Source organism: Faecalibacterium sp. OF03-6AC, assembly GCF_003478175.1.
Taxonomy (GTDB): domain Bacteria; phylum Bacillota; class Clostridia; order Oscillospirales; family Ruminococcaceae; genus Faecalibacterium; species Faecalibacterium taiwanense.
The window spans coordinates 115,343-171,970 of sequence record NZ_QUEN01000001.1; the positions used below are offsets into that span (position 1 = coordinate 115,343).

Sequence of the window (56,628 nt, forward strand, 5' to 3'; positions counted from 1 at the left end):
CCGAAATTCCCTCGTTGGCAGCAAGGATGCGCGGTGCCAGCAGCTTGCCAGCTGCAGCATCATCACGGCAACGGGTGTCAAAATCTGCAATGCCGCCCACGGTGCGGATGGTAGTCACGCCACCCAGCAGTTCCAGCTTCGCGTAGCTGCATACCAGCCTGTAGGCCACCGCACGGGTCAGGCCATTGCTCAGAATTTTGCGCACCAGCGCAGCATTGTCCCGCGGCTTTGCGCTGGGCTTGCCGTTGCCTGCCAGATGCACATGCAGGTTGATCAGGCCCGGGCACAGATAGCCTCCGTGCAGATCGATCACCTCACAACCGTCCAGATCCACGCCCTCATCGACAATGGCAATGATCTTATCATCCTCGGTCAGCAGGATCTTGTGCTCTACCGGCTGCATCTGCTCGGTGCCATCCAGCAGGATCCCGTTCGTATAGGCACGCTTCATTGGGAACATCCTCTCTTTTTCAAGTTTTTTCGGACAGGAGTTGTTTTGTTCCAGTATAGCACGTTCCGGCAGATGGTGCAATGCAAAAACGGGCAGGAAAGGTTCAGCACTCTCCTGCCCGCTCGATGTTATTTATTTACTGTGCGGCTGCGCTGGAAGCTGCTTCGGAAGCAGCAGCCTCAGAAGATGCGGCTTCCGAAGAAGCAGCTTCGCTGGATGCGGCATCTGCGCCGCCGGTCACACCGCCCTCAACGACCAGCTCATCCTCATAGTCAAGGCCGTAGGTATCCACCAGAGTCTCCTCATAGTCCTTGTGGAAGAAGTTTTCTTCGCCCAGAGCCTTGATTTCCTCGTTCAGCCAATCCAGAACGGTGGTGTTGCCCTGGCTCACAGCGGGAGCAATGGTGTCCTGACTGCCCAGAGAGGGAATGCCGACCGTGTAGCCGGTGTTCTGCTTTGCAAATGCAATGACCTCGGTGTTATCGTTGGCCCATGCCACGCCGTTGCCGTTCTCCAGTGCATTCTTGGCCGTTGCATAGGAATCGTACTTCTGCAGCGGAATGTCGGGGTACTCCTTGGTCAGGTAGGTCTCGGCGGTGGTGCCGGAAATGACGATCATCTGGTCGTCAGCGTTCCAGTTGTCCAGAGTGGTGACAACGTTGCTGTCCGGAGAAATGACACCCAGAGCCACGTTCATATAAGGCAGCGCAAAGTCCACTTCCTCTGCGCGCTCCGGGGTCACGGTGAAGTTTGCCAGGATCACATCCACCTTGCCGGTCTGCAGATACTCGATACGGTTGGCAGCCTCGGTAGAAACAAAGTTGATCTCTACGCCCAGATCCTCGCCCAGACGGCGGGCAAAGTAGACATCATAGCCCTGATACTCGCCGTTCTCATCCACGTAGCCGAACGGGTTCTTGTCGGAGAAGACACCGATGTTGATGGTGCCGGACTCCTTGATCTGATCCAGCGTGCGGTAGACCACGCTGCTGCCGGATGCTGCGCTGCCAGATGCTGCAGTTGCGGTGGAAGCAGAAGAAGAGCCGCCGCATGCGGTCAGAACGGCAGCAGCGGATGCTGCGCCCAGACCCAGCAGGAAGGAACGACGAGAAATTTTAGACCGTTTCATAATGGATTCTCCTTTACAAAATCTTTCCCATTGGCTGCGGAACCCCCGCAGTCTTTATCTTGATCTGTGACTCATTTCACAGCATCAAACGTGAAGGTGCGCAGGAAGCGCTGCGCGCGCTCGGTCTTGGGCCGGTCAAAGAACTCGGCCGGTGCAGCTTCTTCCACGATCTTGCCGCCATCCAGAAAGATGACGCGGTTGGCAATGGCGCGGGCAAACTGCATTTCGTGGGTGACGATGATCATGGTCTTGCCCTGCTTGGCAAGGTCCAGCATAACGTCCAGCACCTCGCGCACCATTTCCGGATCAAGGGCAGCGGTCACTTCATCAAACAGAAGGATCTCCGGGTGCATACACAGTGCGCGCACGATGGCAACGCGCTGCTTCTGTCCGCCGGAAAGCTCACGCGGGTAGCTGTTTTTCTTGGCAAGCAGTCCCACGCGGTCCAGCAGAGCTTCGGCCTCCTGCTGCACTTCCGCTTTGGGGCGCTTCTGCACCTTGGTGGGTGCCAGAAGCACATTGTCCAGCACCGTCATGTGCGGGAACAGCTCGTAGCTCTGGAACACCATGCCGATGCGCTGGCGCAGCTGGGTCAGATTTTTACCGCCGTAGGCAACGGTCTCATTGCCCAGCCGCACCCGGCCGCTCTGGGTGGGCTCCAGGCCGTTCAGGCAGCGCAGCAGCGTGCTTTTGCCGCAGCCCGAAGGGCCGACTACCACGATGACCTCACCGGGCTTGACAGCAAAGCTGATATCATCCAGCACGGGGGTCTCGCCATAGGCCTTGATCAGATGTTCAACAGTCAAAATAGGTTCTGCCATGTACGGTCACTTCCATTTCTTTTCGAGATAGGATGCCAGCAGACTGATAGGCCAGCATACGAAGAAATATAACACGAAAACCGTGAGATAAATGCCAAACGCTGCGTTGGGGCTGGCGGTGCGGTTGGCCTCGATGATCTGCTGTGCTACCTTGATCACTTCCACGACACCGATCATCAGCACAAGGCTGGTGGTCTTGATCATGCGGGTAATCAGGTTGATGGACAGCGGGATCAGGCGGCGCACCGTCTGCGGAATGATGATGTACCAATAAGTCTGCGCCCGGCTCATGCCAAGGGCCTCGGCACTCTCATACTGGTGCTTCGGAATGGCGATCAGCGCACCGCGCACAAGGTCGCTCATTTCTGCGGTGCCCCACAGCACAAACACGATGATGGATGCCATCTCGCCGGAAAGGTTCCACCCAAAGGCACGGGTGGTGCCGAAGTAAACGAGGAACAGCAGCACCATCTGCGGCATGATGCGGACGAACTCCAGATAAAGCCGCAGAACCGCCTTGATAACGGGGTTGCGGGAGGTCATGAGCACGCCCAGCAGGATGCCCAGCGGCAGGCTGATGATCACCGAGACGGCACTGATCTTGAGTGCAACGCCAAGGCCGCCCAGCAGGCGGGCCATGTTTTTGCCCTTGAACAGGACATCAAGACCCAAATCCAGCATAGCGCAGCCTCCTTTCGATCAGGCTGCCCACAATGGACACCGGCAGCAGAATGATAAGGTAGAACACCACCAGCAGGAACAGACATTCGATGGTCTTGGAATACATGCCGATGAGATCCTTGGCCGTGAACATCAGGTCCATCAGGCTGATGGCGCTGAACACGCTGGTCTCCTTGAGCAGGAAGATCACATTTGCCATGAAAGCCGGCATACTGGTGGACATGGCCTGCGGCAGAATGATGTAGCGCATGGTCTGCCAGCGATCCATGCCAAGGCTGTAGGCGCTTTCCGTCTGAATTGGCTCAATGGCTTCCAGACCGCTGCGGAACGCTTCGGCCATGTAGCTGCCGCCCAGAAACGCCAGACCGGCAATGCCGCAGATCTCGGCATTGGTGCGGATTCCCACCTTGGGCAGGCCATAATAAATGAAGAACAGCTGCACCAGCAGCGGTGTGTTGCGGGACAGCTGGATGTAGACACCCACGATCTGCCGCAGAACGGGCACCTTGTCATACTGGATCACTGCGCAGGCAAGGCCAATGATGATGGCAAAAATGATGCCTGCAACGCCCAGCCGCACGGTAAGTACAGCGGCTTTCTGGTAGAGCGGCAAATATTGCTGGATCGCATTCCAGTCCATTGCCGGATTCCTCCCTTGTATCCTGATTTGCGGGTCAAAACAAAACGCCCGGAAGCTCCCTTTTCAAGTAAGCTCCCAGGCGATCAGCGACAGATCCTTCTGCGTGTTCCCACACAGAATATGCAGATATGCTCACACGGCATACCATACTGCAGGGCGGCCGGTCCGGGAAGCGTTTGCGGTACAACAACACATTGCGCAACAACACATCATAGCCGTTTCCTCCCTGAATGATCTCAATTTTCGGATTTGCTCGACCCGATGCACGTAGTTTACACCCCATTACCCATTATGTCAATATGATTATGGGGCTTCTTTCGATTCTTTGCTCATTCAGCCTAAAAACATATCATTCCATGTGCAATTTTTATTCATTTTTCAACTTGACCGTATGCGTCGTGCGGACAGCAAAAAGCCCTCCCGTCGGGGGAGGGCCGGGCCGGATTCAGTTTTTCCTGACCGCGATCAGCACGCGGATCTTGCTGCCTGCTGCGCGGCCGTCATTATCAAACCAGCCAATGAGGGTGTAGTCCTCGCCGTTCACCTGCGAAAGGGTGGTGGGATAGTAGGTACCCTTATACCACAGATACACCTGCATATCGTCGGCAGTCTCGTACTTCTTGCCGCCGCTCATCACCGAGGCCGCGCCCACCTTGTCGATCACGGCAGGCATCAGCTGCCGCATGGACTTGACCTTGCCGGAAGTGCTGATGCCCACAGCAATGCCGCCCGCCAGCACCGGGTACTTGGTGCTGGTCTTGTAGGTCGTCTGCTTGCCGTTCACGTAGCACACGTAATCTGCACCGCTTCCCAGATAGTTGAGCACAGTGCTCAGACCGCCGCTGGTGTTAGCTGCGCCCAACTTGAGCAGATAGCTTGCCAGCTTGTCGGTGCTGCCGGTCACGCTTTCCCACACACTGCTGCCGATGCTTCCGTCCACAAGGCCCCACAAAAGGTCGCCGGTGCTGGGCAGCACGATCTCGGCCACATCGCCTGCGATGGAAGCTGCATCGGTGCTGGAAGAGGTGCTTGTGGTGGTACCGGTCGTCGTGCCGGTGGATGTGGTGCTGCTGGAAGAGGTGACATTATTGATGAGGTTTTTCACGTCGTCCAGCACGCCGTAAGTCCACAGATCACCCGTGACATCGTTCAGGATCAGGCGATCGATCTGACCGTTCTCATTGGTGGTATAGTAGCGCACATCGGCATCCGAAAGTGTTACCCCCGATAGGCGGCTGGGACTTACCGTCCCAGCCACACCCTCCGAAGTCGTATCCAGAATTTCCACGCCGTCCGCAAGGGCTGTTTCGCCCAGAGCGGTACCGTCTGCATTGATCGTACCGGAAGTGCCCTTTTTACCAATGGCATCCACCTGCTCGCCGTCGGCGTTCACGGTGATTTTCACCATCCAGCCGGCCGGGTAGTTCAGGTCCTTGGCCACGCTCACTGTGCGGGTGATGCCGTCGGTGCACTTCACTTCCACCTTCTGCTGCACGTCCGCGCCGTTTTCTTCCACAAGGCTGCGGGTGGCCGTTTGCACTACGCCGTAGAACACTTCGTCTGCGGCATCACCGGTCAGCACGGCAACGGCTTCGTTGTTCATGCCCAGCAGCAGGGTGACTACCTGACCCACGCCGCCGCCGTTCAGGCTGGACAGCTGGGCTGCTGCCGAGGAGCTTGCAATGGTGTAGCTGGTGCCAGCCACGGTAACAGATGTGGGTGCGCTGGCGCTGGGCGACACCGCCGTGATGCGGCCTGCCGCCTTGCGGGTGTAGACCCACACGGTCTTTGCGCTGGCATTATAATAGTACACATCATAAGCGGACAGCTGGGCGTTGGTGCTCACGCTGTCGTTGCAGTAAACGGCCTCCGGCTCAAAGGGCAGGCTTTCGCCTTCCGATGCCACAAAGGGGCCTTCCAGATTGCTGAGCAGGATGGAAGAAACATCCACCTGACCATTTGTCACCGTAAAGCCAAGGGTGGTACCGTACACACTGCCGCTGGCCGTGTTTGCGGTGAGGGCGTTGTACAGCAGGATGGCTCCGTCTTCCATGGTCATGGCCTGACCCTGGGTGCGGCTCAGATTTGCACGCAGTCCGATGGCGTTTGCCTTGTTCAGCTGTGCTGCGGGGAAGCCGCCGGTCAGGGTCGTCATATCATAGCCCAGCAGGGTCAGAGCGGCGGTGCAGGCTTCTTCCAGCGTCACGGTCTGATCCGGGCGGAAGGAGCCATCGGTATAGCCGCTCATCCAGCCCTGCTGCACTGCAATGCGGATATAGGGCGCATAAGCGCTGCTGCCGTTCACATCAGTATACAGAGTGCCGATGCTGCCCTGCGTATTGGCGTTATCGTGGTAGGCAGAAAAGGCCACCAGCAGCTTTGCCAGCTGCCCACGGGTGAGCGGCGTGCTCAGCCCGGCAGCTTCCTCGGTGGAGAAAGCGCCCAGCGTTACCGCCGTCTGCACCGCCGTGTTGGAGCCAGCTGCCGATGCGGGCAGCACCAGCATGGACACGCCGATGCACACCGACAGCAGCAGTGCGAGGAATCGTTTTTTCATAGTTGCCTCCTTAATCGTAACGCAGCGCTTCGATGGGGTTGAGCCGTGCCGCGCGCTTTGCAGGCAGGTAGCCGAACAGCACGCCGATGCCCACCGAGATGCCAAAGGCCACGGCCACCGAGCTGAGAGACGGTGCCACGGTCATTTCCATATCGGACATGACCAGCGGCAGGATCTTGTTTGCCAGTGCCGAGAGCAGATAGCCAAGACCGATGCCCAGTATGCCGCCCAGCGCCGAGGTGGTGGCAGCTTCGGTGACGAACAGGCCCAGAATGACCCGTTCCTTGGCACCCAGCGCCTTGCGAATGCCGATCTCGCGGGTGCGCTCGGTGACGGACACCATCATGATGTTCATGATGCCGATGCCGCCCACCAGCAGCGAGATGGCCGCAATGGCTGTGAGGATAGTGACGACCATGTTCACCATGGAGGTCATCATATCCAGCATTTCGCTCATGCTGGTGACCATGTAGCCCTTATCGGAGCTGAGCAGCTCCTGCAGGCCGTCTTCCAGTGCGGTCTTCGCTTCGGAAATGTTGTCCTCACTGGTCACAGTGACGGCGTAGGAGCTGGCGGTGCTGGTTTGGGAAACACGCAGCGCCGTGGTGTAGGGCAGCAGAACGATATCATCGCTGCTGCCCTCCTGATCCGAGGTGTCTGTCACCTTGGCTTCCAGTACGCCCACAATGGTATACTTCTCCGCTCCGATTTTGATGGTCTGGCCCACGGCATTGCCGCCATAGGCCACACGGCTGATGTAATCGCCCACTACGCAGATCTTCTTGTTGTCAGTCAGATCCACGTAGTTGATGCCGCGCCCGATGCGGACGGTGCAGCCGTTCATTCCAAGATAGCTCTCGCTCACGCCCTTGACGCTGGTATTGCTGTAGCTGGTGGTACCCACCTTCACGGTCCCGTTGATGCTGGCCGTAGGCGACACCGCCTCGAACAGATCCGGGTGGGCATCCACGAGGCTGTAAACATCCTCCACTTTCACAGAGCGGGAACCGTAACCCATGACCTGCACGCTGATGATGTTGGTGCCGAGATCTGAAAAGCTGGACTGGATGCTCTGGGTCATGCCGTTGCCAAGGCCCACGATAACGATGACCGCCGTCACGCCGATGATAATGCCCAGCATGGTGAGGAAGGTGCGGAACTTATTGCTCCAGATGTTCTGGATGGCTTCACGGAAGGTCTCATAGATCATGACGCACTCCCCTCCTGTTCTGCCTTGGGTGCATAATTGGGCTGCACCACGGCTTCGGGTGCGTGGGCATCGCCGTCGTACACCACATGGCCGTCCTCCAGCCGGATGATGCGCTGGGCCTGCACGGCAATGGAGTTGTCGTGGGTGATAAGCACCACGGTGTTGCCCTGCCGGTGCAGCTCCTGCAGCATGCCCAGCACTTCACGGCCGGTGTGGCTGTCCAGTGCGCCGGTAGGCTCGTCGGCCAGAATGACAGCCGGACGGCCTGCCAGTGCCCGCGCGATGGAAACACGCTGCTGCTGACCGCCGGAAAGCTGGTTGGGCTTGTTCCGGAGCTTATCGCCAAGGCCCACCCGCTCCAGTGCGGCGGCGGCACGGCGGCGGCGCTCTCCGCGCGGCACTCCGGCATACACCAGCGGGACCCCCACGTTTTCGATCAGGCTGAGCTTGGGCAGCAGGTTGTACTGCTGAAAGATAAAGCCCAGCAGCTCGTTGCGGATCTCGGCCAGTTCGTCGCGGCTCATTCTGCCCACGTCACGGCCATTGAGTTTATAGGTGCCCGCCGTAGGCACATCCAGACAGCCGATGATGTTCATGCAGGTAGACTTGCCGGAACCGGACTGGCCCACGATGGCCACGAACTCGCCCTTGTTGATCTGCATGGAGATGTGGTCCGCAGCCTTTACAAGGGTATCGCCCATCTGGTAATACTTGCACACATTGTCAAATTCAATGAGGGCACTCATCAGAAGCCACCTCCCGGGCCTCCGCCGCCGGGGCCTCCGTTTCCTCTGCCGGGCCCGCCGCTGCCGCCCGGGCCCACCATGAATTCCATACTGTCGCTGGCGTTCTGCTTTTCAGCCGCGTCGGCATCGTAGGCGATGGTGTCGCCCTCCTGCAGGCCGCTGGCCACCTCAATGTAATCATCATCGCTGGTGCCGGTGGTGATCTTGACGTACACATAGCCGTCCGGTGCGGTCATATCCTGCACGGCATTGGCAGCACTGGGCGAATCCTTGGTGACCAGCACATAATTGCCGCGCACCACGGAACCGTTGGGAACGGCAAGGGCGTTGGACGCACTGCTCACCTCGATCTCGGCCGTGGCGTTCATGCCGGGCAGCAGGTCGCCGGTGTCATCGATGCGGATGGTCACCGGGTAGGTAGTGGTGCCGCCGGTGGTGGTTCCTGCAGCTGAAACACTGGTGACCACGCCGGTAAAGGTACGGTCAGAAATGGCATCTGCCGTAATGGTGACGGTCTGACCCTCCTTGATGGAGAGGATCTCCAGTTCGTCCACATTCAGCGTCATTTCCAGATAGCTCAGGTCGTAGATGGTGCACAGCGTCTCGCTGGCTGTAGTATCGGTGCCCACAGTGTCACCAGCCTTGACATTCTTCTGGATCACGGTGCCGCTGATGGGCGAGGTAATGGTGTAGTTTTCCATCTGCTTTTGGGTATCGCTCATGGAAAGCTGCGCGTTGAGCAGGCTATCGGCAGCGGACTGTACCTGCCTGCTCAGCTCGGTGCCGGAAAGCTGCACGATGGCCGTGTTGGCCTCAATGGCAGTGCCTTCCTTGACGCACACAGCAGCCACCGTGCCGCTGGTGGTGGCTGTGACGGTCTGCTGGTGCTGATAATCGAACCGGGCCGAAGCCAGCGCGCTGACACCGTTGATGGTGGCGGATGCGGCCTGTGCGGTGGTCAGGCTGCCATTATTCTTCACGGCAATGGTCACGGTGCGCACCAGCAGATTGCCGCTGCTGATGGTATCGGTGCCGGCCACGGCCTGCACCGTGCCGGAAAGGGTCTCAAAGGTACCGTTGAGTATGACCTCCGCAGCCTGACCCACGGCAAACCCCGAAGCATCCGCTGCCGGGAATTCCAGCGTGAGCAGCAGGCTGGAATCGTCCCGCACGGTGGCGATCTCCTGCCCGGCGGTCACGTAGTCACCGGCCTTGACTTTGATGGAAGCCACTGTGCCGCCAATGACGCTGCGGATGTACTGGGCATCGGCTGTATCGTCGTAGCTGCGCTGTGCCTGCTCCAGCGCAAGCTGGGCCTTTTCCACACTGGTGGCAACGTCTGAACTGTCGATGGTGTACAGCACGGTACCCTTCTCGATGGTATCGCCCACCTCAAAATCTGCGGTGAGCACAGTGCCCTTCACCAGCGACTTGACCGTATAGGTATTAGCTGCGGAAATGGTTCCGGAACCGCTGAAGGTGTTGGTGATGTCCCGCCGTTCCAGTGCGGCCTCCATGTACTGGGTGCTGGCCTGCACAGCCTTTTTGCTGTTTTTGGGCAGCAGCACCGCAGCGGCCACCGCCGCCACGCAGACCACCGCAGTGATCTTTTTCCAGTTGCGCTTCAAAAACTGTTTCGGGTCTTTTTTGCCCGGCTGCACCGCCGGGTTCTCAAAGTCCAGCAGTTCCTGCTGGGCATCCGGCTGCTGTGCCGGTTCGCTGTTTTTCTTTCGCAGCATCGTATCGCCCCTCCTGTATTGCATGCGGCGGGATCTTCTCCGCCAATATCTGGAAGTATACAGGATGATTCTTAGGATTTTGGGCAAAAAAGTCTTAAGATGACTTAAGAGAAGTCAACAATGTGTGAAAAAGCAGAGAAAGCCTCCCTCAGCGGGAAGCCTTCTCTGCTTTTTCATTCTTTGACGGTCTGGAACAGCAGTGTCATGCGGAAAATGCCTTCAGGCTGTTCAATACGACAGATGCCCTGCATCTTTTCCATCATTGTTTCAATGCTGGGCAGTCCCACCTTGGTGCTCTCCGAGGAGGCGGGCACCGGCAGGACGCGGTTCTCAAAGCACAGGCCCGCCCTGTCTTCTTCCTGCACAAAGCGCACAAGGATATCACTGCAGGGGTCGGCATACTTGACCAGATTCGAGGTGATGTTATCCAGAATGCGGCGCACGTACTGCCCGCTGACCGAGAGCAGCACGTCCTCCTCGCCCAGTTCCAGTGCGCAGGCAAACCCGCGCTGCTGCAGCGTTTCCACCATTTCCGTGAGTGGCTCTTCAAACACAGTGGAAAAATGTGCCGGCGGGTCCAGCACGGCCACCGTATCCCGCGTGACAAGGGCATATTCAAACAGGTTATCCGAAAGCTGCTTGATCTGCCGGGCCTTCGCGTCGATCTTGTTCAGGTAATTGTCGGCCTGTTCCGGTGTCTCGTACTTATGATACTGCAAGATCTCTGTATACAGCAGCAGAGTGGTCAGCGGCGTGCGCAGATCGTGCGACATCTCGGTGATGAGATTCTTTACCTTGGCAGCGGCCTGTGCTTCCTCTTCCTGCTGCTGGCGCAAAGTCACCCGCATGGAGTCCAGACAGGAGGCCAGCGTGGTGATCTCATCGCTGCCGCGGATGGTAATGGGGTGGTCGAGGTCGCCGCCCTCCATGGCCTGGATCTCCTCACTGAGCTGCACCACGTACCGCACGATCTTACGGCTGTTCAGAAGGAAAAAGCCCGGAAACCACCATAAAATGCACAGGGAAAGCAAAATTTCGCACCCGGTGCCGTAATAGGTATTGAAGCCGTTGTAGTAGAGCATCGCGCTCACCTCACCGTCTGCAAAGGTGAGCGTGTAGCAGGGCAGCCAATCGTAAACGCCGGTCTTATCCACCAGGACCCCCGGGTTCTGATCCGATGTGCCGTTCTGCGGCAAAAACGAGATTATCCCGTCTTTGGGTGCAAACGAAGAGTAGATCATCGTCTGGCCCCGGTAGAGTTCCAGCAGGGTATAACGCCGCTTATGGCTCCAATCCGTCAGTTCCTTTACATCCGTGCTGGCAAGATGATGTTCCGTCACATAGCTCTGCAGCTCCTGCACCTGTTTCTGGGTGGCATGCTGCTGCACCTCCGTGCGGCTGAACCAGAAGCGCAGTCCCTTGGCAAGCACCACCTGCGATACTGTCAGCAGCAGCACGCTTTCCAGCGCCGCCAGTGCGATCATGCCCATAAACTGCTTTGCAAGGCCGTTCTGCTTTTTCATAGACCGCCTTCCTCTCCGGAAACAAAGCGGTAGCCCTTGCCCCACACAGTGCAGATGCGGGTGGGCTTCTGCGGGTCGTCCTCCACCTTCATACGCAGGTTGCGGATATGCACCATCACTGTGCCGTTGGAAACATAGTAGTACGGCTCGTTCCACACCGTCTCATAAATGACCTGAATGGAAAAGATGCGCTGCGGGTTCTGCATGAGCAGCCGCAGAATTTTGTATTCCGTCTCGGTCAGATCCACTTCCCGCTCGTCCACCCACACACGGTTGCAGTCCAGTGCAAGGCGCACACCGTGCAGCTCCAGCGTGGTGTTGTGCGGCTTGTGATGCACCTGATCCTTGCCCTGATACACGCAGTACCGGCGCAGCAGCGCCTTGACCCGCGCGCTCAGCTCCGCAAAGGAGAACGGCTTTGCCAGATAGTCGTCGCCTCCCGCCGTCAGGCCCAGCAGCTTGTCCGACTCCTGCGATTTTGCGGTAAGGAACAAAATGGGCACCGCCGAGGTCTTGCGCAGCTCTTCGCACACGCGCAGACCGCTCATGCCCGGCATCATGATATCCAGAATGACCAGATCCACCTCCGGGTCGAACAGCTCCAATGCCCGCAGGCCGTTCTCTGCCTCCAGAATGTGGTAGCCCTCGCCTGCCAGCAGGATGCGCACACCGTCCCGGATATCCGGGTCGTCCTCCACGATCAGGATCGTCTGTTCTGCCATATTCACACTTCCCCCTTGTACTGTCATTCGATTTTAGTATACCAGCAGAACGTTTTAGTTTCTACAAAAGATTTCTTAGGAAAGTTTAAGAAACAGCCGGTTTTGCTTTCTGCTGCCATATGCTCCCCTCCTGTCTTTTCTTTTATAAATAAGTATAATGATCTCCCGGGAAAAGTGCAACCAAAAGGCACCGGCTTGTGCAAAAAAGCCGGTGCCTTGGGGCAGGAATATTTTACAGGTTCAGCAGCACATTGGCCCGGAAAACGTTGCCGCCCGTTTCCACCGTCAGATTGCCGTGATACCTGTGCACGGCAGTTTCGACGGAAACAAGGCCGATGCCCTGTCCGTCATGCTTGGTGGAGCGCAGAACGCCGCCCTGCTTTTTCAGCACGCCATCGTAGCGGTTCTCCACCATCAGGCCCATCATGGCCGGGCTGAGCATCCGGGCCAGCACCTTGATCTGCCGTTCTTCCGGCGGCAGCTTCTGGCTGGCATGGAGCGCATTTTCCAGCAGGTTGCCAAGAATGGTGCACAGGTCGGCCTCCGGCAGGGGCAGGAGCTTGGGCAGTTCCAGCTTCCATTCGATCTGGATGCCCTGTCTCCGAGCCTCGTAGTCGTAGTGGCCGGCAAGCGCATCCACCGCAGCGTTGGCGCACAGGGTGGGTCTGGCATCGCTGAGTTCGCTCTCGTACTGGCTCAGGTAGCTTTTCAGTTCATCCAGCTGCCCGGCCTCGGTCAGGCCGGAGATCACATGCAGGTGCTGGCGGAAATCGTGCCGCAGGTGGCGGGTCTGTTCCAGATAGCTGCGCAGCTCCATATAGCGGCGGGACTCCACGGCCAGCAGCTGGTTTTCGCGGTCCAGCTGGGAGCTGCGGGCATACTCCTTTGCCACGCGGTACATCTCGTACAGCAGCAGAAAGATGCCCAGCAGCGAGATGCTCACTGCCAGCACCGCGATGATGCGGATGCGGTTCATCAGGATGATGCCGATCTCCTTCGGCATACAGAACACCAGAAACGCCGCGTACAGTGCCGGCAGCGGCCATGCCGACTCCCAGAAGGCTTCTCCGTGGTACTCCTGCAGCAGCCACCGGCTCCAGCGCACTGCCGTAAAGCGGAAGATGGTGCTGAGTATCACCGCGAGGGTCAGGCAGATGACCGAGGTGCTGGGCAGAAACACCGGCTGTGCATTGTCCAGCTCAGCTTCCGCGTTCAGCACAACGGCAAGCAGGGTGCACACAGACATCATCACTGCCGACACCGAGAACAGAAACATGGTCTGGCTGATCGATACTTCCCGGTCGGTGCGCCAGCGCAGCAGCCAGAAGCTGATGATGAGCAGCGGGATGAGCAGGAAGTTCGTTTCTATGTCCAGCATGCAGCACACCGCTGCGCCAGCCAGACCCATCAGTGTGATCGCCGACGCACCGATGGCATAGGTTTTACGCGGTGCACGCAAGTGCTCCTGCAGCGAGGCAAGGCAGAGATATTCTGCCGGATACATCATTGCAAATTCCAGAAAAAAACGTCCAAACAATGCAAAATTCACAAGCGCTCTCCTTTCCAGATCAGAATTCCCGCTGCATCCCACGGAACTGGTACTGCGTAAATTGGGCGAGCAGGCTGTTTTTGTCCTTCTGCCGCACCGGCAGATGGGTCCCATCCAGCATTTCAATGCAGTCGCCCTCAAACCGCAGCACCTTGGACATGTTGATGATCACGCCGCGGTTGCACACCAGAAATTCCGGCTGGGTCTGAAGCTGTTCCTGCACCTGTGCAAAATTTGCCGTGGCCCGGCACTCGCCGTCATCCGTGACCACACGCACATAATGGTTCTGTGCCGTAGCATAGTAGATCTTGGTCAGCGGCAGCCGCACGATCTGCCGGGCAATGCGCACCTCCAGCTCTGGCTGCTGGCGGCACAGCACCCGCCGCAGCTCCCCTGCCAGCTGCTCAAACTTTTCTTCCTTATAAGGCTTGAGCAGATAATCGAATGGATGTACCGGAAAGGCATCCCACACGTACTCCGGCGAGGATGTCACAAACACGATCAGCAGGTCCGGGTCGGCCGCACGCAGCCGCCGCGCCGTCTCAATGCCATTGGTGCCCTCCATGCAGATGTCCAGAAACACTACCTGATACCCTTCGCGCCAGCCGGCCCGCAAAAATTCATCTCCGCTGGCAAAACAGCTGCAGGATATGTTCTCATTTTCAAATGCCTTTTTCAGCAGCTGTTCCAACCGTTCGGCATCCGGCTTGCGGTCTTCCACGATCGCCGTCCGCAGGTTCATCGCTGCACCCCCCGTTCCTTCTGCTTCCCTATTTTTTATTCTATTATAGCACAAGTTCCGCCTTCCGTGGTCTGCCATTCGCGCACAAAACAGCCCGTTTCGCGCAGGCTGCGGCAGTGGGCAGAAATTTTTGTGTGTTTTCGTGGCTGCTATGATCGTAATACTGGCAAAGTGGTGGAACTGGAGAACGAAGTGACAGCTGTTCGCATTGACTTCGTTGCACAATATGGATATAATATAATTAGAATTTTACTATTATAGATCGTTCAGGAGCAGGAGGTGCTTTTATGAATATCCGTCCATCTGCAGCGATTCGTCAGAACTACAACGAAATCGCCGATTTGTGCAGAGAAACCGCCGAGCCGATTTTTCTCACCAAGAACGGCGAGGGTGACTTGGTCGTCATGGACATCGAAACCTACAACCGCCGTGAAAAAATGCTGAAGCTCCGTGAAGAGCTGCTTTCCGTGGAAGAGGACCGGATGCGTGGAAGCGAGGGCTATTCGATCGACGAGGTCACTTCCATGATGCGCAGTGCGGTCAAGGAGGCCACAGGGCATGGCACAGCAAAATAAATACCACGTGATCGTGTCAGCACGGGCTGCTCAGATGCTGGTGTCCCACGCCGCATTTCTGGCACATGTCAGCCCTGCGGCAGCAGAGCGGCTTACAGTCGAATTTGAAAAGGCTGCAAAGTCTTTGGAGCAGATGCCGCAGCGCTGCCCATGGCTCAAAGGTGAATACATTCCTAAAAATGCTTACCGATTCATCTTGTTTGAAAAACGCTATATGCTTATCTTCCAGATTGTAGATCATACGGTTTATGCGGATCATGTGGTAGATTGCAGACAGGATTACGGCTGGCTCATCCGATGATTATCAAAGGCGGTGACTTTCCCTTTTGTGGGAAGCTCCCGCCTTTTTCTGCGTCTGTATAAAAAGAAAAGCACCATACTTCCTACGAAGTACAGTGCTTTTTTGGTGGAGAATAGCGGGATCGAACCGCTGACCTCTTGCATGCCATGCAAGCGCTCTCCCAGCTGAGCTAATCCCCCAGATGTTCGTGCCGTGCCTGACGACGTGGTTTATTATATCAGCACATCCGGGAGTTGTCAACTGTTTTTTGAAAAATTCTGCAGCAGTTTGTCTGCCATCGGGAAATTGTTTTTGAATGGGTTATTCTCATTCCATCCCTGCGCCGTTTTCCCACAGCCTGCTAAGTTTTTTATGCAAACAAAAACCCCGCACAAAACAATTGCTTGTCTTGTGCGGGGCCTCTCTAGCTCTTTTACCTGACACAACAAACGCTATGTCAAATCAAACTATCTATCCTATTCAGGAAAGATTAGTTATTAGAGAGTGGGCAGAGTGCCTTTCTTAGTTTCCAGACCGATGGAGCCGCTGCCCAGGGTGTAGATAGCGGACAGGCCGCCCAGGATCTGCATGCCAGCATTCAGAGCGCCAACAGCAAAGCCCCAGTTGCCGCCGAAGGTGTTGTAGCCCTTGTTGTAAGCCTTATCCAGATTCTTAACAGAGAAGCCGATCACATCGCCGGGAACGTAGTTGCCATCGAACAGCTGGCCCAGAATGGAGCTGGTGTACGCATCCAGGAAAGAGTTGCCAACGATCTTGATCACGTTAGCGGAAACGTTCTGCCAGTTCTCAGTCTTCATAGCAGGAGCCAGGACATCAACCAGGCTACCACCAACAACGTAGGTCATCTCGTTTTCTGCAACAGCAGAGAAGTTTGCAGGCATCATCATAATGAATTTCTCCCTTCAAATTTAGAAAGATATTTGCAAGCCATTTGTTTGGCTTACGTCCCTTACTAGGATGGCAATAATATACCACACTTTCCAGAAATGTTCAAGTACTTTTTTGAAAAAAATGTGAAAAATGTGATAGACTGTGAAAATCCGGTCTCAAAATTCTTACAGAAGCCGCTTTTTTGCACACAGCGACATGGTTTTTTGCAGAATTGGAAGATACTGGAATTTGAAAGGGATCGTGTATGAAAACCGTGATCTATCTGGACGAACTGCTGCTGACGAACTTTCTGGCCGCAGCAGCGCTGCTTTTGGGCGCAGGGCTTTTGTGTGCGCGGCAGTGCAGCGGCCTGCGGCTGATGGCGGGCAGTGCGGCAGCGGCAGCGGCTTCGCTGGGCATTCTGCTGCCGGAGCTGCCCGAGCCTGCAGCTTTCCTTTATAAGGTGTTCACCTGCTGTGCTGCTGTAGCTGCGGCTTACGGTGTGCCGGGCCTGCGCAATTTTGTGCAGCTGTGTGTGTGGTATCTGCTGCTGAACCTGCTGCTGTGCGGAGCCGTGCTGCTGCCCGGAGTGCAAAGCGCAAATCTCTGCGTCTATCTGCCGCTGTCCCCGGGCCGGCTGCTGCTGTGCTGCGGTGCAGTGCTTGCCGTGCTGCGCGGTGTACTGTTCTGCTTTGGCCGTGCAGGCACCCGCTGCTTTGCCGCTGTGCTGGAGCTGGAAGGTGCAGCCCTCTCCGTACAGGCTTTCTGCGACACCGGCTTCTCAGTGCAGGACCCGCTGACCGGGCAGGCAGTGGTTCTGGTCTATTATCCTGCCGTGCGCAGTGCCCTGCCGCCGGAGCTGCGCACATTTTTGGATCGTTATTTTGCCTGCGGCACGGCACCGCCGCCGGAGCTGCGGGTGCGGCTGGTGCCCTGCACCACCATTGCCGGGCACTGCGTGCTGCCTGCCGTTCCGGCCAAGGCCCTGCGCACCAGCAAAGGCAGTGCAGCGGGCATTCTGGCCGCATTCTGCCGCCCGGAAGCACAACAGCCATGGACAGCTCTGCTGGGCAGCGAACTGGCCGTACAGCTGGGCATCCGCTGAGAAGCGTTTGATGCGATCGATACTTATAGATGTACAGGAGGGGTATTCATGTTTCATGTTCTGCACCGGTTCTGGCGTTGGCTCCTTGCACGGCTGGGCTATTGCGGCGGCGCACATTTTCTGGCGGGCGCGCCCAGCCTGCCCCCGCCCCTGACCCCGGAACAGGAAAAAGTCCTGCTGGCCCGTATGGCTGCAGGCGATGCCGCTGCCCGGGACGACCTGATCACCCACAACCTGCGGCTGGTGGTGTACCTTGCCAAAAAGTATGAAAGCAGCGGTGTGCCTGCCGAGGACATGATCAGCATTGGCACCATCGGGCTGATCAAGGCGGTGAACACCTTCACGCCGGAGCGCAGCATCAAGCTGGCCACCTACGCCAGCCGCTGCATCGGCAATGAAATTCTGATGTACTTACGCAAAAGCTCCAACCGCCGTCAGGAAGCCAGCATCGACGAACCGCTGAACGTGGATGGCGACGGCAACGAGCTGCTGCTTTCTGATATTCTGGGCAGTGATGAGAACCAGATCAGCCAGCGGCTGGAACAGGATGCGGAGCGTGCCGTGCTGCGCCGGGCCGTGGACAGCCTGTCCCCGCGGGAACGGCAGATCATGGAGCTGCGCTTTGGTCTGGCGGACGGCATTGAGCGCACCCAGAAGGAGGCCGCCGACGCACTGGGCATCAGCCAAAGCTACATTTCCCGGCTGGAAAAACGGATCATCCATACCTTAAAAGTACAATTGGAAAACGAATAACGGCTCCCAGTTTTTCCCGTGCATAGTGCTTTGCACGCAGGGCCATACTCCCGGTGAAGATCAAAACAGACCGGGGGCGTTTGGATGTACAACAAAGTGGAGCTGTGCGGCATGAACACTGCAAAGCTGCCTGTGCTGACCGAAGCCGAAAAGCGGGAACTGCTGGCCCGCGCCCACGCCGGTGATGCAGCAGCCCGGGAACAAATGGTGGAAGGCAACCTGCGGCTGGTGCTCAGCGTGGTGCAGCGGTTCGCCCAGCGCGGCGAAAATCTGGACGACCTGTTTCAGGTGGGGTGCATCGGCCTGATCAAGGCCATCGATAACTTTGATCCTGCCCAGCCGGTGCGCTTTTCCACCTACGGCGTGCCCATGATCATTGGGGAGATCCGGCGCTTTCTGCGGGACAACAACGCCCTGCGGGTGAGCCGCAGCCTGCGGGATACCGCCTACCGTGCCATGCAGAGCCGCGAAGCGCTGGAAAAGCAGCTGGGCCGCGAGCCGACCATGGACGAGATCGCACAGGCGGCGGGCCTTGCCCGGCGCGAAGTGGCCGCTGCGCTGGAATCGGTGATGGAGCCGATCAGTCTGGAAGAGCCGGTGTACACCGATGGCGGCGATGCGATGTATGTGATCGATCAGGTGCGGGACCCGGACGGCGAGGACAGCTGGATCAGCGGGCTGCAGTTCCGGCAGACCGTGGCCGGGCTGACCCCGCGGGAAAAGCGGATCATGGAGCTGCGCTACCTGCAGGGCAAGACCCAGATGGAGGTGGCGCAGGAGATCGGCATCAGTCAGGCACAGGTCAGCCGGTTGGAAAAAGGCGCACTGAGCCAGTTCCGCACCCGGGACTGAACCTAAAAAAGGCGGCACAGCTTCCGTTTTGTTCGGAAGTGTGCCGTCTTTTATCTGCGGCTGTATTTGCGCCGGGTGGCCGCACCGCCGCGCAGATGCCGCTCTGCCTTATTGCAGGCCAGAACCGCCCGCACCTGCCGGAACAGCTCCGGCTGCAGCGTCCGCAGCCGTACCGCAACATCCTTGTGCACGGTGGACTTGCTGCACCCGAACACCGCTGCCGCCGCACGCACTGTGGCCCGGTTGGCCGCGATATATTCGCCCAGCTGTACCGCCCTCTGTTCGGGGTCTCCCTTCATATCCAGACTCCTCCCATTGTGAACTTATAGTACAGCCTATGCACAGGCCGGGGCAGATATGTTCCGCCGGGGCTTGACTTTTGCGCCGGATGCGCTATACTTTTGCTTGGACATAAAAACAGGGGCGCCGAAAGGCTGAGATCCGCGTTTTGCGGAGTACCCTTTTACCAGACCGGACAATGCCGGCGTGGGAGTTTGCAGAACTGTCCGTTCTTTCACAAACCCCATGCGCCTGCTGAAAAGCGGGCGCATTTTGTTTTTGTGTACTATTGTTCTGAGAAGAGGAATCCCTATGACCAAAACCTATTCCAAGACCCGCATTCTGGTGGAGGGCGCACTGATGATCGCCCTGTCCACCGTTTTGAGCATGATCCAGATCCCGCTCATGCCCCACGGTGGTTCCATCACCCTGTTCAGCATGGTGCCCATTCTGGTAATGAGCTACCGCCACGGCGCAAAGTGGGGCATCATGACCGCTTTCGTCAACAGCCTGATCCAGCTTGTGCAGGGCCTTGGCAATCTGGCATACTGCCAGACCCTCACGGCACAGGTGGGCTGCGTGCTGCTGGACTACCTTCTGGCCTTCACGGTGCTTGGCTTTGCCTGCCTGATCGCAAAGCCGTTCCGCCGCCGCACCGTGGGTGTCGGTGTCAGCGCCTTTGTGGTGTGCCTGCTGCGCTTTTTGTGCAGCTTTCTGTCCGGTTACATCGTCTGGAAGGACTACGACTACGCGTTCAGCTGGATGACCGAGATCGGCTTTCCCGGCATCTCCAACATGAGCGTGGACGGTCTGTGCTGGCTGTACAGTGCCGTGTACAACGCCACCTACATGCTGCCGGAAGCCATCCTGACCACGGTCCTTGTGGTGATCCTGATCCGTGTCGCACCGCAGATCTTCGACCCGCAGAACGCAAGAGCGTAAGTTTTTTCGCAGTCATTTTTCCCGCCGGGGAGGGCATTTCCCCGGCGGGAATTTTTTTTGCAGAAAATCCCAAAAAGCTGTTGACAATCCGGCAAAGCGCTGGTATAATTATTCCTGTCGTCAGGCACGGCACAAACATCTGGGGGATTAGCTCAGCTGGGAGAGCGCTTGCATGGCATGCAAGAGGTCACCGGTTCGATCCCGGTATTCTCCACCAGAAGGAAAAACACCGCACGGAAACGTGCGGTATTTTTTGTTGTTACCGACCAAAGGAGAAACTATGAGCTACGCGATCGTATTCAGCAGTAAAACAGGCAACACAAAATTATTGGCAGACACGCTGCACGCCTGTCTGCCACAGGAAAACTGCTGCTATTTTGGCACCCCGGACCCTGCTGCCATGGAAGCGGACGACCTCTATGTGGGCTTCTGGACAGACAAGGGAAACGCTGACGAAAGCACTTTGGACTTTTTGAAGCAGCTGCACGGCAAAAGCATCTTCCTTTTTGGCACCGCCGGCTTTGGCGGCAGTGAGGAGTATTTCAACAAGATCCTGAAAAAGGTGGAGGGTTCGCTGGACAGGAGCAACACAGTCTTCGGCCGTTATATGTGTCAGGGCAAGATGCCGCTGTCGGTACGCCAGCGGTATGAGGGCATGAAAAAGCAGCCGATCCATCTGCCCAATCTGGATGCGCTGATCGAGAATTTTGACAACGCCCTTTCTCACCCGGATGCAGAAGATCTGGAACGGTTAAAGCAGGCGGTAAAATGATAAAAAGGCAGCGGTTTTCCTCAAACAGAGGAAGCCGTTGCCTTTTTTGCTTAGCGGATGATCCTACGCTCCTGCCTGCAGTTCCGCGGTTCTCATCCCACGCTTCTTTTATAAAAGAACAGGTACTGCTGCACGATGCCTGCTTCCGGCCCGAACTGCGGGAACGGGTCCTGTCCGGCAAACTCGTCCCGAATGAGCCGTTCGATCCAGACATCCACCGGCACACGGCCCACACGGCCATAGCCGAACAGACACACGCAGTTTGCCACCTTTTTGCCCACACCGTCCAGTTCCATCAAACGGGCAAAAAGTGCTTCATCGGGCAGGGAAGCCAGCTTTTTCAGGTCCAGTGTGCCCTCTGCCGCCTGCTGCGCCGCATGCAGCACGTAGCGGGTGCGGTAGCCAAGACCGCACTCCTGCAGCGCCTGCTCCCCGGCACAGCAGAGCGCTTCTGCTGTCGGGAACGTGTACACCGGCCCTTCGCTATCGCTGCCCAGCCGCTCGCCAAACCGCTCCGAAAGCAGCTCTACCGCCCTGCGGATAGCCGGGATGCTCTTTCGCTGCGAGATGATGAAGCTGACCAGCATCTCCCACTCATCCTGACGCAGCACCCGGATGCCCCGGCCATATTCCATGGCACGCTGCAGAAAGTCGTCCCGGCTGTCCAGCTTTCCGCGCAGGGCGGCATAGCTGCGGCCAAGGTCGAAGTAACCGTGCCAGAAGGTTTCCCATGCGCCCGGCTCACACCGCACCGTGTAGGTTCCGCTGCGCAGTGGTCTGAGGTAAAGCAGCTGTCTCCCGGAAACAAACCGATACCAGCCCTCCGCCTGCTTCCGGGGGCGAAAGCACTGGCCGCTTTCCAGAATTTTGTCCGGGTCGAAATCATCCCGGATCTGAACCGTTTTCTCTTCCAGCTCCATTGCCCCCATCACAGCTCCAGCTCCCGGTACACTTCGCCTTCCAGCGTTTTCCAAAGGAAAGTCTCCCCTTCCAGTGTCATATAGCTATGTGCGCTCCCCTCCTTCGGGATGCTCACAGAACCGGGGTTCAGGTAGAGATTGCCTTCGCCGAACTCTGTCCACGCCGGAATGTGGGTGTGGCCATGCAGCAGGACATCCCCCGGAGCCAGCGGCGGCAGTTTTTTCAGGTTGTGTACATGACCGTGGGTAGCGTAAACGAGCCGCCTGCCCACCGGCAGCACCGCATAGTCGGCCAGAATGGGAAAATCCAGCACCATCTGATCCACCTCAGCGTCACAGTTGCCCCGCACGCACAAAAGCGCCGGCTTCAGCCCGTTCAGGAGCGGGATGACCTCCTTCGGGGCATAGCCCTCCGGCAGGTCGTTGCGGGGGCCGTGATACAAAAGATCCCCCAGCAAAAGCAGCCGGTCTGCTCTCTCCCGCTCAAACGCTTTGATCATTTTTTTGCAATAAAACGCCGACCCGTGCAGGTCGGATGCGATCATCCATTTCATGGCAGGATTCTCCTTATTTTATAAAGTATCTATTTTTATTTTAGCCTCCCGGTGAAAAATGGTCAAGTCTATAAAAGTCATACTTTATCCGTTTGACCTCTTGACATCTGCCGGAAGCCGTGTTATCCTACAGTTAATAAAATTCGTGTGGATTTTTACAGCAGTATGCTACTTTTCGCCACACAATGACTTCAAAAAAGCCATTGTGTGGCTTTTTTGCGTCTGCGTTTGTTTTCGAGCAGTCTCGCCCTGACGATTCCGCGGCTGCAGTAATTCATTTCTTTTCTCTACAGGAGCAATGCAAACACTATGAACGAGACCTTTATGAAAGAAAAATCGGTGCTGCCGCTGCTGGTATCCATGGCACTGCCGAACGTTATCTCCATGCTGGTGAACAGCCTGTACAACATCGTGGACAGCCTGTTCGTGGCTCGTATCAGCGAGGATGCCATGACTGCCCTCAGTCTGGTGTATCCCATCCAGAACTTTGCCAACGCCATTGCCATTGGCTTTGGCATTGGCATCAATGCCATGATCGCACTGTACCTTGGCGCAGGCGACCACAAAAAGGCCGAGACTGCCGCCACCCACGGCATGGCGCTGAGCCTGATGCACGGCATTCTCATCACCATTGTCAGCATTGTCATCATGCCGGGCTTTTTGCGCCGGTTCACCAGCGACGCAGGCCTGATCGCATCCGGCATCACCTACTCCACCATCGTATTCCTGTTTGCCACCATCAACATGGCGGCACTGGCCTTTGAAAAGATGTTTCAGGCCGTGGGCCGCATGAAGGTGACTATGGCGGCGCTGATCTTCGGCTGTGTGTGCAACATCCTTCTGGACCCCATCCTGATCTTCGGCCTTGGCCCGGTGCCTGCCATGGGCATTGCAGGTGCGGCCCTTGCCACCGGCATCGGCCAGCTGCTGAGCCTGTGCGTTTACCTCTTCGTTTACGTCCGTACTGAGCTGCCTGTCCGACTGCGCCGCAGCTGCCTGCGCCCGGATGCCGCACTGGACGGCAGACTGTATGCCATCGGCGTGCCGGCCATCCTCAATCTGGCCCTGCCCTCTCTGCTGGTCACCTTCCTGAACGGCCTGCTGGCGGGCTTTTCTCAGAGCTACGTGGTGGTGCTGGGCATTTACTACAAGCTGCAGACCTTCCTGTATCTGCCCGCCAACGGCATCGTGCAGGGTATGCGCCCGCTCATTGGCTACAATTACGGTGCCAAGCAGCACGCCCGCGTGAAAAAGCTCTACGAACTCACCCTCATCATGAGTGCTGTCATCATGGCTGCGGGCACGGTCATCTGCCTGTTCGCTTCCCGCCCGCTGATGCAGCTGTTCACCTCCAACCCCGAAACCGTCGCCATCGGCCAGACTGCCCTGCGCATCATCTGTCTGGGCTTTGTGGTTTCTGCCGTATCCACCACCTCTTCCGGTGCACTGGAAGGCCTTGGCAAGGGCGCAGAATCGCTAGTCATCTCGCTGTGCCGCTACATCGTATTCATCATGCCGCTGGCCGCTGTGCTGTGCCATTTCCTTGGTGCCAACGGTGTGTGGCATGCATTCTGGATCACCGAAGTGCTGTCCGCCATCGTGGCTTACCCGGTGTACCGCAAGGCAGTTGGAAAGTGCTGAGCCTTCTTGAAAGCGCTGGACGGCGAAGGCCAAGTAAAATAAAATAGTTTCAAGCAGTTGAGGGAGAGTTTGCCAAAAGCCCTCCCTCTTTTTTGTGCATTTTATTTGACAGTGCGCAAAAACTGCGGTAAAATGAGGTGTTTATTTTCCGGCATTGCGGCTGGAAAATCGCAATTTAACAGAGGATGTGGGAAAAATATGATCGAGACGATCACGGCCGTCAATCAGGCGGTCAACCAATTCATCTGGGGCGTGCCCGCCATGGTGTGCATCATCGGCGTAGGCCTGCTCCTGAGCGTTCGCACGGGCTTTTTGCAGATCCGCAAATTTCCCTACGCCATCAAGACCACCATCGGACGCATGTTCCGCAAAAAGGATGCTTCCGATGGTGCCATGACCCCCTTTCAGGCGGTGTGCACCGCGCTGGCCGGCACCGTGGGCACCGGCAACATTGCCGGTGTGGCAGGCGCGATCGCCATTGGCGGACCGGGTGCCGTGTTCTGGATGTGGTGTTCTGCCCTGCTGGGCATGTGCACCAAGTTTGCCGAGGTCACGCTGGCGGTGCACTACCGTGAGCGCAGCGAGGCGGGCGAATGGGTAGGCGGCCCCATGTACTACATTAAAAACGGCCTGAGCAAGCATTGGCAGTTTCTTGCTGTGCTGTATTCCCTGTTTGGCGTGCTGACCGTGTTTGGCACCGGCAATGCCACACAGGTAAATACCATCGTTGCCGCTATCGATACCGCTCTGCTGGAGTACGGCGTGGTGGGCGGCGGTGCGCTTTCTACCCTGAACCTCGTGGTTGGCATCGCAGTGGCCATGCTGGTGGCCATGGTGCTGCTGGGCGGCATCAAGCGCATTGGCAGCGTGAGCGAAAAGCTGGTGCCCTTTATGGCTCTGTTCTACATCGTGCTGTCCGTGGGCGTTATGGTGCTGAACTTTGAGCGCCTGCCCTATGTGTTCGAGTCCATCATTGCGGGTGCGTTCAACCCGGCAGCGTTCACCGGCGGCACCATCGGCAGCCTGTTCGTCAGTATGCAGAAGGGTGTGTCCCGCGGCATTTTCTCCAACGAGGCCGGCCTTGGCACCGGTTCCATTGCCCACGCCTGCGCCGACACCAAAAAGCCGGTCAAGCAGGGCATGTTCGGCATCTTTGAAGTGTTTGCTGATACCATCGTCATCTGCACCCTGACTGCCATGGTCATTCTGTGCAGCGGCACCACCGTGAACTACGGCACCGCAGCCGGTGCAGAGCTGACCATCAGCGGCTTTACCACCACCTACGGCGGCTGGGCTTCCATCTTTACCGCCGTGGCCCTGTGCTGCTTTGCTTTTTCCACCATCATCGGCTGGGGCCTGTATGGTTCCCGGTTCCTGGTATTCCTGTGCCGCAGCGATAAGGTGGCAAAGCCCTTCTTTCTGGTCTACTCCTTTGTGTCCATTCTGGGCGCAACGATGGATCTGGGCCTGCTGTGGAGCATCGCCGACACCTTCAACGGCCTGATGAGCATTCCGAACCTGCTCGCGCTGCTGCTGCTTTCCGGCACAGTGGTCAGGCTGACCAAAGAATTTTTTGCATCGGAGGGCTGATTGCCCACAACAAAAAGAGGCTGTTGAACTTTCGGCTAAAACGATGTGCAACAGCCTCTTTTGTTATTCGGGCAGGTGTACCGGTACCCATGCCACACAGTGCACCCAGCAATCGCCGTCCTTGCGGGTATAGCAGAACACCTTGCGGAACAAGATATCCCCCGGCACAAGGTTCAGCTGCCGGGCGCGCTCCATTCTGGACACCGCCATTGGTCTGATCATTGCACTGCTGGTGAACTATTTCCTGCCGCGGGAGCGGGTGGTGCGCCTGTGGGAGGGCTTCAAAAAGCGTCTCGGCCTTTGCCGATAAAAAGCATCCAAAAAATACTGTACGAAACCCGGAACTTTTTCAGGGCCAAAACGGCTCCAAAAGGTTCCGGATCTTTGATTTTTCGCAATTTCCCTGCGCAGGCTGCTACCGCATTTTTTCAATCCCCTTATTCTGCCCGCGTCCGGCTCTTTTCAACCCGGACAGTTCATGTTACAATATACATTAGAAATAAAAAATGAATCGAGGGAATGAACCTTGGATTTTTATGGTACCATCGGCCCGGCCTGCGCACAGCCGGCGATCTTGCAGCACATGGTGGAAGCCGGCATGACCGGCATCCGCATGAATCTTTCCCACGGGCCGCTGGCGGCGCACACCGACTGGCTGGCCATGATCCGCGCAGCCGGCATCCGCCAGCTGCTGATCGACCTGCAGGGGCCGGAACTGCGCATCGGCACGCTGGCAGAGCCTGTTGCTCTGGTTGAGGGCAGCTCTGTACGCCTTGGCGCAGACGGCGTACCTTGCCCGGCAGCTCTGGTACAGGCGGCTGCGCCCGGACAGCAGCTTCTGCTGGACGACGGCAAGCTTCTGGTGCAGGTCACACAGGCATTGCCGGAAGCCCTTGTGTGCACCGTGGTGCGCGGCGGCACCCTGCAGAGCCGCAAAAGCATTGCTGCACTGGGCCTTGCGGTGCCCTCGCCTACCCTGACGGAGGAAGACCTGCAGAACCTGAAAATTGCAAAGCAGTGCGGTGTTACCGGTGTGATGCTGCCTTTTGTGCGCGGCAAAGCAGATATTCTGGCCCTGCGCCATGCGCTGGAAGAAGCCGGGGCTGCGGATATCCGTATCTTTGCCAAAATTGAAAACATGACCGGTGTGCGTGCCCTGCCGGAATTCATCCACCTTGTAGATGAGATTGTCATTGCCCGGGGCGACCTTGGCAATTCCATGCCGCTGTGGGAGCTGCCCCGCTGCCAGAAGCAGCTTTCCGCCGCCTGCCGGGCTGCCGGTGTGCCTTTTATGGTGGTGACCCAGATGCTGGACAGCATGTGCACCCGCGCCGTGCCCACCCGGGCCGAGGTGAGCGACATCTACAACGCCGTATTGGACGGTGCCGCCAGCGTCATGCTGACCGGCGAGACTGCTGCCGGACAGTACCCGATGCAGGCCATGGAATATCTGGTGCGCACAGCGCAGACAGCCCTTGCCTGACCTTTGCGGAGTTTTTGCGCAAAAGGGATGGCGCATTGTGTCAGAATACGGTATAATAGACGTAAATATTTCTTGTTCAGAAAGGTTTTTTGCTATGGGAATCGTTGTGCTCGGTGCTGTTTTTGTGGATATCAAAGGCTATCCCCTTTCCGCCTATATTCCGGGCGGGCGCAATGCCGGCCGCATTGAGCAGGTACACGGCGGAGTGAGCCGCAACGTGGTGGAGGATATCGCCAATGTAGAGCTGCGCCCTACCTTTGTCAGTCTGGTGGACGACACCGGCATGGGACAGGATGTGATCAACAAGCTGGAGAACCACAAGGTGAACACCAAGTACATCCAGCGCGTGCCGGACGGTATGGGCACTTGGCTGGCCATCTTTGACAACGACGGCGATGTGCATGCAGCCATTTCCAAGCGGCCGGACACCACTCCCCTCACCGGCCTTTTAAAGGAAAAGGGCGACGAGATCTTTGCCGACTGCGATGCCATTGCGCTGGAGCTGGATCTGGAAAAAGATACTGTAAAACAGGTGCTGCACTACGCCAAAAAGTACAACAAAAAGGTTTTTGCGGCCATTTCCAACATGAGTATTGCCATGGAGCGCCGGGATTTCTTGCAGCAGATCGATTGCTTTGTGTGCAACCAGCAGGAAGCCGGGCTGCTGTTCTCCGATGATTACGGTCATCTGGCTCCGGACGAAATGTGCAGGGTTCTGGCCGTCAATGTGCACAGCGCCAACATTCCCAGTATGGTGATCACCATGGGCGGTCAGGGTGCCGTATATGCCCGCGCCAACGGCGAGTGCGGCGTGGTGCCTGCCAAGAAGGTGGATGTGATCGACACCACCGGCGCAGGCGATGCCTTCTTTGCCGGCACCACCATCGGCCTGACCTATGGCAAAACGCTGGCCGAGTCCTGCGAGATCGGCAGCCGACTGGCCGCATCGGTCATCTGCATCACCGAGAACGTCTGCCCCCGCTTCCGCCCGCTGGAATTCGGGCTGAACATTCCGGTGGTGGATTAAAGTAATATCAGAAAGCCGGGCAGACTGCGGTCTGCCCGGCTTTCTTTTTAGGATTCGGGGAAGAGGTTTATATCATGCTTCCAGCACCTTTTTGCCAGTAACTGGATCAGGGATATCAAGCAACGCCAGAATGATGGCCATGCGGATATACACGCCATTGTGCACTTGATCAAAGTAGGCGGCACGCGGGTCGTCATCCACATCCTTTTTGATCTCGTCGATGCGGGGCAGCGGATGCAGCACCGGCATATCCTGCGGTGCCTTCTGCAGCAGCGCTTCGTCCAGCTGGTAGCAGCCTTTCAGGCGCAGGTATTCTTCCTCGTTGAAAAAGCGCTCCTGCTGGATACGAGTCATGTACAGCACATCCAGATGCGGCAGCTCAGCTTCAAGGTCAGCCGTTTCCTTATAGATCTGATGGGTCGGCTCCAGCGATTCATTCTTCACATACTGCGGCAGGCGCAGATCTTCCGGCGAGATGAACACGAACCGGTTGCCCTCAAACTGGCTCAGCGCAGCGGTCAGGGAGTGGACCGTGCGGCCAAACTTGAGGTCGCCGCAGAAGCCGATCGTCAAATGATCCAGCCGCCCCTTGCGCTGGCGGATCGTCATGAGGTCGATCATGGTCTGGCTGGGATGCGCGTGCCCACCGTCGCCTGCATTGATCACCGGCACACGTGCAGAAAGGGATGCCCGCAGCGGTGCGCCCTCTTTGGGGTGGCGCATGGCGATCACATCGGCGTAGTTGCTCACCACGCGGGCGGTGTCCTCCACCGTCTCGCCCTTGCTGGCGGAAGAAAGCTGTGCCCCTGCAAAGCCCAGTGTCTTGCCGCCCAGCCGCAGCATGGCCGATTCAAACGAAAGGCGGGTGCGGGTTGAAGGCTCGTAGAACAGGGTGGCCAGAATGCGCCCATCGCACAGGTGGGCATAGGGTGCCGGGTCGGCCTCCATCCGGTCGGCAAGATCCAGAAGGGCCAGCTGCTCTTCCAGAGAAAAGCTGTTGGGCTCAATAAAGTGTCTCACAGCCATGCTCCTTTCAGCACGAACTTCTCGCGCTCGGCTCCGGTGGAGACGAACTGGATCTCATGGCCCAGCTGCTTTTCCAGAAATTCCACGTAAGCCTTGGCCTCTTTGGGCAGCTCATCCCAGCTCTTGCAGCCGGAGATATCCTTGTTCCAGCCGGGCAGCATAGTGACCACCGGCTTTACACGGTCAAGGTCGGACAGCGGGTCGAAGCTGGGGACTTGCACGCCATCCAATGTGTAACCGGTGATCACCGGGATCTCTTTCATGCTGCTGAGCACATCCAGCTTCGTCAGGGCGATCTTGTCTGCGCCCTGACAGGTAAGGCCGTAGCGGCTGGCCACACAGTCGAAGGGGCCGACACGGCGCGGACGGCCGGTGGCCGCACCATACTCGCCGCCTGCCTTGCGCAGCTGTTCATTCCAGTCCTCGCTCATGGCGTTCTCGGCGGCAAAGGGGCCTGCACCCACGCAGGTGGAGTAGGCTTTCAGCACGCCCACCACATGGTCAAGACGGCAGTTCGGAATGCCTGCGCCCAGCGGCGCATAGGCTGCCAGCGTGTTGGAGCTGGAAGTGAACGGGAAGATACCATAATCGATATCGCGCATGGCACCCAGCTGGGCTTCCAGCACGATGCGCTTGCCGCTGTCGTGAGCCTGCTGCAAAAATGCACCCACATCACAGATATACGGTGCAAACTGTCCGGCCTGCATCCGGCACCATTCCAGCAGAGCATCGTAGCTCATGGGTTCCTGATGATAGCAGCCACCCAGCTCCAGATTCTTGGATTCCAGGATCATGTGCAGGCGGTCCTGCACGCGCTTTTCGTCCAGATGCAGCAGATCGCCCAGACGCAGGGTCTTTTTGCGGTATTTGTCGCTGTAGGCGTAGGCAATGCCGCGGCGGGTAGAACCAAAGGCCGCGCCCTTCTGGGCAAGGCGGTCCTCTTCCAAGCCGTCCTGCACCTTGTGCCACGGCATGGAGATGGTGGCCTTATCTGAAAGTTTCAGGTTTTCTGGGCCTACCTTTACGCCGCGCTCCTCAATGGCATCCATTTCTCCGGCCAGATGGTCGAGGTCGATCACCATGCCCGCACCCAGTACACAGACAACATCCGGGTGCAGGATGCCGGAGGGCAGCAGGTTCAGGATGAACTTGCCCTGCTCCGTTACAACGGTGTGGCCGGCATTGTTGCCGCCCTGATAGCGGGCAACAACATCGGCATGTTCGGCTAACAGATCGATGACGCGGCCCTTGCCCTCATCGCCCCAATTGATACCAGTAACTGCGGTAAGCATAACTTCTTATTTACCTTCTTTTTCGTTGTTTACAATAGCCTGTACCTTGGTGGGCAGACCATAGATGCTGATAAAACCGGTAGCATCACTCTGCTTGTAGTCGCCGCCGGCAGCAAAAGTTGCAATGTCCTCACGGTAGAGGGAATACGGAGACCAGACACCGGCGTTGATCATGTTGCCCTTGTACAACTCCAGACGCACCTTACCGGTAACGTTTTCCTGCGTGGAGGTGACGAAGGCGCTCAGAGCTTTGCGCAGGGGGCTGAACCACTGGCCGTCATAGACCAGTTCACCAAATGTGATGGACAGCTCGCGCTTTTTGTGGGCAGTGAGCTTATCCAGCGTCAGAGTTTCCAGCACCTCATGAGCCTTATAGAGGATGGTACCACCGGGAGTCTCGTACACACCGCGGCTCTTCATGCCCACCAGACGGTTCTCCACCACATCGTACAGGCCGATGCCGTTGCGCCCGCCGATCTCATTCAGCTTGGCAATGAGGACGGCGGGCTTCATCTTTTCGCCGTTCAGGCTCACCGGCACGCCCTTTTCAAATGCCAGCTCCACGAACTCGGACTTGTCCGGTGCGGTCTTGGGGCTGACACCCAGCTCCAAAAAGCCCGGCTTATCATACTGCGGCTCGTTGCCCGGGTCCTCAAGGTCAAGGCCCTCATGGCTCAGGTGCCACAGGTTCTTATCCTTGGAGTAGTTGGTCTCGCGGTTGATCTTCAGCGGGATGTGATGTGCCTCGGCATAGTCGATCTCTTCGTCACGGCTCTGGATATCCCACTCACGCCACGGAGTGATGATCTTCAGGTCCGGTGCAAAGTGCATGATGGCCAGTTCAAAGCGCACCTGATCGTTGCCCTTGCCGGTGCTGCCGTGGCACACGGCATCTGCACCCTCGGCGCGGGCGATCTCCACCACACGCTTTGCCAGAATGGGCCGTGCAAAGCTGGTGCCCAGCAGATAGCCCTCGTAATCGGCCCCGGCCTGCATGGTGGGGATGACGTAATCCTCCACAAATTCATCGGTCAGATCTTCTACGTACAGCTTGGAAGCACCGCTTGCCTTGGCGCGCTCTTCCAGACCTTCCAGCTCGCCCTTCTGGCCCACATTGCCGCACACTGCAATGACCTCGCAGTTGTTGTAATGCTCTTTCAGCCATGGGATGATAATGGAAGTATCCAGACCGCCGGAATAGGCCAGCACGACCTTTTTGATCTCAGACATAAGAACAGCCTCCGTTCAAACCACTTCATACTTTTGAATTCCCTCTTGCAATTTTTGATTGCGGTGTTATTATACTAGCAAGCAGAGAATGTGTAAAAAGTATCCTGCACATGGTCACGATACAAAATTGACATGAAAGAGGGCACGCCGCTATGTATGTGGACTGGGAATATTACAAAATCTTTTATTATGTCGCGAAATATCAGAATTTCACCAAAGCCGCGCGGGTGCTGGGCAACAACCAGCCCAACATCACCCACTCGATGAACCGGCTGGAAAGCCAGCTGAATTGCGTACTGTTCATCCGCTCCAACCGCGGCGTTACCCTTACCCCGGAGGGTGAACTGCTTTACTCCCGCATTGCATCTGCGGCGGTGCAGATCCAGGATGCAGAAGAAGAGCTGAGCGCCAGCGCCACGCTGGAACACGGTGCGATCAGCATCAGCGCTACCGAAACTGCGCTGAACATCTACCTTGCAGAAAAGCTGCGCGCCTTCCACACGGACTATCCCGGCATCCGCCTGCGCATCTCCAACCACTCCACGCCGCAGGCTTTGCAGGCCGTGAAAAACGGCGAGGTGGATTTTGCCGTCATCACCACCCCTGCCGAAGTGGAAAGCGGCCTGAAAATGGTGGAGTTGAAGCCCTTTTATGAGGTGCTTGTGGGCGGCAGGACCTTTACTGCCCTTGCCAGCCAGAACCTTTCACTGAAGGAGCTGAACAATTATCCGCTGATCTCCCTGAGCGACGAAAGCATGACCCGCGCCTTTTACCGGCAGTTCTTTCTGGATCACGGTGCGGTGCTGAAGCCGGATACCGAGGCTGCCACCACCGACCAGATGCTGACCCTTGTCAAAAGTGAGCTGGGCATTGCATTCCTGCCCCAGACCATGGCGCAGGATGCACTGGCCCGCGGTGAGATCGTGCAGCTGCATCTGCAGGAGATCATCCCTCAGCGCTCCATCTGCCTTGTGTACGACCATCACCGCCCGCTGAACACGGCAGCCCGCAAGTTCCAGCAGATGCTGACCAAGGCGGCCCCCAAACGCCCGGAACACAGATAACTGTTGGGCCTTTCCCTGCAAACTGATCTATACGGGACTGTTGCAAAATAGCTCTCTGAAAAAACAATGCACAAAACCCGGAACCTTTTCACAGCCAAAACGGCTTAAAAAAAGCTCCGGGTTTTTGATTTTGTGCTATTTCTTTGTGCAAGTTGCTATCGCATTTTTATTTTGCAACAGTCCCCTGTTTTATTTTTACTTTTCCTGGATCTGTTTGCCGGTGAGGTGCTCAATGGTGATCTCGTAAAGCTGCACGGCCTTGATGTACAGCGCAATTTCCTTTTCCACCTCTTCCTTGCCGGGGTAATACTTCATGCCAAGCTCCCGCACGCGGGCCTCGGTAGCAGCGGCATCGTCGATCAGATGGCAGCGGCCAAACACCACGGTGCTCTGCACATAAGGCGCCCAGTCGCCCGGCTCAAAGTGTTCGTTGCCGTAAACGGTAAAGCATACCTTATCGTTCTGTTTCAGCGCGTCCACCTTCTGGCCGGACTTTGCACCGTGGAAGTAGATTTTGTCGTGCTCCTGATCGTAGTAATAATTCACCGGGATCGCAAAGGGATAGCCGTCGTCACCGTTCACTGCCAGCACGCCCCGCCGGGACTGCTGCAACAGGTGCTTTGCAGCTTCTTCCGGGATGGCGCGGCTGGCTCTTCTCATGGGTCTGAACATTTTTGTTTCCTCCATGTATCGCATGTTTGCGGTGCTCATGCGCCCTTGATAATGCGGATGAGGGTCTTATCCAGCTGGATGGTGCGGTTCCACGGGTTCAGGATGACCCCGCTGATCTCCTTTACCGTAAGCGCTGCATCAAACAGCTTGTCCATATCCACAAGAAAGGTGGACTGCACCGGCTCGGCTCCCTTCATTTCCTCGTCAAAGCTGGTGAATGCATACCACCAGCTTGCGCCATCGGCCGTCCGGATGGCCCGCAGCTGCATCTGTTCACTGCCCAAATTGGGCTCCACCGCCACGACAAGCTGGCCATGCTCCTTTATGCGCCGCCGGATCACGGTAAGGGTGTGGGCCAGCTGTTCCTGTGTGGGCTTCTGCTGCAGGGCGGCTACCGCCTGCTCGATCTTTTCGTTGCCGTTCAGGCCCTTGTCTCTGGGTTGATTCATTAAGGTTGGTTCCTTTCTATTGTATTTTGGCAGAGCGAATAAGCGCAGCTCATCACAGCAGCAGATCGAACAGGCCGATCATTACCGGCATAGACACAATGGAAAGCAGAGTGGTCAGCACATACAGCGCGCTGGAATGCGCCGCATCGCGGTCATAGAGCTGAGCCATGGAGGTAACAGTAGCACAGGCAGGGGTGATGGCGGCAAGGTAGACCGTCATCAGGATGTTCTTGCCGTCGGCCACCCAGCTGGATGCATGGCAGACCCACAGCAGCACCAGAACCACCAGCGGGCATACCACCAGACGCAGCACTGTGGGCAGATAGTTGCGGCGGGTGCAGAACACCTCCCGCAGCGGCTTTTCTGCAATGGCCATACCGGCCAGCAGCATGCCCATCGGTCCCATCATGTTGCCCACTGTGCTCATGGTATTCTGCAGCGGTGCAGGCAGCACCACACGGAACCAGTACAGCAGTGCACCGGCTGCAATGGCGATCATGTTGATATTGGTGAGCACCTTTTTCCAGTCCAGCGCACTGCTGCCCTGCAAAAGGGAACTGGCGTGGGTCCACAGCAGCACCAGCTGCACAATGATGAATGCGCAGGAGTAAATGACATACGCATCGCCCATCAGAGCCTTGACCAACGGGATCACCAGTGCAGCGGCGTTGCTGTAGATCACATTCACCTGCTCCACGGCATCCAGCTTGAGCGGGCGGCTCAACAGGGCGCTGAGCACCAGCAGCACTACATGGATAGCCGCCGCAATCGCCATGGAGTACAAAAGTCCCTTGCGGATCTCCGGCGTATCGTCGATCTGGAATGCGTTGATGATCACGCAGGGCGTGACCAGATACACCATGACCACCGAGAGCACCCGGCTGTCGCTGGCCTTCAGCAGCCCTGCTTTGACCACAGCATAGCCCATGATCAGGATCAGGAACAGCTGTGCGATTTGCTGGGCCAAAAGAATGCTGATCTGCATTGTTCTTCCTCTTTTCCGTCTTGTGTTGTAAAAGCCCAAAAGGAGAGCCGCCTTCCGCAAGGCAGCTCTCCCCTTTTTCTGATTTTATTTGCCGCTCGTCAGCCGCGCCACATGCAGCGCCAGATAAGCGGTTTCCTCGTTGGGCAAAAACACGCCGTACTTGCGCAGCACAAAGGTGCGTATTTTTTCCGCGCAGGTCACCGCTGCCGGATAATTCTGCTGCATCTGCTGGAACAAAAAGTCGTCCTCGCTGTCCATCAGTTTGCCGGAGAAGAACCGCTCGGCAAAATACTGCAGGTGGCTCACGAACCGCGCATAGTGGATGCTCTCGGTGCTCACCGGGCAGTGCATACTGTAGGTGACAATGTTGGACAGCTCACCGATCAGCTGCGCTGCCCGCATGGCATCGTAGCCGGCCTGCGGGTCCTGCCGGGCGTTGACGATATGGAAGGCGATGTTGCCTGCCTCTTCGTCCGGCAGCTCGATGCCAAGCTTTGCCTTTACCTTCTGCAGGCCGCGCTGGCCCACCGCGTACTCCTTGGGATAAAAATGCTTGATTTCCCAGAAGATACGGTTGGTCACCACAAGACCTTTTTGCTGGCGCTCCACTGCAAAATGCAGGTGGTCGGTCAGCAGCAGATAGATGTGCGCCGAAAGCTTGACTCCCAGCGACTGCTCTGCGTCGTCCACAATGTCCTGCGTCAGTTCCAGATAGGATGCCGGAATGCTGGAAAACAGCTCCAGCATAGGCTGTGCGTCCGGGTTTGACAATGGAAGGAACACGCGGTCTGAGGGCTGCCGTTCAATGGGCTCGCCCGCCTTGCGGCCATAGCCGATGCCCTTGCCCAGCAGAATGGATTCCTCGCCGCTGTCATCCTGCACCAGCACAACACTGCTGTTCAGCACCTTCTGAATGTGCATCGGTCCCTCCTCCTTCCGTTGAAACCTTAAGACTGCCGCTTAATCCAAATCTTCGCCGTTGGAAGCAATGACCTTCTTGTACCAGTAGAAGCTGTCCTTACGGCTGCGGGCCAGAGTACCGTTGCCCATATCATCCTGATCCACATAGATAAAGCCATAGCGTTTGGACATCTGGTTGGTGGATGCAGAGATCAGGTCGATGGGTGCCCATGTAGTGTAGCCCCACATCTCAACACCCTCATCGATGGCCTTGCCCATTTCGCTGATGTGCTGGCGGAAGTACTCTACACGGTAGGGGTCGTGGATGGAGCCGTCGGCCTCCACCACGTCCTTGGCACCCATGCCGTTCTCCACCACCATCAGCGGCTTACGGTAACGGTCATACAGCTCGATCAGGCTGTAGCGCAGGCCCTTGGGGTCGATCTGCCAGCCCCAGTCGGTGGAGGGCAGATACGGGTTCTTGACACCCAGCACGGTGTTGCCGGGGGTACGCTCTGCGTTCGGGTCCACAGACTCGGTCATGGTCATATAGTAGCTGCAGGAAACAAAGTCCACACAGCCTGCCTTCAGGGTAGCGGCATCCTCGGGCAGCATTTCCACGTGGATGCCCTTGCGCTCGAACATCTTGAGGATCAGGCGGGGGTACTCGCCCCAGACATGCACATCGGCATAGAACAGGTTTTCCAGATTCTTTGCCTGAGTAGCCAGCTCATCATCGGGTGCGCAGGTGCGGGCATAGGTGGTGAGCTTGGTCAGCATGCAGCCCACCTTGCTGCCGGGGATGATCTCGTGGCAGTCCTTTACTACCATAGCGCTGGCCACCAGCTGGTGGTGCAGGGCCTGATAGCAGGTCTCCAGCATCTTATCCTCGGGCACGCGGCTGGGGATGATGCCGGCGGTGGTGAAGGGGTGACGGATCACGCTGTCCACCTCGTTGAAGGTGAGCCAGTACTTGACCTGATCCTTGTAGCGCTCAAAGCACGCATGGCAGAACTTTGCAAAGCAGTCGATCACGCGGCGATCCACCCAGCCATTGTACTTGGTGGCCAGTGCCAGCGGCATTTCGTAGTGGCTCAGCGTGACCAGCGGCTCGATGCCGTTCTTGTGCATCTCAGCGAACAGGTCGTTGTAGAACTGCAGGCCCTTTTCGTTCGGCTCTGCTTCCTCGCCGGTGGGGAAGATGCGGGTCCATGCAATGGAAACGCGCAGCATGGTAAAGCCCATCTCGGCAAACAGCTTCAGGTCTTCTTTGTAATGATGGTAGAAGTCGATGCCGCGGCGCTTGGGATAATAGGTATCATCCGGGTCGGCCATGGCGGCAGCAATGTGTGCGTCGTCCATGGCAACATGGGACTTGTAATCCTTCACGTCGGTGTTGGGCTTGTAGGTGGCAACATCGGCCACGCTGGGGCCTTTGCCATCCACGTTCCATGCGCCCTCTACCTGGTTCGCGGCAACAGCGCCGCCCCAGAAAAAGCCTTTGGGGAAACTCATTTATTTGCCTCCAGTTTCAGCAGTGCGGCACCGGGCACCACAGCGCCCTCGGCCACAGTCTTGATGGTGAACTCATCGGCGTTGGTCACGACGATGGGGGTAGTTACATCATAACCGTCTGCCTTGATTCCGTCAAGGTCAAACTTCATCAGCAGCTGGCCCTTCTTGACAGTCTCGCCGTCCTTGACCTGCGGGTCAAAGCCCTTGCCGTCGCGCTTGACGGTGTCCATGCCGATGTGCATGAGCAGTTCAGCACCGGCAGCGGTCTTCATGGAGATGGCGTGCTTGGTGCCGAACACGGACTCGATCACGCCGTCAGCGGGAGCGTACAGCTCACCCTTCTCGGGCACCACGGCAATGCCGTCGCCCAGGATCTTCTGGGAGAAAACTTCATCCTTGACCTCTTCCAGAGCAATGGCCTTGCCCTGCAGGGGGCTGCTGATGGTGGAATCCGCAGCTGCTGCGTCTGCAGCAGTCTCGGGAGCGGGTGCAGCGGTCTCATCCTCTGCGGGGGTCTCGTCCTTATACAGGAAGAAGGACAGTGCGAAGGAGGCCACAACAGAGATCACCAGACCAACTGCAGCCCACAGGATGTTCTTGCCGTTATCCGGGTCAACGAACATGGCCATGCCAGCCAGACCGGGGCCCATGGCAACGAATGCCTTGACCTTCATCAGGCCAACGAACAGACCACCGATGAAGCTGGAGACCACAACGGACATCATGACCTTCTTGTGCTGCAGGGTAACACCGTACAGAGCAGGCTCGGTGATGCCGAACAGGCCGGAGATGCCAGCGGAGATCGCGGTAGCGCGCAGGTTTTCGTCCTTAGTTTTCAGAGCAACGCCGAGGCAGGCACCGCCCTCAGAGATGTTGTGTGCCAGAGAAGCAGGCATGTACAGCATTTCAAAGCCGGGGTCAGAAATAGAAGCAACTGCGTAGGGGACCAGAGCCTTATGCATGCCCATGGAGATCATGAAGGGCAGCACAGCAGCCAGCAGAGCAACGGCCAGCCAGCCCAGCGTGTTGTACAGAGCCAGGATCACGGTGGTCAGCAGAGCACCGATGTTGTAGCCCAGAGGTCCGAGGACGACCAGCGCCACAGGGAAGCCGATGCCGAAGCACAGCATGGGCACAAAGAACACGCGGATGGCCTTGGGGCACCACTTGTTGGCCCACTTTTCAATAAAGGACATGAAAATGACGGTCAGGATAGCCGGGAATACCTGTCCGCCGTAAGCGATGTTCTGCAGCTTGATGCCGAGGAAGTAAGCACCGCCCTCGGTAGCCAGCAGAGCGGAAACGCTGGGGTGGATCATGGCAGCAGCCAGAGCTACCGACACCAGCTTGTTGCAGTTGAACTTGGTTGCAGTGGTGAAGGCGACCATGACGGGCAGGTAGTACAGAGCTGCATCTGCCACGCCGACAAACACCTTATAGGCGATATCTCCGCTGCTCATCAGGCCCAGAGTGCTCAGCAGCACCATCAGAGCCTTCAGAACGCCTGCACCTGCAATGGCGGGGACCAGCGGCTGGAAGATGCCGACCATGTAGTCCAGAATAATGCCGCCGATCTCTTTTTTGCCCTTGGGGGCAGCGGGAGCTGCAGCCTGACCTGCATTGAAAGTGCCCAGCTTGAGCAGCTCATCGTACACTTCGATGACATCGTTGCCGATGACCACCTGACACTGCGGGCCGCTGGAAATAACGCCCATAACACCGGCAGTCTTTTTCAGGGCTGCAGCATCCACCTTGGAGGTGTCTGCCAGAGTGAAGCGCAGGCGGGTGGAGCAGTGCTCGACCTGCACAACGTTCTTCTCGCCGCCAACCAGACGCAGCACGTCGGAGGCAGTCTGCTTGTAGTTCTTCATTTTGTTCTCCTTTATCTTGTGTGTGGTGGCATTTCCCTGCCGCCCGGCCGAAGCGGACAAAAGAAAAAAGACCCAACAGAATGACTCCGTGTACAATTTCTCCCGGAATCATAGTATCTGGCTACAATTCACCCAAAAGAAAAGGTATTCGTCATTCCATCAGATCCTGCCTGCATTACCAGTAACATGTCCAACTGGATATTGTGGTATTAGTATATCAATCATCTTTTCGTTTTTCAATATGACTTTTTCACAAAATAAATCTTAAAAAATTATGAAGTTCGTACATTCGTTTGTTTATTCACATAGCTGTCGGTGTGTGCTCGTGTACTCCTTTCACCGCCCTGCCCTGATGCCGACCGCACATCTTGCGCACCGCGCCGCCGCTTGTTATAATAAGTGTAACGATCTGTTTATCACTTTTTACATACAGGAGGTACCATCCATGCGCATTGCTTACGAGACTATGCTGGCCGAATTTGAGCGGGTCCTGACCAAATACGGTTTCAGTCCAGAGCGTGCCCACGAAGCGGCCGAGATCTTTGCCCAGAACAGTCTGGCCGGCGTGTTCAGCCACGGGCTGAACCGCTTCCCCCGCGTGGTGGAATACCTGCGCAAGGGCGAGATCGACCCCGTCTCTGAGGCCGAGTGCATTGCCAGCTTTGGTGCCATGGAGCGCTGGGACGGCAAGCGCGGCTTTGGCCCGCTGAACGCCAAGCACGCCATGGACCATGCCATAGAGCTGGCTCATCAGTTCGGCATTGGCATGGTGGCGCTGGGCAACAACAACCACTGGATGCGCGGCGGCACCTACGGCTGGCAGGCCGCAGACGCGGGCTGCATCGGCATCTGCTGGTCCAACACCTGCCCCAACATGCCTGCATGGGGCGCAAAGGACAACCACATCGGCAACAACCCGCTCATTCTGGCCGTGCCGCGCTCGAACGGGGAACACATCATGGTGGATTGCGCCCTGAGCCAGTTCAGCTACGGCAAGCTGGAAACGATGCGTCTGGCCGGCAAGCAGCTGCCTGTGGCGGGCGGCTACGATGCAGACGGCAGACTAACCACCGACCCCGCTGCCATTGAAGAGACCCGCCGCATGATCCCCATTGGCTACTGGAAGGGCAGCGGCCTTTCCATCCTGCTGGATATGATCGGTACTATCCTGACGGGCGCAAACTCGGTGGCAAAGATCGGCACCTTTGGCGATGAAGTGGGCCTGACCCAGATCATGATTGCCATTGATCCGGCAAAGTTCCAGTCCGCCGACCTCACCGATGCCGTCATTGATGCCATTGCCGCCGATGTGGCATCCAGTGAGCCTGCAGAGCCGGGCCGTGAGGTGCGCTGCCCCGGCATGGGCGAGCACCGCAGCCGCAAGGAGAACATGGAGCTTGGCATCCCGGTAGCCGAGGAAAAGTGGGCCGAAGTGCTGGCGATGTGATGTAATGTTAAAAGGGGTGTCTCTCCGGCAGACAGAGAGACGCCCCTTTTCTTTTTATCTGTGGTTTTCCGCAAATATCCGGCCCAGCTGGGACAGGATATCATGCGGCAGCATTCCGTACTCGCCAAGCGCAGCAGCGGCACGGTCGGCAGCGGCACCGTGCAGATACACCGCGCAGGCCGCAGCTTCGTATGCAGGCAGGCCGCAGGCCAGCAGGGCCGCCGTCATACCGGCCAGTACATCTCCGCTGCCGCCCCGGGCAAGGCCCGGGTTGCCGGTGGGATTCACGCATGCACGGCCATCCGGCGCAGCTACAACGGTGTGGGAACCTTTGAGCACCACCACGACGTTCCATTTTTCTGCATACTGCCGGGCAATTTTCTCACGGTCGGCGCTGATCTCTGTCACGGAAAGGCCGGCGAGCCGGGCCATTTCACCGGGATGCGGGGTCACGATCAGCTCTCCCGCCGGGTGGGGGAGTGTTCCAAGATATGGAAGCAGCTGCGCGGCGGCATTCAGGCCATCAGCGTCCAGCACCGCGCTGCCTGCAAAGCCGGGCAGAAGCTTCTGCACCAGCGTGCGTGTTTCGGCCGCGCGGCCTGTGCTCTGGGCTGTACCGCCAAGGCCCGGACCCAGCAGCAGCACCGTCGCCTTCTGGCGCTGGAGCCGTGGAATGCTCTCCGGTGAGATGCCGCCTTCGGCCCCCGCTACGCAGGGACACAGGCAGCATTCTGGCAGGCGGGCCACCGCAGCTGCCAATACCGGCTCCACGCTGGCCAGCGTCACAATGCCCGCACCGGTGCGCAGCGCACCCTCGGCAGCCAGCAGGGCCGCACCTCGGTAATATGCGCTGCCTGCCACAGCCAGCACGGTGCCAAAGCTGCCCTTGTGGCTGTCGCGCGGGCGCGGCGGGATACTGTGCCAGACAAACTCGGATGTGATCTCGGTTGACATTTTATGCTTCCCCCTGCACCAGTTTGCGGATCTGCTTTTCCACATTTTGCACTTCCTCATGGAACATGCGGGCGGAGACACGCAGCGCGCCGTGGCCCAGAATGATGATCTGCTCCATGCCGTCGGAAGTAGCCACACGCACCCGCCGCCCCTTGCCGATCTCATGAGTAACGTGCTCGATGAACATATCGGCGGTTTCGGCTTCCTTGGTGTAGACCACATGGATATTGTGGTACTGCTCAATGCTGCCGGGGCTGCCCGGCACACGATAGGCATCGAATACAAGAATAAGATTGCACTTCTGGTAGCCCTGATAGTTGCACAGAATATCCATCAGCTTGTGGCGGGCCGCTTCCAGACTGTCCTTTGCAAGGGCGTTCAGCTCATCCCACGCAAAGATGATATTGTAGCCGTCCACCAGCAGATATTCGGGCAGGATTTCCCACTGCTGGGCATCAAAATCCGGGCGTTCCCGCTTTTGCACCGGGCGGAATGCCGCCAGCGGGTCCCGTTTGATGGGGCCATAGGTGCGCTCGAAGATTTTGAGCAGCTCGGCATCCTCTTCCAGTGTTGCGCGGTAAGCTGCTGTCCGGCGCTGGGGCACGGCCTGCGTCTCCTGCTCCGGGCTTTTGCTTTTTCCCCAGCCGCTGTCCACATGCATGTGGCTGCGCACCTGATCCCAAGGCACCACAAAGCCCGCGCCATGGGCACAGAACACCGAATCTGCCGGGTTGTCAAGGTCGTGCTCCGGCTCGTAGCCCACAGCTTCAATGATCTCCGCCGCATTGTGGCAGGGCCGGTAGCCGTCCAGCATCAGGGTCAGGTGTCCCCGGCCCCGGGTATAGCCCACCACCTCCATGGGGTAGCTGCGCATGGTGGCCACCGGTGCAAAACCGGTGAGCACAGCAGCCTCTTCCCCGCTCTCTGGCGGGTCAAAGCTGCCCTCCATGCGCTGGATATCGGTCATGGCACGGCCAAGGTTTTCCACCGGCACTTCCAGCCGAAAGGCATACCATGGCTCCAGCAGCTGGCTTTTGGCCAGCATCAGGCCCTGCCGCACCGCTCGATAGGTGGCCTGCCGGAAATCTCCGCCCTCCGTGTGTTTGAGATGGGCGCGGCCCGCAATGAGGGTGATCTTCACGTCCGTCAGCGGTGCACCGGTCAGCACGCCAAGGTGCTGCTTTTCTTCCAGATGGGTCAGCACAAGGCGCTGCCAGTTCTTGTCCAGCACTTCTTCCCGGCAGTCGGCGGCAAACTGCATCCCGCTGCCGCGGGGCAGGGGCTCCAGCTTGACATGCACCTCCGCATAGTGGCGCAGCGGCTCGTAGTGGCCCACGCCCTCCATAGGCTCCGTGATGGTCTCCTTGTACAGAATGCCACCGGGGCCGAACTCCACGTTCAGGCCAAAGCGCTCTGCCAGCAAACTGCGCAGCACTTCCAGCTGCACCTCACCCATGAGCTGCACATGGATCTCGCCCAAAGTCTCGTTCCATACCACATGGAGCTGCGGCTCCTCTTCTTCCAGCCGGTGCAGCTTGCCCAGTGCCGCGTGCACATCAGCCCCCTCCGGCAGCAGCACCTGATAGCTGAGCACCGGTTCCAGAACCGGCACATCGCTGTCGCGTTCCGCGCCAAGGCCCTCGCCCGGGCGCGCCTTGGTCAGGCCGGTGACGGCGCACACCTGCCCCGGGCCGATGGCTTCCGCCAGCGTATACTTTACGCCGGAGTACAGCCGCAGCTGGTTTGCCTTTTCCTCCCACGGCTCACCATCTGCTTCGCCGGAGAGCTGGGCCTTTACCTTCAGTTCGCCGCCAGTCACGCGCAGCCATGTCAGGCGCGTGCCCTGCTCATCCTGCGACACCTTGAACACCTTGGCACCAAAGGCATCCAGCGCGGGAGCCGGACGGGTATAGCGGTCAATCCCGTCCAGCAGAGCATCCACGCTTTCCAGTGCATCGTTTTCGGTACGCCGCAGCGCCGAACCGAACCAGCACGGGAACACATGCCGGCGTGCAACGGCCGGGATGAGGTCCGCATCGGTCAACTGCCCGGCATCCAGCATCCGGTCCATCAGGTTTTCGTCACAAAGGGCCAGTGCTTCGTCCCGGTCGGCCTGCGGCACATCAAAGGCCACAAAGCCCTCGCCCAGACGGTGGTTCAGCTGGGCGAGCAGCTCTTCCCTGCTCTTGCCGGGCAGATCCATCTTGTTCACGAACACAAAGGTGGGCACATGGTAGCGCCGCAGCAGCCGCCAGAGCGTCTCGGTGTGGCTCTGCACGCCGTCGGTGCCGCTTACCACCAGCACAGCATAGTCCAGCACCTGCAGGGTGCGCTCTGTCTCGGTGGAAAAATCCACATGTCCGGGGGTGTCCAACAATGTGATATCCGTATTGCCCGCCGTCAACAGGGCCTGCTTGGAAAAGATGGTGATGCCGCGCGCTTTTTCAAGCGTGTCGGTATCCAGAAAGGCATCCTTGTGATCCACACGGCCCAGCTTGCGGATCGCGCCGGAGCGGTAGAGCATGGCTTCCGAAAGGGTGGTCTTGCCGGAGTCCACATGGGCAAGGATGCCCAGAACGATTTGTTTATGCGTTGTTTCCATCCGCTTCTCCTACAATCAAAAATTCATTTTTATTGTAGCACGGATGGGGAAAAAAGAAAAGTTTTTGATTTAGAATGGGGTCGAAACCCAAAAACGCAATTTATCTTATCGGCTTTTCGCGTGAAAAAACAGCTCTGGAAAATCCGCAGATTTTCCAGAGCTGTAAATATAAGAATAACAATTCCGCTATTCATAGCCAAAGCGAACGCGTCGGCCATTTTAACGGTCAGTTACTCCACAATGATGCTCTTGCCGGTCATTTCAGCAGGCACGGGCAGACCAATATACGGCAGCATGGTGGGAGCGATATCGGCAAGGCAGCCGCCCTCACGCAGCTTCACATCGCCGCAGCCAACTGCCACAAAGGGCACCACATTGGTGGTGTGTGCGGTGAACGGAGTACCGTCCGGGTTCATCATCTTCTCGGCGTTGCCGTGGTCGGCGGTGATGAAGGCGCAGCCGCCTGCGTTCAGCACCGCAGTGACCACCTGATCCACAGCAGTGTCAACGGCTTCCACGGCCTTGACCGCAGCATCGAACACGCCGGTGTGGCCGACCATATCACAGTTTGCGAAGTTCAGGATCACCACATCGTACTTGCCGCTCTCGATGCGCTTGACGCACTCGGCAGCAACAGCCGGGGCGCTCATCTCAGGCTGCAGATCGTAGGTGGCGACCTTCGGGCTGGGGATCACGCAGCGGTCCTCGCCCTCGTAGGGAGCCTCCACGCCGCCGTTGAAGAAGAAGGTGACATGAGCGTACTTCTCGGTCTCGGCAATGCGCAGCTGAGTCTTGCCATTCTCGGACAGGTACTGGCCCAGAACGTTCTTCAGCTCCACAGGCGGATAGGCGACCTCGCAGTTGGGCATGGTGGCATCGTATTCGGCCATGCAGACATAGTTCACCTGCTTGCGGCCGCCGCGGCGCTCAAAGCCGGTGAACGCATCGTCGCAGAAGATACGAGTCATCTGGCGGGCACGATCGGGACGGAAGTTCATGAAGATCACAGTGTCGCCGTCCTGCACGCGGCCACCCTCACAGGTGACGCAGGGCAGAACGAACTCGTCGGTCTTGTCTGCTGCATAGGATGCCTCGATGGCCTCGGCAGCGTTGGCGGCATGATTGCCCTCGCCGTAGACAAAGGCAGCATATGCCTTCTCTTCACGATCCCAGTTGTTATCGCGATCCATGGCGTAGTAACGGCCGGAGATGCTGGCGATCTTGCCGATGCCCAGCTCGTCCAGCTTGGCCTGCAGGTCGGCCAGGAAGCCCTTGCCGGAGTGCGGGTCAGTATCACGGCCATCGGTGATGCAGTGCAGGTAAACGTTCTTTGCACCCAGATGTTTTGCCATTTCCAGCACGCCGAACCAGTGGTCTGCGTGGCTGTGCACACCGCCGGTGCCCACCAGACCCATCAGATGGATGGCCTTGCCGGCATCGATGGCAGCCTTCATGTTCTTGACCAGAACCGGGTTCTGGAGCATCTCGCCGTCCTTGATGGACTTGGTGATGAGGGTGAGCTGCTGGTACACGATGCGGCCAGCGCCCATGTTGGTGTGGCCAACCTCAGAGTTGCCCATCTGGCCCTCGGGCAGACCGACGGCCATACCGGAAGCGTTGATGGTGGTCATGGGATATTTTGCCATCAGAGCATCGAGGTGGGGTTTCTTTGCGGCGACCACGGCGTTGCCGAAGGTCTCCTCCGGCACCCAGCCGAAGCCATCCATGATGCACAGAAGAACAGGTTTCTTTGCCATAAAATTGAATCTCCTTTGAATTTAACAAATCAGCGCCCGGCACAGCGCTGGAAATGCGGCGCAGCCGGGCGCTGAAACAGCTGATTTAAACCGTCGATCAGCCCTTGGTGGCTGCATTGACGATCACTGCAAAGTCGGGAGCCTTCAGGGATGCGCCGCCGATCAGGCCGCCGTCCACATCCTTTTTGCTCAGCAGTTCCTCGCAGTTCTTGGCGTTCATACTGCCGCCGTACTGGACAGTGGTAGCCTCGGCAACTGCCTCGCCGTACACCTCGCCGATCACCTTGCGGATCTGGCCGCAGACTTCCTCAGCCTGATCGGCGGTAGCGGTCTTGCCGGTGCCGATGGCCCAGATGGGCTCGTAAGCGATCACGACATTTGCCATCTGCTCAGCGGTCACATCACGCAGAGCGATCTTGGTCTGCATACGCACCAGCTCTTCGGTCACGCCCTCTTCGCGCTGCTGCAGGCTCTCGCCCACGCAGATGATGACCTTCAGACCGGCATTCAGAGCAGCCAGAGCGCGCTTGTTCACGGTCTGGTCGGTCTCGGCGAAGTACTGGCGGCGCTCAGAGTGGCCCACAATGACGTACTCCACGCCCAGATCCACCAGCATGTCAGCGCTGATCTCGCCGGTAAAAGCGCCGGACTTCTCGAAGTGAACATTCTCAGCACCCACATGGATGTTGGTGCCCTTGGTCTTTTCCACAGCGGTGACCAGATCGGTATACGGGGTGCAGATGACCACCTCGCAGCCTGCGTCCTGCACGGCGGGGACCAGCTCGTCCACCAGAACAGCAGCCTCGGAGGCAGTCTTGTTCATCTTCCAGTTGCCTGCAATGATAGCCTTACGCTTTGCCTTATCCATGATACTCTATCTCCTTTATTTACCTTCTATCGTGCAGAAAGCTCTGCACAAACAAAAAGATGCGGCGGCGCTAAAGCCGCCGCACCCATTATGATGCCGGGATCAGATTATGCGTTCTGAATAACTGCGATGCCGGGCAACTCCTTGCCCTCCAGATACTCCAGAGAAGCGCCGCCGCCGGTGGAGATGTGGGTCATCTTGTCGCCCAGACCCATCTGCTGCACAGCTGCTGCGCTGTCGCCGCCGCCGATCACGGTGGTAGCATCGCTCTCAGCCATAGCCTTTGCAACTGCCAGAGTGCCGGCTGCCAGAGTGGGGTTCTCGAACACACCCATGGGGCCGTTCCAGACAACGGTCTTGGATGCCTTGACGGCGTCAGCAAACAGCTTCATGGTCTCAGGGCCGATGTCGCAGCCTTCCATGTCAGCCGGGATCGCGGTGACAGGAACAACCGTGGTCTTGACGGGAGCGTCGATGGGATCGGGGAAGTCCTTGATGCAGACAGCATCAACGGGCAGCAGCAGCTTCACGCCCTTCTCCTGAGCCTTGGCCATCATTTCCTTGCAGTAATCCAGCTTGGAATCGTCGCACAGGCTCTTGCCGACCTCGTAGCCCTGAGCCTTGACGAAGGTGTAAGCCATGCCACCGCCGATGATCAGGGTATCGACCTTCTCCAGCAGATTGGAGATAACATTCAGCTTGTCTGCGACCTTTGCGCCGCCCAGAATAGCGGTGAAGGGACGAACGGGATCGTTCACAGCGTTGCCCAGATACTTGATCTCCTTCTCCATCAGATAGCCGACAGCGGTATCCTTGATGAAGTCGGTGACACCTGCAGTGGAGCAGTGTGCACGGTGGCAGCTGCCGAATGCATCGTCAACATATGCATCAGCCAGAGAAGCCAGCTCTTCGCTGAACTCGGGCATGTTCTTGGTCTCTTCCTTGCGGAAACGGGTGTTCTGCAGCAGAACGACATCGCCGTTGTTCATGGCAGCAACAGCAGCCTTTGCGTTCTCGCCGACAACATTGTCGTCATCTGCAAACACAACGGTCTTGCCCAGCTTTGCGCTCAGAGCCACAGCAACGGGTGCCAGGCTGAACTTTGCCTCGGGGCCGTTCTTGGGCTTGCCCAGATGGCTGCACAGGATGACCTTTGCGCCATCGTTGACCAGCTTCTGGATGGTGGGCAGAGCTGCATTGATGCGGTTCTCGTTGGTGATCACGCCGTCCTTCATCGGGACGTTGAAATCGCAACGGACAAGCACCTTCTTGCCGCAGTAGTTCTGATCGTCGATCGTCTTCTTACCTAAACCCATGGTAATAAACTCCTCTCAAGTTTTAATTTCTGAACTAGAGTTTCGCTCGCATTCGGGGGTCTTGCCCCGTTACTCTACTATTATAAACAAAAAACGTGCACATTGCAAGCTTGCAAGATAGATAATAGTTTAACAAACATTTGCCGCTGATGCACGGAAATGTGTGTATTTTGACCGAAAGCCGCAGCCTTACCGTGTTTTCCGGCAGAACATTCCGCAAATGCGGTCATACATTCCCCATATGAACTTCTGGTTCCGCTGATCCCGCTCAAAAATTGCTTCCACACCAGCATAGCCGCTCGCCTTATACTTCCTGAAAATTTTATTTCTCAGTCTGGTATGCTTCGTTGGCCGGTTCAGCTGCGTATTCTCCTAAGCAATGTTAGAAAATTCAACCGGATAGCTTTCTATCTTCGCACCGTATTTCTCGACAAGGTGTTGTCCGCGTTCCGTGTTTATCAGCAGGCAGGAAACGCCTTCTTTACTATTGATCGTTCCTCCCTGTTCCACCAGAAGCTGCGGATCATATTTCTGAACGCCCCAATAATCTCCAATGGTAATGTCGCCCACACGCTGTCTTTGTGCGTAAGGGCATCCTCCTGCATCGTAATGGCGCTTTTGGGACATACGCTGGAACAAGCACCGCATCCGCAGCATTCCTCTTTACTATTATATTTGGGATAATATAAGTACGAATATGTCCTGAACAGCTTATAGTGTTTAAAATCTTTCTTATATTCGTAATCAATGATCCTCGACTGATATCCTTCTTTTTTTCAAGTATGTCTGTAGCGCAAATGCCTGCAACGCCGAACCGTAATTGTATGAATTATGGAAAGTGATCGTTCCAATTTTATTGGTCTTCATTCCAACACCTCACGACTTTTTCCCATCTCTCCGGCAGCGTACCAGGATTGTTATTGATCGAAAAACATTTTATTTGGAGTCAGCGCAATCACTCCACCTCTCTACAATTCATAATATACCAATTTAATTATACTACGCTTTCCTGCTATCAGCAAGTTGATTTTCTCGTTGAAACTGTAGGATTTGTAGGATTACAATAGATGATAAAAAGAAAGACGAATGGGTCGTCCTGTGTTATAGTTAAGTTGATACACAAACCACACAGAAAGGACAACGCATTCGCCATGAATACTGTAACGCAAACCATGAAGTTCCGTCAATCCCTTTTAAGCTATGCAGAGAAGCACGAGGTAACACAGGCAGCAATCAAGTACAATGTGAATCCCCCATCTAAAAAAGCGTACTGTTACTTTACTCTTCCCCGAAGTCATCCTCGCCGCTCATCGCCTTCCCGCCATAGAGCGTTTTCAGCGAAAGGCGGAACTTGCTTTTCTTGTTGTATTCGATAATCATGGCTTCAGAATAGCCCAGCGCACCGGGGCGGCGTTCTTTTGCCGCACGGATGATTGCCTTCACCGACACTCGGCCCACATGGTCTTTGAACACATCGTCCCGGACAGTATCCCCATACGCCACAACGATGCGAGCAATGCCCATCAGGATGTTGCCAGAGAAGGAGTTGTTTTCTCCCTCCCATGTTGCCGCTGCCAGACGGAGCGTTCTGTCCAGAACAGCCTGTCCATATTTGTCATAGATGCGCTCCAGTGTAGAAACTGCACTGATACCGTTTTTTGCTTTGGTCGAGGTGATTGCCAGGCCATAGGACTGCACAATGGCCTCAATCATCTTCTGTTTGGGGTCATCTGCTTCAATATGCGCCTTGAAGGTCTCGAAAGAGGACAGCGCCTTGACATGCTTTTGCTGGTCGGCAAAGATATGAGCTTCCTCCTTATATTTCAGGTCATCGTAGATCATACACCACACCGGGGTATCACGGGAACCGGACTCACTGGCAATGATCTCGATGGTGTGCTGGCCGTCAAACACATAGTTGATGCCGTCGCGGCGGCTCACCTTGACCGGGTTGATCTGGTAGACGTCAAATTCTTCCAGTGCCTTACGGATATGATTTTCGGACAGCGGCCGCTGGTACTCCTGATTGGAAACCAGATTTCGGATGGGGATCAGCTCAAAGGACACATCCGGGATGCAGCGCTGCTGCGCTTGGGTCAGCATATCTTCTGCAATCATCTTTCAATTACCTCCAGCGTCTGCGTAATTTGTTCTTCCAGTCTGCGCAGGATCACAGCAAGCTGCGCCTTGGTCGGTTCGGACACCAAATCGATATCTGTCTTTGCCCGGGTTCGTGCGATGGCATTCATCCATGTGGGGATCGTCAGTGCCAGCCCACGGAATTCCATGTCCGGGTCAAACATCGGCATCTCCTTGATGCCCACCTCCAGTGGTGTGGTCTGCTTTTGCTGCGTCTTCCCGGATAGGCCGTCCGTTGATTGCTGCCTTGGCTTTCGCTGACGCATTTTCACATCTTCTTCTCTTAGCAGTTTTCTCCTGATATCAATTAGCTTTGTTTCGTCCATTTGTGCAAGCTTCCGCATTTTTTCAAAGGAAACAACGATTTTGTTTTCAACAAGTGCCGTAAAAAAGGCTTCATCCTTTTCTGCAATCTCATCCAGAAATTTTGCCAGCATACCATACGACTCTACTGAATTATACGACATTGAAATCTGCACTGCTATTACTTTGGATATACGATCAACTGGAATGCTTACCAGCTGTCCTTCCTCTCCTTTTTTCTTGATTGCTAAATCCAGACTTTTTCTTCGTTCTTCTTTTCGTTTTGCGTGAATCCTTGTTTTCTCTGCGTTATACCATTTTCCTACAAGGTACTTATAAATCGTTTTGTCCGCAGAAGATTCCTTAACTCGCTTTTTGCATATCCAGATAATGGCATCCTCTCTGGAGACAAAATTCATTTCTACTGTTTTGTAGTCCATCTCTTCGTAACTGCAGATTTCATAACGCTTGTGTCCATCCAGAATGCAGCCGTGCCACACCACAATGGGCTCCCTGCAGCCTTCACGGAGCAGGCTATTCTCCAGCCTGTTTTCCTCCTCCAGAGATAGTGGAACGCTCAGCAGTCTGAACTCCGGGTCGATTTGCCAGACCTGTTTCATGTGTTCTCCCTCATTCCGCTTCCGTGATGGTTTCGATGTCGCTCATATCAAAGGCGGCTGCATTCTGTTCCTTCAGCAGCCTTCCGTGCAGCAGGCAGGAGTCCTGTGTTCCGACCTGCGGTGCCACCGTGCAGATACCGTCCAAAAGTACCTTGCTCTGGATACAGAAGGAATTATCCTCCCAGCACCGGACACGCAGCGCATCCGCTGTTGCCTCCCTTGCTGCCAGCACCACCAGCTTTTTGCTCTGCGGGTGGATGCCCAGCGACACGAACGCCGGATCTCCCATGGCCTTCAGCGTTGTGCGGTGGATGTAGATGCGGTTATACTTGGCACTGATGCGCAAGCCAAGCTCGTTGTCCTGTTTCATAAGGAATCACCCATACTTCCCTGCTGCTGCGGCTGTGCCTGCGGATGCACCTCGGTCTTTTTCCCGTTTACCGTGATGACCGTGTAATTATCAAAGGTCTTGACTGCCAGAGAACGGCGGCTCTCGGAATAGGTGGGGCCAAACTTGCCGCTCCACTGTTCCGCAAAAACGGATTGGCGACTGCTGACCTTCTTGCCATCCCGGTTGACCACCTTGGGGAAGCATTCACTGGATGTGAGGTCAAAGGCGATCAGGGCTTTTCCATTGGCCTGCACCATTTTGCCCAGCACCTTATACCGATAATCCGGATTCCAGTCCATGATCTCACACAGAGTCAGAACAAAAAGTTCTCCTGTCCGCTGGGAGGGATACCGCTTGCCGTCCTTTGTCCGACCCCAGCGGTATCCGGTGATCTCAATTTCATCGCAGGGTTTGAGCAGGAGCTTCTTCTCTTTTCGGTTGATGAGGATCTGCACATATTCCACATCCGGCATCAGGCGAACACAGGCGGTATTCACACCGATCTTGTCCACATTCACCGTCAATGCTGGTTCTTTGATGTGAGCGAAGAACTCCGGGCGGACGATCTCATATTCACTGAGGTCGATTTCTTCTTCACCTGTCATGGTCATCTGCGCTGCAACAGCTGCATCCGGCAGCAGGCTCATCTGTGCATTCTCTTCCATCATTTCTGTACGTCCTCCTCAAACAGTTCCCCCAGTTCTTCCTGAATGAAACTGCGCAATTCTTCATACGAGGTGACCTGAAGCTCCGTTCCGGTGCTGACCATCTGTCCGGCAAGCCGGGTCTGCCACTCCTGCCGGGTCAGATTCCGAAGCTCGATCATGCTCTTTTCTACATAATACCCATTGCCGACACCCTGCCCGAAGTCCCCCACTACGCCACGGATACGTTTGCCTTGCCGACAGATGTTCTGGCCGGTGGCATCCTCCACGGTGACCTCATTATCTTTGATGTACACGCTGGCGTTGGTTCCGGCATAGATGCAGGCGGCATCCTGCCCATCCCGGTAGATGCGGCCGTAGAGCTTATAGTTGTTGTCCTGATCCCAGCCGAAGATTTGATACAGGGTCTGGATATAGGCCTTGGCGGCTACCGAACGGGAACGGCGATAGCCCCGGACACCGTTTGCCCACTGGATGGCACAGCGGTTCTCCTTGGCGGTGGGGCGCACGGCGATTTCTTTCCGCAGCGGATGCACCAACAGTTCTACATAATTATCTTTCAGATCCATCTCCCGGATGGCTGCCACACTGAAAGCAATGCTATCCTTGTGAAGCATGATGGCAGGGACACTCTGGTCACTGAACAGTTTAAAGTCTGCCACCTCATATCCGGTCAGGTCGAAGGAGCCTTCCCGCACCTCTAGCCGCCTCTCATCTTCTGGGTTGCTGTCCACGCTCCGGCAAGCGGCGATGTAATCTTCCTTGGTGAAGCTGCCCCACTTGGGGTGAACGATGACAAAGCCTTTCAGCAGACCGTCCGGGATGACCTGCAGTTCCGGCAGCAGAGACGTACCGCCGAACCTGGCATTGTTCATGATGCGCTGGACTGCCAGAAAATCGTTCCGGTCGATGATGGCTTCATGGTCATCCCGGTAATGACTCTGGGGCTTTTCTCCCCGGTTCTTGAAGGACTTCTGGTCGTGAACATCTGCCGCAAACTTGGTGAACCGCTTGCGGGTCAGCACATCTCCGCAGTAACGCTCGTTCCGCATACTGGCTGCCACACCGGATGCCGTCCACTTCAGATTCCCCAGATACGTCCGCTTGCTCAGCTTCGTGAGGATGTCTGCGATCTGCTGGGTGGAATATCCGTACAGGTACATATAGAACATGAGCTTCGGGATCTTGTAAGTCTCCGGGTTGACAACGAGCTTGCCGTCCTCGTTCTTCACAAAACCCAGCAGTTCCGGGGTCAGAGGCAGGCCATGGTCCAGCCGCATCCGCAGGGAAGTTTCCATACTCCGGCTGCGGGTACGGGATTCCTGCTCTGCAATGGTGGCCTGAAAAGACAGTGCCATGTGAGAATCATCGTTCAGGGAGTAGATTGCTTCCGACTCAAACAGCACGCCGATTTTCTTCTCAGACAGCTTGCGGATGATGCTCAGGCAGTCCACCACATTACGGGCAAAACGAGAAATATTTTTTACAATGATCAAGTCGATTTTTCCGGCATTCGCATTTGCCAGCATCTCATTAAACCCATCCCGATGCTGCATGGTAGTGCCGGATTTTCCTTCGTCTGCGTAGATCTTCACCAGCACCCACTGAGGATGCTGTGCCACCAGCTCTTCGTAATACTTCTGCTGCAGCTCAAAGGATGTGGTCTGCATGGGGTTGTCTGTGGAAACACGGGCGTAGATGGCGACTTGCTGATACTGGTCGGCTTTCACATGGTCGTTCTGCTCCTTCGCCGGGATGTACTCGTATTTATCCGGATCAATCGAGGCCTGCGAGATGCGCTGCCGCACCCGGTTCTGATTTTGGGCATTGGTCAGTTCTGTCTTTTCCACTCAGTTCACTCCATTGCATTCGTTTCTTCTTCAAGGCGCAGTTGCTCTGCCCGCTCCGGCATGGCAGGTTTCGGCAGGGTCGATAGCATCGGTTCATCCAGTTCATCCGCCGGGAGAGTCTGCCAGCCCTCCGGCAGCAGTCCTGTATCCCGCAGGTCAGCTTGGTAATACGATGCCAGTGTAAAAATGTCTTCAGAAATAAAGTAGATTCCCACAGGATGCTCCTGCGCCGCCAGCATCCGTGCCATAAAGGACATTTCTTTCCAATCACTGGACACATTGCTGACCTTTTGCGTCACGATGAGGTCCACCTTACCGGTGAAGCAATCCTCCAGCAGACGGCACCCCTCTTTGGAGTACTCCATGTGCGGGGCGGTCATTCCCCTATCCACATAGAAATCCACCAGTGTCCACTGCGGGCACAGGGCAATATCGTCCATATACTGCTGGATATGCTTTTCCAGATAGTTCTCATGTCGGGTCTGATTGAAATACCGGATGTACACCCCGATCTTATACGGCGTATATGGCATGGGATACTCATACGGGATACTGTCCAGCCACAGGCGGTGACGGGCAAGGGCCGCTTTCTTGGGATTCTCCTTGATGTGACGGCGCAGCACATTGGAGCCGCTTTGTGCAAGGGTAGATTCCTGCGGAGCTGGCTCTGCAAGCCGTGTTTCCATCTTTGTCACCTGATCCATATGTACTGCCTCCTGATGTGCTGAAAATGCACCGATTTACTGCTGATTCCTTTACCTATAATTCTATCTCTGTGCAGCTTTACACTCAAGGACACCCATGTCACTTTTGAGACATCTCACAGACTATTTTTTATTTGAGGACGCCTCAGTACCACTCAGCATTTTGGCAATGGTACTGATGGCATCACTTGCCTTCCGCAGATTCGATTTCGTCAGATTTGCAGCCAAGGCGTGTTCCAGCTCTCGACAGGCGCGTCCCACCTGTTCCTTCTCCTCTGACCACTGTGAAGCATCCACCTCCGCTTGCCCATTTACTCTTTTTACCAGAGCGCACTCAGGAAGATTCAAGGCCTTTTCCAAATCATATAGCGTTTGAACCGAAGGGATATAATACATTACTGTACTTGTTCGTCTAAATTTTCTTCCATCGCCAGAGCAGTTGCACATCAACACTAACATAAAGAACATCACACTCATTATTATTTTCATGAGAAAGAGATTTAAGAATGCTGCAGCTAAAAACGTTCCCACCAATACTGGAAGAATAATTTTTGCCTTTGCAAATATTCTTGTTCTTGCAATCAACGCACCCAGCAAAATATAATATGTTCCCGAAAAGATTCTTCCTTTACCTATTGTTTTTTCTATTAAAACAGAAATAATGCCAAGTAAATGGTTCTCAGAAGCGGGCACTGCCATAATGTAATCTACCGAATCTTCTTCCGATCCTTTTCCAACCAGAACCAATTTCTCATCACAATGCATCTTGGCATATGCCTTTAAAATCGTCAAAACGCCTTTTTCTCTTGCATATCTTCCAAAATACAGAATGTAATTGTCATGCTCATAATAGGCTTTATACTCCTGATTTATCGGCAAGAAATTATTCATCTTGATTATTGGTGAATGCGTAAAATGAGCTTTCTCCACTAAATTTTTATAAAAATTGCATTCCGCAATATACAAGTCAATTTTGTCATAATAATGTCCATATCTAAGAAATTGAGCTTCTGTATTCATACTCTCACCTTAATAAAACTTATTATCTTACCGAAGTAAATCATTTCCCCACAAACACATCTTCATACTGCCCACAGATCTTATCCCATGTATACTCTTCTGCCACACGCTTCTTGGCTCTCCGGCCCATCTCTGAAATTTCATCTGTACTCATTTGGTCTGCCTTATCAATCAACTTAGCAAGGCTACCCGGCTTGCGGCTCCAATACAAAGCGCAATCCTCTGCCACCTCTTTGTTGAACCCAACATCAACCAGTAAGTTCAAATCGGTACTTCCAAGAGCTTCAATCAGCGAGGGATTTGTACCACCAACCGTGTGACCGTGGAAATAAGCATTCTGGTGATACTCTGTGAGCTTGTAGACAAAGGTCTCATAACCTCCGTAAGCCCCCAATGACTTCGCGCCGACAAGGTATACATGCTGCACTTCTTTTTTTGAATTCATTCCTCTATTCCATCCTCACATTTTTATCGCTAATGTTGCATCTATTCCCTTATGGATAAAAACAAACCTACGGCGGGTCGCACAAAGGCAATCCACCGTAGGCTTGAACTCTCCTTCAATCTTTATTTGCTGCTCCTTTTGTGGGTCAAAACAGAGCTTTCCAAAAAGCCTCCCACATATAACCCCGGATTTTCCGCATCTTGCAGTTTTTCAACAAATAAAACATTTGAAGGACAACTCAAGCCGTCAAAACCCTTTTGTTATCGTAGGTTTTCTTGGTTGCCCCTATGCGGATGTCAAGTAAGGAACAAAAAAATTCACAAAAAAATAAGCCCTACAAGGGTTTCAGTCGGTTCCGAACCGATCTGA

General features: G+C 56.3%; 54 protein-coding genes, 2 tRNA genes, 1 pseudogene and 1 riboswitch (1 of these 58 running past the window's edge). Of the genes and pseudogenes, 15 read left to right on the top strand and 42 right to left on the bottom strand.

Translation table 11 applies throughout. The annotated features are described in order from the left end of the window. The 13 genes from DXA66_RS00495 to DXA66_RS00555 all read right to left on the bottom strand — a co-directional run. On the bottom strand, positions 1-451 hold the beginning of the coding sequence (locus DXA66_RS00495; protein WP_118526099.1) for an amidohydrolase family protein. 833 nt of this gene lie to the left of the window's left edge; only the first 451 of its 1,284 coding nucleotides appear in the window; it begins with the start codon at positions 449-451; its stop codon lies beyond the left edge, outside the window. A 136-nt stretch (positions 452-587) separates the two neighbouring features. Then, complete coding sequence (locus tag DXA66_RS00500) at positions 588-1,580, bottom strand: transporter substrate-binding domain-containing protein (RefSeq protein WP_118526101.1); 993 nt, start codon at positions 1,578-1,580, stop codon at positions 588-590. Positions 1,581-1,651: 71 nt separating this feature from the next. Beyond that, positions 1,652-2,401 (bottom strand): amino acid ABC transporter ATP-binding protein, encoded by a 750-nt coding sequence (locus DXA66_RS00505; RefSeq protein ID WP_005945732.1) that lies wholly within the window; start codon positions 2,399-2,401, stop codon positions 1,652-1,654. Between the two features lie 6 nt (positions 2,402-2,407). Further along, positions 2,408-3,082, bottom strand: a complete 675-nt coding sequence (locus DXA66_RS00510) for an amino acid ABC transporter permease (RefSeq protein WP_118526103.1) — start codon at positions 3,080-3,082, stop codon at positions 2,408-2,410. Then, a complete protein-coding gene (locus DXA66_RS00515) occupies positions 3,063-3,722 on the bottom strand; it encodes an amino acid ABC transporter permease (RefSeq protein WP_118526105.1) in 660 nt (219 codons plus the stop codon). The genes DXA66_RS00510 and DXA66_RS00515 overlap by 20 nt, the downstream gene beginning before the upstream one ends. A gap of 445 nt (positions 3,723-4,167) precedes the next feature. Beyond that, positions 4,168-6,279 (bottom strand): S-layer homology domain-containing protein, encoded by a 2,112-nt coding sequence (locus tag DXA66_RS00520; protein ID WP_118526107.1) that lies wholly within the window; start codon positions 6,277-6,279, stop codon positions 4,168-4,170. A gap of 10 nt (positions 6,280-6,289) precedes the next feature. Then, entirely contained in the window at positions 6,290-7,489 is a 1,200-nt protein-coding gene (locus DXA66_RS00525) for an ABC transporter permease (RefSeq protein WP_118526109.1), read from the bottom strand. Next, positions 7,486-8,235 carry an ABC transporter ATP-binding protein gene (locus tag DXA66_RS00530; RefSeq protein ID WP_118526111.1) on the bottom strand — a complete coding sequence of 250 codons (750 nt, stop codon included), beginning with the start codon at positions 8,233-8,235 and terminating at the stop codon, positions 7,486-7,488. Before DXA66_RS00530 ends, DXA66_RS00525 begins: the two co-directional genes overlap by 4 nt. Further along, the gene (locus DXA66_RS00535; protein ID WP_118526113.1) at positions 8,235-9,974 is read right to left on the bottom strand and encodes an efflux RND transporter periplasmic adaptor subunit; all 1,740 of its coding nucleotides are present in this window, start codon (positions 9,972-9,974) and stop codon (positions 8,235-8,237) included. Before DXA66_RS00535 ends, DXA66_RS00530 begins: the two co-directional genes overlap by 1 nt. A gap of 173 nt (positions 9,975-10,147) precedes the next feature. Beyond that, positions 10,148-11,497 carry a histidine kinase dimerization/phospho-acceptor domain-containing protein gene (locus DXA66_RS00540; RefSeq protein ID WP_118526115.1) on the bottom strand — a complete coding sequence of 450 codons (1,350 nt, stop codon included), beginning with the start codon at positions 11,495-11,497 and terminating at the stop codon, positions 10,148-10,150. Further along, on the bottom strand, positions 11,494-12,219 hold the full coding sequence (locus DXA66_RS00545) for a response regulator transcription factor (protein WP_097777569.1): 726 nt from the start codon (positions 12,217-12,219) through the stop codon (positions 11,494-11,496). Before DXA66_RS00545 ends, DXA66_RS00540 begins: the two co-directional genes overlap by 4 nt. 232 nt (positions 12,220-12,451) lie before the next feature. After that, positions 12,452-13,768 carry a sensor histidine kinase gene (locus DXA66_RS00550; protein ID WP_243089002.1) on the bottom strand — a complete coding sequence of 439 codons (1,317 nt, stop codon included), beginning with the start codon at positions 13,766-13,768 and terminating at the stop codon, positions 12,452-12,454. A 19-nt stretch (positions 13,769-13,787) separates the two neighbouring features. Further along, positions 13,788-14,510 (bottom strand): LytTR family DNA-binding domain-containing protein, encoded by a 723-nt coding sequence (locus tag DXA66_RS00555; RefSeq protein ID WP_165853668.1) that lies wholly within the window; start codon positions 14,508-14,510, stop codon positions 13,788-13,790. Between the two features lie 287 nt (positions 14,511-14,797). On the opposite strand from DXA66_RS00555, the gene DXA66_RS00560 reads away from it, so the two are divergent. After that, entirely contained in the window at positions 14,798-15,085 is a 288-nt protein-coding gene (locus DXA66_RS00560) for a type II toxin-antitoxin system Phd/YefM family antitoxin (RefSeq protein ID WP_097777567.1), read from the top strand. Further along, positions 15,069-15,386: a type II toxin-antitoxin system RelE/ParE family toxin gene (locus tag DXA66_RS00565; protein ID WP_097777566.1), complete on the top strand. Its 318-nt coding sequence runs from the start codon at positions 15,069-15,071 to the stop codon at positions 15,384-15,386. Before DXA66_RS00560 ends, DXA66_RS00565 begins: the two co-directional genes overlap by 17 nt. Before the next feature lie 103 nt (positions 15,387-15,489). On the opposite strand, the gene DXA66_RS00570 is transcribed toward DXA66_RS00565, so the two are convergent. Continuing rightward, a tRNA-Ala gene (locus DXA66_RS00570) sits at positions 15,490-15,565 on the bottom strand. A gap of 297 nt (positions 15,566-15,862) precedes the next feature. After that, positions 15,863-16,273: a hypothetical protein gene (locus DXA66_RS00575; protein ID WP_118526119.1), complete on the bottom strand. Its 411-nt coding sequence runs from the start codon at positions 16,271-16,273 to the stop codon at positions 15,863-15,865. Between the two features lie 248 nt (positions 16,274-16,521). On the opposite strand from DXA66_RS00575, the gene DXA66_RS00580 reads away from it, so the two are divergent. From DXA66_RS00580 to sigG, 3 genes are all read left to right on the top strand, one after another. Continuing rightward, entirely contained in the window at positions 16,522-17,361 is an 840-nt protein-coding gene (locus tag DXA66_RS00580) for a sigma-E processing peptidase SpoIIGA (protein ID WP_118526121.1), read from the top strand. Between the two features lie 48 nt (positions 17,362-17,409). Continuing rightward, complete coding sequence (locus tag DXA66_RS00585) at positions 17,410-18,114, top strand: sigma-70 family RNA polymerase sigma factor (protein ID WP_118526123.1); 705 nt, start codon at positions 17,410-17,412, stop codon at positions 18,112-18,114. Between the two features lie 84 nt (positions 18,115-18,198). Then, positions 18,199-18,966 (top strand): RNA polymerase sporulation sigma factor SigG, encoded by a 768-nt coding sequence (gene sigG, locus DXA66_RS00590; protein ID WP_118526125.1) that lies wholly within the window; start codon positions 18,199-18,201, stop codon positions 18,964-18,966. 50 nt (positions 18,967-19,016) lie between these two features. On the opposite strand, the gene DXA66_RS00595 is transcribed toward sigG, so the two are convergent. Beyond that, positions 19,017-19,265, bottom strand: a complete 249-nt coding sequence (locus DXA66_RS00595) for a sporulation transcriptional regulator SpoIIID (RefSeq protein WP_005945675.1) — start codon at positions 19,263-19,265, stop codon at positions 19,017-19,019. 110 nt (positions 19,266-19,375) lie between these two features. Further along, positions 19,376-19,475, top strand: a riboswitch (TPP riboswitch). An 82-nt stretch (positions 19,476-19,557) separates the two neighbouring features. Here DXA66_RS00595 and DXA66_RS00600 point away from each other — a divergent pair. From DXA66_RS00600 to bilS, 3 genes are all read left to right on the top strand, one after another. Then, positions 19,558-20,187: an energy-coupled thiamine transporter ThiT gene (locus DXA66_RS00600; RefSeq protein ID WP_118526127.1), complete on the top strand. Its 630-nt coding sequence runs from the start codon at positions 19,558-19,560 to the stop codon at positions 20,185-20,187. 141 nt (positions 20,188-20,328) lie between these two features. Then, positions 20,329-20,404, top strand: a tRNA-Ala gene (locus DXA66_RS00605). Positions 20,405-20,467: 63 nt separating this feature from the next. Continuing rightward, complete coding sequence (gene bilS / locus DXA66_RS00610; RefSeq protein ID WP_118526129.1) at positions 20,468-20,959, top strand: flavodoxin family protein BilS; 492 nt, start codon at positions 20,468-20,470, stop codon at positions 20,957-20,959. A gap of 92 nt (positions 20,960-21,051) precedes the next feature. On the opposite strand, the gene DXA66_RS00615 is transcribed toward bilS, so the two are convergent. Both DXA66_RS00615 and yfcE read right to left on the bottom strand, forming a co-directional pair. Then, complete coding sequence (locus DXA66_RS00615; protein ID WP_118526131.1) at positions 21,052-21,888, bottom strand: DNA-3-methyladenine glycosylase; 837 nt, start codon at positions 21,886-21,888, stop codon at positions 21,052-21,054. Continuing rightward, positions 21,888-22,433, bottom strand: a complete 546-nt coding sequence (gene yfcE / locus DXA66_RS00620; RefSeq protein WP_118526133.1) for a phosphodiesterase — start codon at positions 22,431-22,433, stop codon at positions 21,888-21,890. Before yfcE ends, DXA66_RS00615 begins: the two co-directional genes overlap by 1 nt. Positions 22,434-22,742: 309 nt before the next feature. Between yfcE and DXA66_RS00625 the strand changes: the two genes are divergently transcribed. The 5 genes from DXA66_RS00625 (at position 22,743) to DXA66_RS00640 (ending at position 28,174) form a co-directional block, all read left to right on the top strand. After that, positions 22,743-24,074, top strand: coding sequence for an MATE family efflux transporter (locus DXA66_RS00625; RefSeq protein ID WP_118526135.1), 1,332 nt, complete (start codon positions 22,743-22,745; stop codon positions 24,072-24,074). A gap of 198 nt (positions 24,075-24,272) precedes the next feature. Continuing rightward, positions 24,273-25,664: a sodium:alanine symporter family protein gene (locus tag DXA66_RS00630; protein ID WP_118526137.1), complete on the top strand. Its 1,392-nt coding sequence runs from the start codon at positions 24,273-24,275 to the stop codon at positions 25,662-25,664. Between the two features lie 142 nt (positions 25,665-25,806). Further along, the gene (locus DXA66_RS14195) at positions 25,807-25,974 is read left to right on the top strand and encodes a hypothetical protein (RefSeq protein WP_158576266.1); all 168 of its coding nucleotides are present in this window, start codon (positions 25,807-25,809) and stop codon (positions 25,972-25,974) included. A 216-nt stretch (positions 25,975-26,190) separates the two neighbouring features. Beyond that, positions 26,191-27,147, top strand: a complete 957-nt coding sequence (locus DXA66_RS00635; protein ID WP_118526139.1) for a pyruvate kinase — start codon at positions 26,191-26,193, stop codon at positions 27,145-27,147. Positions 27,148-27,241: 94 nt separating this feature from the next. Next, positions 27,242-28,174, top strand: a complete 933-nt coding sequence (locus DXA66_RS00640) for a carbohydrate kinase family protein (protein ID WP_118526141.1) — start codon at positions 27,242-27,244, stop codon at positions 28,172-28,174. Between the two features lie 72 nt (positions 28,175-28,246). Here the strand turns inward: DXA66_RS00640 and pyrB are convergent, their stop codons facing one another. From pyrB to DXA66_RS00655, 3 genes are read right to left on the bottom strand one after another with little or no spacing between them, the layout of a single operon-like run. Beyond that, complete coding sequence (gene pyrB, locus DXA66_RS00645) at positions 28,247-29,194, bottom strand: aspartate carbamoyltransferase (protein ID WP_044954226.1); 948 nt, start codon at positions 29,192-29,194, stop codon at positions 28,247-28,249. Continuing rightward, a complete protein-coding gene (locus tag DXA66_RS00650; RefSeq protein WP_118526143.1) occupies positions 29,191-30,492 on the bottom strand; it encodes an adenylosuccinate synthase in 1,302 nt (433 codons plus the stop codon). The genes pyrB and DXA66_RS00650 overlap by 4 nt, the downstream gene beginning before the upstream one ends. A gap of 6 nt (positions 30,493-30,498) precedes the next feature. Beyond that, on the bottom strand, positions 30,499-31,722 hold the full coding sequence (locus DXA66_RS00655) for an argininosuccinate synthase (RefSeq protein WP_097777554.1): 1,224 nt from the start codon (positions 31,720-31,722) through the stop codon (positions 30,499-30,501). 152 nt (positions 31,723-31,874) lie between these two features. Between DXA66_RS00655 and DXA66_RS00660 the strand changes: the two genes are divergently transcribed. Beyond that, positions 31,875-32,786: a LysR family transcriptional regulator gene (locus DXA66_RS00660; RefSeq protein ID WP_118526145.1), complete on the top strand. Its 912-nt coding sequence runs from the start codon at positions 31,875-31,877 to the stop codon at positions 32,784-32,786. A gap of 195 nt (positions 32,787-32,981) precedes the next feature. Here the strand turns inward: DXA66_RS00660 and DXA66_RS00665 are convergent, their stop codons facing one another. From DXA66_RS00665 to DXA66_RS00690, 6 genes are all read right to left on the bottom strand, one after another. After that, complete coding sequence (locus tag DXA66_RS00665; RefSeq protein WP_118526147.1) at positions 32,982-33,458, bottom strand: pyridoxamine 5'-phosphate oxidase family protein; 477 nt, start codon at positions 33,456-33,458, stop codon at positions 32,982-32,984. 35 nt (positions 33,459-33,493) lie between these two features. After that, a complete protein-coding gene (locus tag DXA66_RS00670; protein WP_118526149.1) occupies positions 33,494-33,907 on the bottom strand; it encodes an SseB family protein in 414 nt (137 codons plus the stop codon). A 52-nt stretch (positions 33,908-33,959) separates the two neighbouring features. Further along, positions 33,960-34,892: an AEC family transporter gene (locus DXA66_RS00675; protein WP_118526151.1), complete on the bottom strand. Its 933-nt coding sequence runs from the start codon at positions 34,890-34,892 to the stop codon at positions 33,960-33,962. Between the two features lie 84 nt (positions 34,893-34,976). Then, positions 34,977-35,813, bottom strand: coding sequence for a PRD domain-containing protein (locus DXA66_RS00680; RefSeq protein ID WP_005945634.1), 837 nt, complete (start codon positions 35,811-35,813; stop codon positions 34,977-34,979). A 39-nt stretch (positions 35,814-35,852) separates the two neighbouring features. Then, complete coding sequence (locus DXA66_RS00685) at positions 35,853-37,307, bottom strand: glycoside hydrolase family 1 protein (protein ID WP_118526153.1); 1,455 nt, start codon at positions 37,305-37,307, stop codon at positions 35,853-35,855. Further along, positions 37,304-39,178: a beta-glucoside-specific PTS transporter subunit IIABC gene (locus DXA66_RS00690; protein ID WP_118526155.1), complete on the bottom strand. Its 1,875-nt coding sequence runs from the start codon at positions 39,176-39,178 to the stop codon at positions 37,304-37,306. Before DXA66_RS00690 ends, DXA66_RS00685 begins: the two co-directional genes overlap by 4 nt. Positions 39,179-39,623: 445 nt before the next feature. Between DXA66_RS00690 and yiaK the strand changes: the two genes are divergently transcribed. Then, positions 39,624-40,625, top strand: coding sequence for a 3-dehydro-L-gulonate 2-dehydrogenase (gene yiaK, locus DXA66_RS00695; RefSeq protein ID WP_118526157.1), 1,002 nt, complete (start codon positions 39,624-39,626; stop codon positions 40,623-40,625). Between the two features lie 54 nt (positions 40,626-40,679). Here yiaK and DXA66_RS00700 read toward each other — a convergent pair whose 3' ends face one another. From DXA66_RS00700 to DXA66_RS00770, 15 genes and pseudogenes are all read right to left on the bottom strand, one after another. Next, positions 40,680-41,579, bottom strand: a complete 900-nt coding sequence (locus DXA66_RS00700) for an NAD(P)H-hydrate dehydratase (RefSeq protein ID WP_118526159.1) — start codon at positions 41,577-41,579, stop codon at positions 40,680-40,682. 1 nt (position 41,580) lies between these two features. Then, positions 41,581-44,181, bottom strand: a complete 2,601-nt coding sequence (locus tag DXA66_RS00705) for a translation factor GTPase family protein (protein WP_118526161.1) — start codon at positions 44,179-44,181, stop codon at positions 41,581-41,583. A 230-nt stretch (positions 44,182-44,411) separates the two neighbouring features. Next, positions 44,412-45,938 carry a 2,3-bisphosphoglycerate-independent phosphoglycerate mutase gene (gene gpmI, locus DXA66_RS00710; protein WP_118526163.1) on the bottom strand — a complete coding sequence of 509 codons (1,527 nt, stop codon included), beginning with the start codon at positions 45,936-45,938 and terminating at the stop codon, positions 44,412-44,414. Between the two features lie 97 nt (positions 45,939-46,035). Continuing rightward, positions 46,036-46,806, bottom strand: coding sequence for a triose-phosphate isomerase (gene tpiA / locus DXA66_RS00715; protein ID WP_005945612.1), 771 nt, complete (start codon positions 46,804-46,806; stop codon positions 46,036-46,038). A 107-nt stretch (positions 46,807-46,913) separates the two neighbouring features. After that, entirely contained in the window at positions 46,914-48,122 is a 1,209-nt protein-coding gene (gene pgk / locus DXA66_RS00720) for a phosphoglycerate kinase (RefSeq protein ID WP_118526165.1), read from the bottom strand. A gap of 372 nt (positions 48,123-48,494) precedes the next feature. Beyond that, positions 48,495-48,692 carry a Coenzyme F420 hydrogenase/dehydrogenase, beta subunit C-terminal domain gene (locus DXA66_RS00725; RefSeq protein ID WP_158576268.1) on the bottom strand — a complete coding sequence of 66 codons (198 nt, stop codon included), beginning with the start codon at positions 48,690-48,692 and terminating at the stop codon, positions 48,495-48,497. A 38-nt stretch (positions 48,693-48,730) separates the two neighbouring features. Further along, a pseudogene (locus DXA66_RS14725) lies at positions 48,731-48,874 on the bottom strand (4Fe-4S binding protein); the annotation flags it as partial. Positions 48,875-49,400: 526 nt separating this feature from the next. Next, positions 49,401-50,240, bottom strand: coding sequence for a DUF6551 family protein (locus DXA66_RS00735; protein WP_118526169.1), 840 nt, complete (start codon positions 50,238-50,240; stop codon positions 49,401-49,403). Next, on the bottom strand, positions 50,237-51,184 hold the full coding sequence (locus tag DXA66_RS00740; protein ID WP_118526171.1) for a hypothetical protein: 948 nt from the start codon (positions 51,182-51,184) through the stop codon (positions 50,237-50,239). Before DXA66_RS00740 ends, DXA66_RS00735 begins: the two co-directional genes overlap by 4 nt. A gap of 10 nt (positions 51,185-51,194) precedes the next feature. Beyond that, positions 51,195-51,554: a hypothetical protein gene (locus DXA66_RS00745; RefSeq protein ID WP_118526173.1), complete on the bottom strand. Its 360-nt coding sequence runs from the start codon at positions 51,552-51,554 to the stop codon at positions 51,195-51,197. Beyond that, positions 51,551-52,243, bottom strand: a complete 693-nt coding sequence (locus DXA66_RS00750; protein ID WP_118526175.1) for an integrase — start codon at positions 52,241-52,243, stop codon at positions 51,551-51,553. The genes DXA66_RS00745 and DXA66_RS00750 overlap by 4 nt, the downstream gene beginning before the upstream one ends. Next, the gene (locus DXA66_RS00755; RefSeq protein WP_118526177.1) at positions 52,240-54,090 is read right to left on the bottom strand and encodes a recombinase family protein; all 1,851 of its coding nucleotides are present in this window, start codon (positions 54,088-54,090) and stop codon (positions 52,240-52,242) included. The genes DXA66_RS00750 and DXA66_RS00755 overlap by 4 nt, the downstream gene beginning before the upstream one ends. 5 nt (positions 54,091-54,095) lie before the next feature. Then, the gene (locus tag DXA66_RS00760; RefSeq protein ID WP_118526179.1) at positions 54,096-54,794 is read right to left on the bottom strand and encodes a DNA recombinase; all 699 of its coding nucleotides are present in this window, start codon (positions 54,792-54,794) and stop codon (positions 54,096-54,098) included. Positions 54,795-54,917: 123 nt separating this feature from the next. Continuing rightward, positions 54,918-55,814: a hypothetical protein gene (locus DXA66_RS00765; RefSeq protein WP_118526181.1), complete on the bottom strand. Its 897-nt coding sequence runs from the start codon at positions 55,812-55,814 to the stop codon at positions 54,918-54,920. 40 nt (positions 55,815-55,854) lie between these two features. Next, positions 55,855-56,259: a DUF1972 domain-containing protein gene (locus DXA66_RS00770; RefSeq protein WP_118526183.1), complete on the bottom strand. Its 405-nt coding sequence runs from the start codon at positions 56,257-56,259 to the stop codon at positions 55,855-55,857. Positions 56,260-56,628: the final 369 nt, after the last annotated feature.

Bases quoted from the DNA above. Each gene is read 5' to 3' on its own strand.
- DXA66_RS00745 (WP_118526173.1), bottom strand. From the start codon at position 51,554: ATGAAACAGGACAACGAGCTTGGCTTGCGCATCAGTGCCAAGTATAAC.
- yiaK (WP_118526157.1), top strand. From the start codon at position 39,624: ATGCGCATTGCTTACGAGACTATGCTGGCCGAATTTGAGCGGGTCCTG.
- DXA66_RS00640 (WP_118526141.1), top strand. From the start codon at position 27,242: ATGGGAATCGTTGTGCTCGGTGCTGTTTTTGTGGATATCAAAGGCTAT.
- DXA66_RS00660 (WP_118526145.1), top strand. From the start codon at position 31,875: ATGTATGTGGACTGGGAATATTACAAAATCTTTTATTATGTCGCGAAA.
- DXA66_RS00675 (WP_118526151.1), bottom strand. From the start codon at position 34,892: ATGCAGATCAGCATTCTTTTGGCCCAGCAAATCGCACAGCTGTTCCTG.
- DXA66_RS00505 (WP_005945732.1), bottom strand. From the start codon at position 2,401: ATGGCAGAACCTATTTTGACTGTTGAACATCTGATCAAGGCCTATGGC.
- DXA66_RS00530 (WP_118526111.1), bottom strand. From the start codon at position 8,235: ATGAGTGCCCTCATTGAATTTGACAATGTGTGCAAGTATTACCAGATG.
- DXA66_RS00520 (WP_118526107.1), bottom strand. From the start codon at position 6,279: ATGAAAAAACGATTCCTCGCACTGCTGCTGTCGGTGTGCATCGGCGTG.
- DXA66_RS00575 (WP_118526119.1), bottom strand. From the start codon at position 16,273: ATGATGATGCCTGCAAACTTCTCTGCTGTTGCAGAAAACGAGATGACC.
- DXA66_RS00535 (WP_118526113.1), bottom strand. From the start codon at position 9,974: ATGCTGCGAAAGAAAAACAGCGAACCGGCACAGCAGCCGGATGCCCAG.
- DXA66_RS00555 (WP_165853668.1), bottom strand. From the start codon at position 14,510: ATGAACCTGCGGACGGCGATCGTGGAAGACCGCAAGCCGGATGCCGAA.
- DXA66_RS00690 (WP_118526155.1), bottom strand. From the start codon at position 39,178: ATGAAGAACTACAAGCAGACTGCCTCCGACGTGCTGCGTCTGGTTGGC.
- tpiA (WP_005945612.1), bottom strand. From the start codon at position 46,806: ATGGATAAGGCAAAGCGTAAGGCTATCATTGCAGGCAACTGGAAGATG.
- DXA66_RS00650 (WP_118526143.1), bottom strand. From the start codon at position 30,492: ATGCTTACCGCAGTTACTGGTATCAATTGGGGCGATGAGGGCAAGGGC.
- sigG (WP_118526125.1), top strand. From the start codon at position 18,199: ATGTACAACAAAGTGGAGCTGTGCGGCATGAACACTGCAAAGCTGCCT.
- DXA66_RS00500 (WP_118526101.1), bottom strand. From the start codon at position 1,580: ATGAAACGGTCTAAAATTTCTCGTCGTTCCTTCCTGCTGGGTCTGGGC.
- DXA66_RS00515 (WP_118526105.1), bottom strand. From the start codon at position 3,722: ATGGACTGGAATGCGATCCAGCAATATTTGCCGCTCTACCAGAAAGCC.
- DXA66_RS00565 (WP_097777566.1), top strand. From the start codon at position 15,069: ATGGCACAGCAAAATAAATACCACGTGATCGTGTCAGCACGGGCTGCT.
- DXA66_RS00580 (WP_118526121.1), top strand. From the start codon at position 16,522: ATGAAAACCGTGATCTATCTGGACGAACTGCTGCTGACGAACTTTCTG.
- DXA66_RS00705 (WP_118526161.1), bottom strand. From the start codon at position 44,181: ATGGAAACAACGCATAAACAAATCGTTCTGGGCATCCTTGCCCATGTG.
- DXA66_RS00615 (WP_118526131.1), bottom strand. From the start codon at position 21,888: ATGGGGGCAATGGAGCTGGAAGAGAAAACGGTTCAGATCCGGGATGAT.
- DXA66_RS00655 (WP_097777554.1), bottom strand. From the start codon at position 31,722: ATGTCTGAGATCAAAAAGGTCGTGCTGGCCTATTCCGGCGGTCTGGAT.
- pgk (WP_118526165.1), bottom strand. From the start codon at position 48,122: ATGGGTTTAGGTAAGAAGACGATCGACGATCAGAACTACTGCGGCAAG.
- DXA66_RS00750 (WP_118526175.1), bottom strand. From the start codon at position 52,243: ATGATGGAAGAGAATGCACAGATGAGCCTGCTGCCGGATGCAGCTGTT.
- DXA66_RS00525 (WP_118526109.1), bottom strand. From the start codon at position 7,489: ATGATCTATGAGACCTTCCGTGAAGCCATCCAGAACATCTGGAGCAAT.
- DXA66_RS00665 (WP_118526147.1), bottom strand. From the start codon at position 33,458: ATGTTCAGACCCATGAGAAGAGCCAGCCGCGCCATCCCGGAAGAAGCT.
- DXA66_RS00740 (WP_118526171.1), bottom strand. From the start codon at position 51,184: ATGAAACAGGTCTGGCAAATCGACCCGGAGTTCAGACTGCTGAGCGTT.
- DXA66_RS00600 (WP_118526127.1), top strand. From the start codon at position 19,558: ATGACCAAAACCTATTCCAAGACCCGCATTCTGGTGGAGGGCGCACTG.
- DXA66_RS00770 (WP_118526183.1), bottom strand. From the start codon at position 56,259: ATGAATTCAAAAAAAGAAGTGCAGCATGTATACCTTGTCGGCGCGAAG.
- DXA66_RS00735 (WP_118526169.1), bottom strand. From the start codon at position 50,240: ATGATTGCAGAAGATATGCTGACCCAAGCGCAGCAGCGCTGCATCCCG.
- DXA66_RS00595 (WP_005945675.1), bottom strand. From the start codon at position 19,265: ATGAAGGGAGACCCCGAACAGAGGGCGGTACAGCTGGGCGAATATATC.
- DXA66_RS00545 (WP_097777569.1), bottom strand. From the start codon at position 12,219: ATGGCAGAACAGACGATCCTGATCGTGGAGGACGACCCGGATATCCGG.
- DXA66_RS00760 (WP_118526179.1), bottom strand. From the start codon at position 54,794: ATGGATCAGGTGACAAAGATGGAAACACGGCTTGCAGAGCCAGCTCCG.
- DXA66_RS00700 (WP_118526159.1), bottom strand. From the start codon at position 41,579: ATGTCAACCGAGATCACATCCGAGTTTGTCTGGCACAGTATCCCGCCG.
- DXA66_RS00765 (WP_118526181.1), bottom strand. From the start codon at position 55,814: ATGAATACAGAAGCTCAATTTCTTAGATATGGACATTATTATGACAAA.
- gpmI (WP_118526163.1), bottom strand. From the start codon at position 45,938: ATGGCAAAGAAACCTGTTCTTCTGTGCATCATGGATGGCTTCGGCTGG.
- bilS (WP_118526129.1), top strand. From the start codon at position 20,468: ATGAGCTACGCGATCGTATTCAGCAGTAAAACAGGCAACACAAAATTA.
- DXA66_RS00585 (WP_118526123.1), top strand. From the start codon at position 17,410: ATGTTTCATGTTCTGCACCGGTTCTGGCGTTGGCTCCTTGCACGGCTG.
- DXA66_RS00630 (WP_118526137.1), top strand. From the start codon at position 24,273: ATGATCGAGACGATCACGGCCGTCAATCAGGCGGTCAACCAATTCATC.
- DXA66_RS00540 (WP_118526115.1), bottom strand. From the start codon at position 11,497: ATGAAAAAGCAGAACGGCCTTGCAAAGCAGTTTATGGGCATGATCGCA.
- DXA66_RS00510 (WP_118526103.1), bottom strand. From the start codon at position 3,082: ATGCTGGATTTGGGTCTTGATGTCCTGTTCAAGGGCAAAAACATGGCC.
- DXA66_RS00560 (WP_097777567.1), top strand. From the start codon at position 14,798: ATGAATATCCGTCCATCTGCAGCGATTCGTCAGAACTACAACGAAATC.
- DXA66_RS00670 (WP_118526149.1), bottom strand. From the start codon at position 33,907: ATGAATCAACCCAGAGACAAGGGCCTGAACGGCAACGAAAAGATCGAG.
- DXA66_RS00685 (WP_118526153.1), bottom strand. From the start codon at position 37,307: ATGAGTTTCCCCAAAGGCTTTTTCTGGGGCGGCGCTGTTGCCGCGAAC.
- DXA66_RS00680 (WP_005945634.1), bottom strand. From the start codon at position 35,813: ATGCACATTCAGAAGGTGCTGAACAGCAGTGTTGTGCTGGTGCAGGAT.
- yfcE (WP_118526133.1), bottom strand. From the start codon at position 22,433: ATGAAATGGATGATCGCATCCGACCTGCACGGGTCGGCGTTTTATTGC.
- DXA66_RS00625 (WP_118526135.1), top strand. From the start codon at position 22,743: ATGAACGAGACCTTTATGAAAGAAAAATCGGTGCTGCCGCTGCTGGTA.